45 protein-coding genes and 2 pseudogenes (1 of these 47 cut by a window edge) are annotated in these 51,623 nt (G+C 71.8%); 16 read left to right on the top strand and 31 right to left on the bottom strand.

All coding sequences use genetic code 11. The annotated features are described in order from the left end of the window. Window positions 1–3: 3 nt before the first annotated feature. A pseudogene (locus tag AB0K82_RS14610) lies at window positions 4–732 on the top strand (ATP-binding cassette domain-containing protein); the annotation flags it as partial. Window positions 733–1,134: 402 nt separating this feature from the next. Here AB0K82_RS14610 and AB0K82_RS14605 read toward each other — a convergent pair. The 9 genes from AB0K82_RS14605 to hutH form a co-directional block, all read right to left on the bottom strand. Next, complete coding sequence (locus AB0K82_RS14605; RefSeq protein WP_364396738.1) at window positions 1,135–1,740, bottom strand: response regulator transcription factor; 606 nt, start codon at window positions 1,738–1,740, stop codon at window positions 1,135–1,137. 308 nt (window positions 1,741–2,048) lie between these two features. Continuing rightward, window positions 2,049–3,191, bottom strand: a complete 1,143-nt coding sequence (gene hutI, locus AB0K82_RS14600; protein ID WP_364396735.1) for an imidazolonepropionase — start codon at window positions 3,189–3,191, stop codon at window positions 2,049–2,051. 223 nt (window positions 3,192–3,414) lie between these two features. Further along, the gene (locus AB0K82_RS14595) at window positions 3,415–7,434 is read right to left on the bottom strand and encodes a Pls/PosA family non-ribosomal peptide synthetase (RefSeq protein WP_364396732.1); all 4,020 of its coding nucleotides are present in this window, start codon (window positions 7,432–7,434) and stop codon (window positions 3,415–3,417) included. 259 nt (window positions 7,435–7,693) lie between these two features. Continuing rightward, on the bottom strand, window positions 7,694–8,482 hold the full coding sequence (locus AB0K82_RS14590; protein ID WP_364396729.1) for a BPL-N domain-containing protein: 789 nt from the start codon (window positions 8,480–8,482) through the stop codon (window positions 7,694–7,696). Between the two features lie 421 nt (window positions 8,483–8,903). Then, on the bottom strand, window positions 8,904–10,367 hold the full coding sequence (locus AB0K82_RS14585; RefSeq protein ID WP_364396725.1) for an FtsW/RodA/SpoVE family cell cycle protein: 1,464 nt from the start codon (window positions 10,365–10,367) through the stop codon (window positions 8,904–8,906). A gap of 187 nt (window positions 10,368–10,554) precedes the next feature. Beyond that, the gene (locus AB0K82_RS14580; protein ID WP_364396722.1) at window positions 10,555–11,880 is read right to left on the bottom strand and encodes a formimidoylglutamate deiminase; all 1,326 of its coding nucleotides are present in this window, start codon (window positions 11,878–11,880) and stop codon (window positions 10,555–10,557) included. Continuing rightward, on the bottom strand, window positions 11,877–13,070 hold the full coding sequence (locus tag AB0K82_RS14575) for an allantoate amidohydrolase (protein ID WP_364396719.1): 1,194 nt from the start codon (window positions 13,068–13,070) through the stop codon (window positions 11,877–11,879). Before AB0K82_RS14575 ends, AB0K82_RS14580 begins: the two co-directional genes overlap by 4 nt. Before the next feature lie 71 nt (window positions 13,071–13,141). Then, window positions 13,142–14,794, bottom strand: coding sequence for a urocanate hydratase (gene hutU / locus AB0K82_RS14570; RefSeq protein ID WP_364396716.1), 1,653 nt, complete (start codon window positions 14,792–14,794; stop codon window positions 13,142–13,144). A 14-nt stretch (window positions 14,795–14,808) separates the two neighbouring features. Next, entirely contained in the window at window positions 14,809–16,362 is a 1,554-nt protein-coding gene (gene hutH / locus AB0K82_RS14565) for a histidine ammonia-lyase (RefSeq protein ID WP_364396713.1), read from the bottom strand. Window positions 16,363–16,455: 93 nt separating this feature from the next. Here hutH and AB0K82_RS14560 point away from each other — a divergent pair, with 93 nt between their 5' ends. The 3 genes from AB0K82_RS14560 (at window position 16,456) to AB0K82_RS14550 (ending at window position 20,455) form a co-directional block, all read left to right on the top strand. Continuing rightward, a complete protein-coding gene (locus AB0K82_RS14560; RefSeq protein ID WP_364396710.1) occupies window positions 16,456–17,223 on the top strand; it encodes an IclR family transcriptional regulator in 768 nt (255 codons plus the stop codon). Window positions 17,224–17,395: 172 nt separating this feature from the next. Further along, window positions 17,396–18,664, top strand: a complete 1,269-nt coding sequence (locus AB0K82_RS14555) for an amidohydrolase (RefSeq protein WP_364396708.1) — start codon at window positions 17,396–17,398, stop codon at window positions 18,662–18,664. Between the two features lie 255 nt (window positions 18,665–18,919). Beyond that, window positions 18,920–20,455 (top strand): RtcB family protein, encoded by a 1,536-nt coding sequence (locus AB0K82_RS14550; protein ID WP_364396705.1) that lies wholly within the window; start codon window positions 18,920–18,922, stop codon window positions 20,453–20,455. A 148-nt stretch (window positions 20,456–20,603) separates the two neighbouring features. Here AB0K82_RS14550 and bla read toward each other — a convergent pair whose 3' ends face one another. Next, window positions 20,604–21,542: a class A beta-lactamase gene (bla, locus tag AB0K82_RS14545; RefSeq protein WP_364396703.1), complete on the bottom strand. Its 939-nt coding sequence runs from the start codon at window positions 21,540–21,542 to the stop codon at window positions 20,604–20,606. A gap of 81 nt (window positions 21,543–21,623) precedes the next feature. Here bla and AB0K82_RS14540 point away from each other — a divergent pair, with 81 nt between their 5' ends. After that, on the top strand, window positions 21,624–22,526 hold the full coding sequence (locus tag AB0K82_RS14540) for a LysR family transcriptional regulator (protein WP_364396700.1): 903 nt from the start codon (window positions 21,624–21,626) through the stop codon (window positions 22,524–22,526). A gap of 14 nt (window positions 22,527–22,540) precedes the next feature. Continuing rightward, entirely contained in the window at window positions 22,541–23,425 is an 885-nt protein-coding gene (locus AB0K82_RS14535) for a serine hydrolase (protein ID WP_364396762.1), read from the top strand. Between the two features lie 25 nt (window positions 23,426–23,450). Here AB0K82_RS14535 and AB0K82_RS14530 read toward each other — a convergent pair whose 3' ends face one another. The 6 genes and pseudogenes from AB0K82_RS14530 to AB0K82_RS14505 all read right to left on the bottom strand — a co-directional run. Next, entirely contained in the window at window positions 23,451–24,422 is a 972-nt protein-coding gene (locus AB0K82_RS14530; RefSeq protein WP_364396697.1) for an EamA family transporter, read from the bottom strand. Between the two features lie 70 nt (window positions 24,423–24,492). Further along, complete coding sequence (locus tag AB0K82_RS14525; RefSeq protein ID WP_364396694.1) at window positions 24,493–25,320, bottom strand: AraC family transcriptional regulator; 828 nt, start codon at window positions 25,318–25,320, stop codon at window positions 24,493–24,495. Window positions 25,321–25,381: 61 nt separating this feature from the next. Next, window positions 25,382–26,320 (bottom strand): ABC transporter substrate-binding protein, encoded by a 939-nt coding sequence (locus AB0K82_RS14520; protein ID WP_364396691.1) that lies wholly within the window; start codon window positions 26,318–26,320, stop codon window positions 25,382–25,384. Window positions 26,321–26,349: 29 nt separating this feature from the next. Continuing rightward, window positions 26,350–27,021: an ABC transporter permease gene (locus AB0K82_RS14515; RefSeq protein WP_364396688.1), complete on the bottom strand. Its 672-nt coding sequence runs from the start codon at window positions 27,019–27,021 to the stop codon at window positions 26,350–26,352. Continuing rightward, window positions 27,018–27,707, bottom strand: a complete 690-nt coding sequence (locus tag AB0K82_RS14510; RefSeq protein WP_364396685.1) for an ABC transporter permease — start codon at window positions 27,705–27,707, stop codon at window positions 27,018–27,020. The genes AB0K82_RS14515 and AB0K82_RS14510 overlap by 4 nt, the downstream gene beginning before the upstream one ends. Before the next feature lie 41 nt (window positions 27,708–27,748). Further along, window positions 27,749–28,492 (bottom strand): annotated as a pseudogene (locus AB0K82_RS14505) (ATP-binding cassette domain-containing protein); the annotation flags it as partial. Between the two features lie 79 nt (window positions 28,493–28,571). On the opposite strand from AB0K82_RS14505, the gene AB0K82_RS14500 reads away from it, so the two are divergent. Further along, entirely contained in the window at window positions 28,572–30,014 is a 1,443-nt protein-coding gene (locus tag AB0K82_RS14500) for an aromatic amino acid ammonia-lyase (RefSeq protein ID WP_364396682.1), read from the top strand. Here AB0K82_RS14500 and AB0K82_RS14495 read toward each other — a convergent pair. The 7 genes from AB0K82_RS14495 to AB0K82_RS14465 form a co-directional block, all read right to left on the bottom strand. Next, window positions 30,008–31,015 (bottom strand): LacI family DNA-binding transcriptional regulator, encoded by a 1,008-nt coding sequence (locus AB0K82_RS14495; protein ID WP_364396679.1) that lies wholly within the window; start codon window positions 31,013–31,015, stop codon window positions 30,008–30,010. The two genes, AB0K82_RS14500 and AB0K82_RS14495, sit on opposite strands and share 7 nt — an antisense overlap. 157 nt (window positions 31,016–31,172) lie before the next feature. Continuing rightward, the gene (locus AB0K82_RS14490) at window positions 31,173–31,322 is read right to left on the bottom strand and encodes a hypothetical protein (protein ID WP_364396676.1); all 150 of its coding nucleotides are present in this window, start codon (window positions 31,320–31,322) and stop codon (window positions 31,173–31,175) included. Window positions 31,323–31,579: 257 nt separating this feature from the next. Continuing rightward, window positions 31,580–31,780 carry a hypothetical protein gene (locus AB0K82_RS14485; protein WP_364396673.1) on the bottom strand — a complete coding sequence of 67 codons (201 nt, stop codon included), beginning with the start codon at window positions 31,778–31,780 and terminating at the stop codon, window positions 31,580–31,582. 103 nt (window positions 31,781–31,883) lie between these two features. Next, entirely contained in the window at window positions 31,884–32,837 is a 954-nt protein-coding gene (egtD, locus tag AB0K82_RS14480) for an L-histidine N(alpha)-methyltransferase (protein WP_364396759.1), read from the bottom strand. 44 nt (window positions 32,838–32,881) lie between these two features. Then, entirely contained in the window at window positions 32,882–33,616 is a 735-nt protein-coding gene (gene egtC, locus AB0K82_RS14475; RefSeq protein WP_364396670.1) for an ergothioneine biosynthesis protein EgtC, read from the bottom strand. Continuing rightward, entirely contained in the window at window positions 33,616–34,905 is a 1,290-nt protein-coding gene (gene egtB / locus AB0K82_RS14470) for an ergothioneine biosynthesis protein EgtB (RefSeq protein WP_364396667.1), read from the bottom strand. Before egtB ends, egtC begins: the two co-directional genes overlap by 1 nt. Next, a complete protein-coding gene (locus tag AB0K82_RS14465; protein WP_364396664.1) occupies window positions 34,896–36,176 on the bottom strand; it encodes a glutamate-cysteine ligase family protein in 1,281 nt (426 codons plus the stop codon). The genes egtB and AB0K82_RS14465 overlap by 10 nt, the downstream gene beginning before the upstream one ends. Window positions 36,177–36,376: 200 nt before the next feature. On the opposite strand from AB0K82_RS14465, the gene AB0K82_RS14460 reads away from it, so the two are divergent. The 3 genes from AB0K82_RS14460 to AB0K82_RS14450 all read left to right on the top strand — a co-directional run bounded on the left by AB0K82_RS14460 (window position 36,377) and on the right by AB0K82_RS14450 (window position 39,084). Beyond that, window positions 36,377–37,264 (top strand): amidohydrolase, encoded by an 888-nt coding sequence (locus AB0K82_RS14460; RefSeq protein WP_364396661.1) that lies wholly within the window; start codon window positions 36,377–36,379, stop codon window positions 37,262–37,264. A gap of 6 nt (window positions 37,265–37,270) precedes the next feature. After that, window positions 37,271–37,768: a cysteine dioxygenase family protein gene (locus AB0K82_RS14455; RefSeq protein WP_364396658.1), complete on the top strand. Its 498-nt coding sequence runs from the start codon at window positions 37,271–37,273 to the stop codon at window positions 37,766–37,768. A 98-nt stretch (window positions 37,769–37,866) separates the two neighbouring features. Continuing rightward, entirely contained in the window at window positions 37,867–39,084 is a 1,218-nt protein-coding gene (locus AB0K82_RS14450) for a hypothetical protein (RefSeq protein WP_364396655.1), read from the top strand. Window positions 39,085–39,200: 116 nt separating this feature from the next. Here the strand turns inward: AB0K82_RS14450 and AB0K82_RS14445 are convergent, their stop codons facing one another. Both AB0K82_RS14445 and AB0K82_RS14440 read right to left on the bottom strand, forming a co-directional pair. Continuing rightward, window positions 39,201–39,926: a rhomboid-like protein gene (locus tag AB0K82_RS14445; protein ID WP_364396652.1), complete on the bottom strand. Its 726-nt coding sequence runs from the start codon at window positions 39,924–39,926 to the stop codon at window positions 39,201–39,203. A 103-nt stretch (window positions 39,927–40,029) separates the two neighbouring features. Beyond that, window positions 40,030–40,644 (bottom strand): helix-turn-helix domain-containing protein, encoded by a 615-nt coding sequence (locus AB0K82_RS14440; RefSeq protein WP_364396649.1) that lies wholly within the window; start codon window positions 40,642–40,644, stop codon window positions 40,030–40,032. A gap of 150 nt (window positions 40,645–40,794) precedes the next feature. Between AB0K82_RS14440 and AB0K82_RS14435 the strand changes: the two genes are divergently transcribed. Then, window positions 40,795–42,342, top strand: a complete 1,548-nt coding sequence (locus AB0K82_RS14435; RefSeq protein ID WP_364396646.1) for an MDR family MFS transporter — start codon at window positions 40,795–40,797, stop codon at window positions 42,340–42,342. A 75-nt stretch (window positions 42,343–42,417) separates the two neighbouring features. Here the strand turns inward: AB0K82_RS14435 and AB0K82_RS14430 are convergent, their stop codons facing one another. Both AB0K82_RS14430 and AB0K82_RS14425 read right to left on the bottom strand, forming a co-directional pair. Next, entirely contained in the window at window positions 42,418–42,819 is a 402-nt protein-coding gene (locus AB0K82_RS14430; protein WP_364396643.1) for a hypothetical protein, read from the bottom strand. A 55-nt stretch (window positions 42,820–42,874) separates the two neighbouring features. Further along, on the bottom strand, window positions 42,875–44,464 hold the full coding sequence (locus AB0K82_RS14425; protein ID WP_364396640.1) for an MFS transporter: 1,590 nt from the start codon (window positions 44,462–44,464) through the stop codon (window positions 42,875–42,877). A 141-nt stretch (window positions 44,465–44,605) separates the two neighbouring features. Between AB0K82_RS14425 and AB0K82_RS14420 the strand changes: the two genes are divergently transcribed. Next, on the top strand, window positions 44,606–45,283 hold the full coding sequence (locus AB0K82_RS14420) for a TetR family transcriptional regulator (protein WP_364396637.1): 678 nt from the start codon (window positions 44,606–44,608) through the stop codon (window positions 45,281–45,283). 103 nt (window positions 45,284–45,386) lie between these two features. On the opposite strand, the gene AB0K82_RS14415 is transcribed toward AB0K82_RS14420, so the two are convergent. Beyond that, complete coding sequence (locus tag AB0K82_RS14415) at window positions 45,387–46,019, bottom strand: hypothetical protein (protein WP_364396634.1); 633 nt, start codon at window positions 46,017–46,019, stop codon at window positions 45,387–45,389. A 138-nt stretch (window positions 46,020–46,157) separates the two neighbouring features. Further along, a complete protein-coding gene (locus AB0K82_RS14410) occupies window positions 46,158–47,066 on the bottom strand; it encodes an MBL fold metallo-hydrolase (protein ID WP_364396631.1) in 909 nt (302 codons plus the stop codon). 55 nt (window positions 47,067–47,121) lie between these two features. On the opposite strand from AB0K82_RS14410, the gene AB0K82_RS14405 reads away from it, so the two are divergent. Beyond that, window positions 47,122–48,042, top strand: a complete 921-nt coding sequence (locus tag AB0K82_RS14405) for an AraC family transcriptional regulator (RefSeq protein ID WP_364396628.1) — start codon at window positions 47,122–47,124, stop codon at window positions 48,040–48,042. Between the two features lie 14 nt (window positions 48,043–48,056). Here AB0K82_RS14405 and AB0K82_RS14400 read toward each other — a convergent pair whose 3' ends face one another. Then, on the bottom strand, window positions 48,057–48,821 hold the full coding sequence (locus AB0K82_RS14400) for a sulfite exporter TauE/SafE family protein (RefSeq protein ID WP_364396625.1): 765 nt from the start codon (window positions 48,819–48,821) through the stop codon (window positions 48,057–48,059). Between the two features lie 272 nt (window positions 48,822–49,093). On the opposite strand from AB0K82_RS14400, the gene AB0K82_RS14395 reads away from it, so the two are divergent. Beyond that, entirely contained in the window at window positions 49,094–49,747 is a 654-nt protein-coding gene (locus tag AB0K82_RS14395; protein WP_364396622.1) for a Type 1 glutamine amidotransferase-like domain-containing protein, read from the top strand. A gap of 31 nt (window positions 49,748–49,778) precedes the next feature. Here AB0K82_RS14395 and AB0K82_RS14390 read toward each other — a convergent pair whose 3' ends face one another. Further along, the gene (locus AB0K82_RS14390; RefSeq protein WP_364396619.1) at window positions 49,779–50,471 is read right to left on the bottom strand and encodes an NAD(P)H-binding protein; all 693 of its coding nucleotides are present in this window, start codon (window positions 50,469–50,471) and stop codon (window positions 49,779–49,781) included. A 98-nt stretch (window positions 50,472–50,569) separates the two neighbouring features. Here AB0K82_RS14390 and AB0K82_RS14385 point away from each other — a divergent pair, with 98 nt between their 5' ends. Together AB0K82_RS14385 and AB0K82_RS14380 are read left to right on the top strand one after the other, a co-directional pair. Next, a complete protein-coding gene (locus tag AB0K82_RS14385) occupies window positions 50,570–51,007 on the top strand; it encodes a helix-turn-helix domain-containing protein (RefSeq protein ID WP_364396617.1) in 438 nt (145 codons plus the stop codon). Window positions 51,008–51,184: 177 nt separating this feature from the next. After that, window positions 51,185–51,623 carry the beginning of a cytochrome P450 gene (locus tag AB0K82_RS14380; RefSeq protein ID WP_364396614.1) on the top strand. It continues 926 nt past the right edge of the window, so the window shows 439 of its 1,365 coding nt (coding positions 1–439); the start codon lies at window positions 51,185–51,187; its stop codon lies off the right edge, out of view.

The following is a 51,623-nucleotide window of genomic DNA, read 5'->3' as shown; positions in this document are numbered from 1 at the left end:
CCGATGGCGCTGGCCGTCGGCGGACGCCTGCCCCTCCGGGCGATCGTCGCCGCCGCGCCGGGGCTGCTGCGGCACGGCGCGACGCCCGGCGCGGTGCTCGGCGCGCTCACGTACGTCCTGCAGGGGCTCGCCCCGGCGCTGCACACCGCCATCCGGGGGCTGGGCGGCAGCGGGCTGCGCCTCGCGGTGACCCTCGACCGCCTGGCCGAGACCGGCGAGGTCCCCGCCGTGCCGCGCCCCACCGGAGACGGCGGCGACCTGCGGCTGACCGGCGTGACCTTCGCGTACGGGCCGGACGCCGAGCCCGTGATCGACGACCTGTCCCTGGCGGTCCCCGACGGCGACCACCTGGCGGTCGTCGGCCCGAGCGGCATCGGCAAGTCGACCCTGGCCCTGCTCGTCGCCGGGCTGCTCAGGCCCACGCGCGGCACCGTGCTCCTGGGCGGCACGCCCGCCTCGGACGTCGCGCCGGAGGCCCGCACGCTCATCCCCCAGGAGGCGTACGTCTTCGGCGGCACGCTCCGCGACAACCTGTGTCACCTGCGCGGGGACACCGAACGCCCGGATGACGACGAGCTCGCCGCCGCGGCGGCCGCGGTCGGCCTGACGGACCTGGTCGACCGCCTCGGCGGGTACGACGCCGAGGTCGACCCGGCCGCGCTGTCCGCCGGCGAACGCCAGCTCGTCGCGCTGACCCGCGCGTACCTGTCCCCGGCGCGGCTCGTCCTGCTGGACGAGGCCACCTGTCACCTCGACGCCGCGGCCGAGGAGCGCGCCGAAGCGGCCTTCGCCGCGCGGCCCGGCTCCCTGATCGTCATCGCGCACCGGATGACCTCGGCCCGGCGCGCCCGCCGGGTGCTCATGCTCGACGGCACGCGGGCCTGGCTCGGCCGCCACGAGGACCTGCTGACCCGCTGCGCGCCGTACCGGGACCTGCACGGGCACTGGTCCGCGAACGGCGTCGGCTCAAAGCCGACCCGCGCCGTCGGCGATACCGATGGCGTCGGCTCAGAACCGGCCCGCGCCGTCGGCGATACCGATGGCGTCGGCTCAAAGCCGGCCCGCGCCGTCGGCGATACCGATGGCGTCGGCTCAAAGCCGGCCCGCGCCGTCGGCGATACCGATGGCGTCGGCTCAGAGCCAGCCCGCGTCGTCGGCGATGCGGATGGCGTCGACCCGGTTGCGCGCCCCTATCTTCCCGATCACGCGCGACATGTGGTTCCGGACGGTGCGGACCGACAGGAACAGGTGGTTCGCGATCTCGGCGGATGACGCTCCCTGCGCGGCCAGCCGCAGGACGTCCAGCTCCCGGTCGGTGAGGGGGCTCTCGACGGTCTCCAGGGCCGCGAAGGCCAGCTCCGCGTCGATGACCCGCTCGCCCTGCGCGACCCGCCGGACGGCGTCGGCCAGGTCCTCCGGAGGTGCGTCGATGAGGAGATAACCCATCACTCCGGCGGCCACCGCGCGGCGCAGGTCGCCCGGCCGGCGGCGGTCGGCCATGATCAGGACGCTGCAGGAGGGCAACTCGTCGTGCAACGCGCGCGCGACCCCGAAGCCGTCCCCGAGCGCCAGGCCGGTGCCGATCAGGGCCACGTCGGGGTTCGTCTCCAGAGCGGTGGGCAGTGCCTTGTCCGCGGACTCTAAGGCGGCGCCGACCAACATATCGGGCTGTGCGTTGAGCAGGGCGACGAGCCCGCCGCGGACCAGGTTCGTATTCTCTACGATGAGAACGCGTATCATTTCCGCCTCTTGGCATTTTTGATTTCACCGCGCCGTCGATTTCCGAGGCTCGCTGAAATCTTTCGTACGCCGACTCAGGCAACCATGCCGTCGGCGACTAAACGTGAGAGGCGGGCAGCAGGCAGTAGGTGGCCACGGATGAACATCAGGAGGCTCCCGAGGGGCTGGGGGCGATCCCCTCAAGAGTGGATGACGATGGGTTAACAGTCAATCCCGCATCGTGGCGTGGCCGCCTCGGGCCGCACGGTAACAGGGTTACACAGCAAGATCAATTATTAAAATAATTGACGCTTACCATTTCTTGATTGTCAGGCCGATAGTCCGGCCCGCCAAACCCGCGCCACCTGCGGCACGCCCGGACGGTAGGCCAGGTGGATATGCGAGGGAGCGTCGAGCAGCAGGACGTCGGCCCGCGCCCCGGGCCGCAGGTGCCCCACATCGCTCCGGCGCAGGGCCCGCGCGCCCCCTTCCGTGGCCGCCCGTACCGCCTCCTCCGGGGTCATGCGCATCTCGCGTACCGCCAGGGCCACGCAGAACGCCATGCTGGAGGTGTAGCAGGAGCCCGGATTGCAATCGGTCGCCAGCGCGACCCGCGCGCCCGCGTCGATGAGGCGGCGGGCGTCGGGGTACGGCTGGCGGGTGGAGAACTCCACGCCGGGCAGCAGCGTCGCCACCGTCTCGGAGTCCGCGAGCGCGGCGACGTCGTCGTCCGACAGGAACGTGCAGTGATCGGCCGACGCGGCGCCGTACTCCACCGCGATCCGGACGCCCGGGCCGTGGCCGAGCTGGTTGGCGTGCAGGCGCGGCACCAGCCCGGCGGCCCGGCCCGCCGCCAGGATCTCCCGCGTCTGGTCGGCGTCGAAGGCTCCTCGTTCGCAGAACACGTCGATCCACCGGGCATGCGGCGCGCAGGCCTCCAGCATCTCCCCGGTAACGAGCCGGACGTAGTCACCCGGCTCCGTCCCGGCCGGAACGACGTGCGCGCCCAGGTAGGTGACCTCGTCGACCAGCTCGGCCGCGATGCGCACCGCGCGCTCCTCGTCGGCGACCGTCAGCCCGTACCCGGACTTGCACTCGATCGTGGTCGTGCCCTGCCGGACCATCTCCGCCACCAGCCGCCGTACGTTGGCGCGTAGCTCGTCGTCGGAGGCGGCACGGGTCTTCGCGACGGTCGTGCGGATGCCGCCGGCGGCGTACGGCCGCCCGCTCATCCGCGCCGCGAACTCCTCCGCGCGCTCCCCCGCGAAGACCAGGTGGGCGTGCGAGTCGACGAACCCGGGCAGCACCGCCCGGCCGGCCGCGTCGACCACCTCGTCCGCGTCGGGCGCGTCGGCCGCCGCCCCGACCCAGGCGACTCGATCACCGTCGATGACCAGCGCGGCGTCCTCGATCGCCCACCGCTCCGGATCGGCCCCGACCAGCTCACCGATGTTCGTGATCAGAATGCTCACGCCCGCCTCCCTCTCCCCGCCAGCATCGCACCCCCGCCGCCGCTCCCCTGGGCCCGAGAGGTGAACCCCGTCTGACATACGAGACGGCACCCACGCGTCGCCGAGCGGAGCATCTTCCGCCGCGCAGTCGCCCGGTCAGTGCAGCTCGTCGGAGAGGCGGACGAAGTGGTACCCGCACGCGAGCAGGTTCGGAACGGCCGCCCTTGAGATCGTCGCGGGTGACTCAGGCGGGCCGGCTCGGGATTCCGGACCAGCGGGTTCGTTCCGGGAGCCGCTCGCCCTTCATCACGAGGGACAGCGCGTCCACGGTCACGCCCTCGCCGACCACGCCGTCGTAGAGGACGACCGACCGGGCCCCGACGCTCGCTCCGCTCTCCAGCACGACGTGGGACATCTTCATGACCCGATCCTCGAAGAGGTGGGTCTGCAGGGAGGTGGCCTGACCGACGGCGACGTCGTCACGGATCCGTACGAGGTCGAACTCGGTCAGGTAGGTGGTCGCGATCCAAGCCCGCCGCCCGACGCCGACACCGAACAGCCGGAGCGCCCATCCCAGCATGGGGGTTCCGACGAGGGCGCCCAGGAGTGCCGGGACGGCGGCGGTCTCGTAGAGCGCCGTCACGAACTCGGTGCGGCGGACGAATCGGCTCCACAGCGGCTCCACCCGCGGCCGGTAGCACCCGACGATGAGCCACTTCAGCGCCGCCACGGCCAGGACGACGCCGAGCCCGCCCATGAGCGTCATCGCCGGGGCGAGCAGCGTTACCCCGGCCATGCCGAGCGTCCGTGCGAGGGCCGCGTCGCCGAGCACGACGAGGTAGGCGGCCGTTCCCAGCAGCGTTCCGGGTGCGGTGATCCGGAAGAACTCGATGACCAGCCGCTCGATCACCCGGAGCCGGGAGGGCTGGAAGGTGAGCTCGTCTCCGAAGTGCCCGCTGTCCTGGCGGCGCGGTAGCCGGAGCGCAGGGGAGCCGAGCCAGGACGTGCCGCCGGGTACGCCGTCGTGAGGAGCCATCGTCTGTACGCCCACGAGCGACCCGTCGCCGATGGTCGCGCCCGACCGCAGCAGTGCGGCGTTCCCGACGAACGACCGGCGGCCGACGACCGTGCGCCCCAGCGCCACCTGGCCATGGTGGTACGTGGCACCGCCCACCCCGGCCATGTCCGCGATGAAGCTCTCATCCTCCAAGGTCAGCAGGTCCGGGTCGAGGTGGGACGCGGTCGACACTTCCGAGCGACGGCCGATGCGCGCTCCGAGCGCCCGCAGCCATGGCGGCGTGTAGAGCGTGGCGTACAACGCATTCGTGGTGGCGAGACTGATCTGGAACAACCGGTCGCTGACCCATTTCCGGAACCCGAGCGTCGACGCGATCGGGTGGATGCCGGTCGGCGTGGCGGGCAGGACCAGCCGCTTGCCCACCGCGACGATCAGGCAGGTGGCGACCACGTACAGCGGGCCGGTCAGGAACGCGCCGAGGAGACCGACCGTACGGCCACCGGTGCCCAACGCCCACACGGTCAGCGCAACGGCCGGCGTCAGGGACACCAGCGGCAGGAGGTCGAGGAGGACGCACACCACCGCGAAAGCGGCTCGGGCGGGACGTGACCAGTCGTCGACCCGGCGGTCGCCCATCTCCCGCAGCAACGGATCGGGCGCGTCGCTTCGTGCCGACGGAGATCCCGTCCAGTACTCGCCGGCCGGGATCGACTGGCCGCGAGTGGCGAGGGACAGCTCGGCGAGCGCGGCGTCGTCGCCGATCCGGGCGCCGGGCTGGACCACCGCGCCCGCTCCCACGAACGTGCGGGCGCCGACCGAGACTCGATCGATCACCACCCGGCCGTTCTCCACCAGAGACGACTGCAACTGTGCGCCGTACCCGACGCAGGCATCGTCGCCGATGTCCAGCAGGGTGGGAATCGGGAGCCCGCCCGTGAGGATGTGACAGCGTCGGCCCACCCGCGCCCCGAGAAGCCGCAGGTACGGTGCGAGCAGCGGGGAGCCGCTGAGCGTGCCGAGCGGTGAGATCCCGACCAGGGCCTGCACCGCCCACAGGCGCAGGAAGGTCAGGCCCCACAACGGATAGGTGCCCGGACGCAGTCGGCGCGCCAGCAGCCGAATGCCCACCACGGGCAGCACGAACCGACCGGCGACGAGGCTGATCGGGATCGTGACGATGAGCCCCCAGAAGGTGGACAGGTCAAGCGCGCCGTGGTTGAGGCCGAACACGGCCGCGGCGGGCAGCCCGAACACCAGGAGCAGCGAATAGATCAGAGCCGACTGGACCAGGCCCGCCCCGGCGACGCGCGCCGTTCGGTGCCGTATCAGGCCCGGCCGGTCCTGCGCGGTATCGGACGCCGCACGTGCGGTCGCGTCGAGATGGCCCGCCAGCCGGCGGATCGACGGGTGCTGGTAGACGTCGGCGACCGAGACGTGCGCTGACGCCGTCTCCCGCCGCAGCGACGAGGCCGTCCGCGCGGCCAGCAGCGAGTGCCCGCCGAGGTCGAGGAAGAAGTCGGCCTCCACCGACACGTCCTCGACGTCCAGCCCGAACACCTCCGCCCAGACCCCGGCGATCAGGTGCTCGGTCGGGGTGACGGCGTTGACCACCGGCCCGCCGGAGGCGATCAGCCGTCTGCCGCTCGGCACCGGCAGGCTCTTGCGGTCCACCTTGCCGCTGGGCAGCATCGGCAGGGAGTCCACCACCTCCATGAACGCCGGGACCATGTAGGCGGGGAGCCGCGCGGACAGTCGCTGGTGGGTGCGCGACACCAGCTCGAGATCATCGCCCGTCTCGCCGTGCATCACGTAGGCCACCAGGTCGTCGCCGCCGTGGTACGGGGTGACGACCGCGCCGGTGACCAGGAGGTCTTCCAAGATGACGCTCTCGATCTCCTGCAGGTCGACCCGGTGGCCGCGCACCTTGACCTCGCTGTCCGCGCGGCCGAGGTACTCGATCTCGCCGTCAGGCAGCCTGCGTCCCAGGTCGCCGGTGCGGTACAACCGTCCGCCTCCGGTGATCCGCGGATCCTCCAGGAACCGGTCCGCGGTCAGATCCGGGCGGCCCAGGTAGCCGCGTGCCACCCCCGCGCCGCCGATGCAGATCTCCCCGACGGCACCGTCTGGGACCGGCTGCAGACTTTCGTCAAGCAGGGTGACGGCGTATGTCGGAAGGGGCCGTCCGATGGTCACCGGCCGGCCGGGGCGCAGCTCGGCCCAGGTGGCGGTCACCGTGGCCTCCGTCGGACCGTAGGTGTTGAGCATCCTGCGGCCTAGGCGTGCCCACCGTTCGACCAGCTCGGCCGGACACGCCTCGCCACCGACCAGCAGCGTCCGGACGAGCGGCAGTTCCCGGTCTACGGTGGCCAGCACGGTGGGCACGCAGTACAGCACGGTGATGCGGGCGTCCGTCAGGAACTCGGCGAGCCCGGTGCCGATCCGCCGTGCGTCCGTCGGCCCGGCCACCAGCGTGGCCCCGACCGCCCAGGTCGGCCAGATCTCCTCGATCGAGAAGTCGAAGGCGATGGTCATACCCTGGTAGACGCGGTCGGTTCGCCGGACGCCGTAGACCTCCGACACGACGTCGATGAAGTTGCAGATGCTCGACTGGGCGACCTCGACGCCCTTGGGACGGCCGGTCGAGCCGGAGGTGTAGATGACGTAGCACACCGGGTCGACGTCGCCCCCGGGGGTAGGCCGGGAGGCGGGGAGGTCGGCCGGAGCCGGCCCGAGGGCGTCCAGCTCGAGCACCGGGCAGGGCGCCTCCGCCGCCAGGGCTCCCTGGTGGGAGGACGACAGGACCACCTTCAGCTCGGAGTCCTTGGCCATGTACGCGACTCTGTCGGGCGGTGCGGACGGGTCGATCGGGACGAAAGTCGCCTCGGCCTTCAGCGCGGCCAGCAGAGCCACGTACATGACGGTCGACCGGTGCAACAGGATGCCGACCCGGTCTCCGGCCACGATCCCCTGATGAATCAGGTGGTGGGCCAGCCGGTTGGCGCGTTCGTCCAACTCCCGGTAGGTCAGCCGCTCGCCGTCGCACTCGAGCGCGACGGCGTCCGGTGTGGCGTCGCACGTCGCTTCGAAGAAGCGGTGGAGGCGCCTGACTCGCGATCGCGCCGGGCCGGTGCTCTCGGCGTGGCCGGTCCTCCGGTCGCCGGGGGTGTGGCGGACTCCGGGTGATGCGTCCGAAGGGTCGAGCCGGTTCGTGGAAGACGCTCGGTGAGCGTCGGTCCTCTCAACCACGGGGGGAACCTCACAGAGGGTGAGAAAAGGGGTTGTCTGCCGCGCCGCATCGGCTGTCCGGGCAGCGCGAATTCACCCGTCCGAATCGACGTGCGATCCGGTGGATTCACGCACGGAAGTCAGGTGTACCCGGCGGTGTCCGAACTCTCTGAAGAACCTTGACCGTGTCGAGAACGGTGGCCGGTTTCATCCTGGAATTCACCGAGCCGGCGCTGGAGCGCGCGATTCTCGGATCGTTCGCGAGAAAGGGATCAGGGCATCACGCCCGCATCAATGTGTCGATCAGATCTCGCCCGGGCGCGGGGTCGACACCGCCGGGATTGACCAGCCGGTGCTCTTCGTACCAGTCGGCCGTGGCCTCAGGATGGGGCCCGACCACACCGACTCGGCCGCGCCCGTAGGGTGCCACCATGGCTGCGATTCGCCCGTTGGTGTACGTCGCCAGGACCGTCACGCCGGACGCTTTCCCGCCCGTCCAGAAGTAGGGACCGTCCTGGAAGTAGAGCCGGATCCGACGATCTCGCCATCGCACTTCCACCAAGGTGTCCCGGTCTGTGCGCACGCTCGCGCCCGGAGTGGCGATGAACTGACCCGCGTCGCCGGGTAGCAGTCCGAAACCCGGGGTGGCGCCTGCCAGGTAGCCTCCCAGACAGAACCCGAGGTAACGTCCTCCGGCGGCCACATAGGCTCGGATATCCGAGGCATACGGTCGCATATGTCGGTATCCATCATCCAGTTCACCTCCGCCAGGCTGCGCGTACAGCCCCGCCCCGCTCAGCGCGGCCGCGGTCAACTTCGTCTGCTCATTCGGCCCTGCGTACCGGACGTCGAAGTTCCACGCCGAGTCGCGTATCAGTGCCGCGACCGCCTCTGGACATCCAGGTATCGCGGCCGGTCCGCGATACACCAGGGCCACCGGACGCTCGGCGGGATTCGCCCCGTACGCCGGCGCGGCACGCCGGTCCGCGCGGCCGGCCGGAGTCGACGGGCCGCGGCGACGGGCAGGATCGACCGCACAGGCGACAGGGGCGAACGCGGTCACCAGCATGCCCCCCGCAGTGACCAATCCGCCGCACAGCGTCCCGCGGCGGGAAAATGTCCCGACGTGCGACTCTGTCATTTTGCCTCGCCCCTACATGCCCCGACCGTACCGTCGCCATTTACCCCGGTACGTTTTTATCGCGCCCGGCTTCCGCTTGCACGCCCGACCGGCAGCGCGGCTCATTCTTGCTCCGACGAGAGCCTACGATCTCAATTCATAATGCAGAGTTAACGAAAGCGATCCCCCACGACGACCCAGGTAAACAAATCCTAACCGTTCCGCGGAAATGAGCAGCACTCCTCCCCCGCAGCCCACCCACACCAAACTACAAAAAGGTCCCATGTAGCGTTATCCAGACAAACAGGGCAATCGTCGATCCGGCGTCCACCATGCGTAGGACCGTTTTGACCGGCGGGAGGGCGAAAGCTCAGCCGGTAGGTACGACCTGGGTCATGCCTTCGTCCTGGATCGGTTGAGGTGCGGGCCGCCGGGCCGCGTCGCTGATGCGGATGAGGATGGCGATGAAGATCCAGTTCGACAGTAGCGCCGATCCGCCCTGCGCCAGGAAGGGCGTGGTGACGCCGGCGGTCAGCGGGATGAGTCCGGTGACGCTGGCGACGATCAGGAAGACCTGAAGGGCGAAGATGAATGAGATCCCGCCGGTGAACAGCTTCAGGAACGGATCGCGGGTGGTGAGCGCCGCTTTCATGCCGCGCTCCACCAGCAGCGCGAAGATCAGCAGAAGCACCATCAGCCCGGCGAGTCCCAGCTCCTCGCCGAAGGAGGTGAAGATGTAGTCGGCGTAGCTGACCGGGGTGAGGTACGGCTGGCCCTGCCCGAGCCCGGTACCCAGCACACCTCCCTGCCCTAGGGAGAACATGGCCCGCATGGGCTGGCCGCTGTCGGCGTAGTGTCCGCCCAGGGCGGCGCACTTGCTCACGAAGTCGCTCGTGTCCGACGTCGCGTGGATGAGGGAGGCCTGGGTCTGCTGGTTGATGACCTTGCCGCCGGTGGCGCAACCGCCGTCGAAGTACCCCCGCGGGTTCTCCCAGACGGCGAACCGCTGGTTAACATGGCCGAGGAAGGGCAGCTGGGTCGCCGCGAACGCACCCGCCGAGAACAGTCCGACACCGATCAGCACCCACGAGACCCGCTCGGTCGCGATGTAGAGCATCGCGATGAACAGGCCGAAGAACAGGACGCCCTGGCCGAGGTCCTTCTCCAGGACGAGGACCGCCACGCTGACCAACCAGATCACCAGGATCGGGCCCAGGTCCCGGCCGCGCGGCAGCGCGAGAGGGCCGATCCGCCTGCCCACCAGGGACAACGCGTCGCGTTTGGAAACCAGGTAGCCGGCGAAGAAGACGATCAGGGCGATCTTGGCGAACTCCCCCGGCTGGATCGAGAATCCGCCGAGCCGCAACCAGACCTTCGCGCCGCCCGCACCACTGATGGAGGACGGCAGCAGCCCGGGCAGGATCAGGAAGAACAGGCCGACCGCGCCGATCGTGTACCGGTAGCGCTGCAGTATCCGAAGGTCACGCAGCACCAGCAGCACCACCACGAAGAACACGATGCTGATGGCGGTCCACATCAGCTGGTTCGCCGCCGAGGCATTGATCGGGTAGCACTGCTGGCCCGCCGCCTTCGCCACGACGCAGTTCTTGCTGTGCTGCAGGTCGAGCCGGTAGATCATGGCCAGCCCGAGCCCGTTCAAGAACACCGCGAACGGGAGAAGGAGCGGGTCGGCGTACGGCGCGAACCTGACCACGATCACGTAAGCGATCCCGACGAGGACGGCGAGCCCGCCACCGTATCCGAACATCCCGGCCGGTAGCTGCCCGTCCCGTGCCAACCCGACCTGCGCGAAAGCGGCCAGCGTTACCGCCATCGCGAAACCGAGCATCACGAGCTGGGCAGCCCGGCGGGGACGAGCGGGACCATGAACCTCAAGCTCGGCGACCACTGCGGCTACTCCTCACGCCGATACTCCGCTTGCCTTCGAAGAAACGCTGGACAATTGTGCAACTTTGAAAGTTTCGTGCAGGCAAAGTGAGGAGCGGCCTCTTCGAGCGAGCTCAGTCGGTAAGAGCGACGATCGCTTGGGACAGGGCGGTGGGGACGTCGTCGATGAGCAGGTGGCGGCCGTCGCGGACGATCTGGTTGCCGGAGACCATGACGTGGCGGATGTCGGCGGGTGCGGCGGCGAAGACGGCCGACTCGGCGAGGTGGCCCGGGGCCGCGCCCGCCAGGCGTACGGAGTTCAGGTCCACGGTGACCAGGTCGGCGTACGATCCGGGCTCGATCCGGCCCGCCTCCGGCCAGCCGAGGGCCGAGTGGCCGTTGCACGTCGCGGCGGCCAGGAGCTCCCCGGCGGTCCAGTGACCGCGCTTGCGGGTGCGGAGCCGCTCGTCGAGCTCGACGGCGCGGGCCTCCTCGAACAGGTCGATCACCGCGTGCTGGTCCGACCCGAGCGAGAGCGGCGACCCGGCGGCGACCAGGTCGCGGGCGGGTCCGATGCCGTCGGCCAGGTCGCGTTCGGTGGTCGGGCACATGCACACGCCGCTCTGGCTGGCGCCGAGCAGGCCGATGTCCTCCGCGGTGAGGTGAGTGGCGTGGACGGCGACGGTCCGGCCGCCGAGCGCCCGCTTGTCGGCCAGCAGCCGGGTCGGCGTCACGCCGTACGTCTCGAGGCACGCCTCGTTCTCGGCGGGCTGCTCGGACAGGTGAACGTGCAGCGGGGCGCGGCGCTGCCGGGCCCACTGGGCGACGGTCCGGATCTGGTCGCCGGGGACGGCGCGTACGGAGTGGATGGCCGCGCCGATCCGGGCGTGCCCGTCCGCGCGCAGCTCCGAGACCCGGTCGGCCCAGGCGTCCGCGGTGCCGTCGCCGAAGCGGAGCTGTGGTCCCTCCAGTTCCCTGCCGATGCCGCCGGTCAGGTAGCAGGCGTCGAGCAGGGTGATCCGGATGCCGGCCTCGCGGGCGGCCTGCAGGAGCGCCTCGCCGAAGGCGTTCGGGTCGGCGTACGGCGTGCCGCCCGGACCGTGGTGGACATAGTGGAACTCGCCGACGCAGCTGATCCCGGCCAGCGCCATCTCGGCGTAGACCGTCCGGGCCAGCGCGAGGTAGGAGTCCGGGTCGAGCCGCGCCGCGACCTCGTACATGTGGGTGCGCCAGGTCCAGAACGTGCCGCGGCCGGCCTGCACCCGGCCGCGCAGGGCCCGGTGGAAGGCGTGGGAGTGCACGTTGGCCATGCCGGGCAGCGTCAGGCCGGGCAGACGCTCGGCGTCCGGCGGCGCCGGCACTCCGGGGGTGATCCGGACGAACCGCTCCCCGGCGATCTCGATGAGGACGTCGGCGGCGACGCGGTCGCCCAGCCAGGCGTGTTCGGCGTGCAGTTTCATGAGGTCAGCAGGTCCTCCAGGACGGTGGCGAGCGCCTCGACGCCGGTGAGGCAGTCGCCGGTCTCGGCGTGCTCCTCCGGTGCGTGCGAGACGCCCGTCGGGTTCCGGACGAACAGCATCGCCGTCGGAACGTGCGCCGACAAGATCCCCGCGTCGTGCCCGGCGCCGGTCGGCAGGACGGGCGCGCCGCCGAGCGTGGTGACGAGCCGGTCGCGCAGCCCGGCGTGGAAGTCGACGACCTGGGTGTAGGACTCCTCGGCCAGCGCGACCGCGACGCCGTGCTCACCGGCGGCCTTCTCCGCGGCGGCGCGGATCTCCGCGACCGTCGCGCGTACGGCCGCGTCGTCGGGCGCCCGGGTGTCGAGCCAGGCCCGGACGACCGAGGGGATGGCGTTCACGCCGTTCGGGGTGACGTGGACCTTGCCCATGGTCGCGACCGCCTCGTGGCGGGCGGCGGCGTCGCGGGCGGCCAGCACGGTCCGCGCGAACGGCAGCATCGGGTCGTGGCGGTCCCGCGGCAGCGTGGTGCCGGCGTGGTTGCCCTGGCCGGTGAAGTCGAACCGCCACCGGCCGTGCGGCCAGATCGCGCTCGCGACGCCGACGGGCACGTCCAGGGCGCGGCCCTGTTCGACGTGCAGTTCGACGAAGCAGCCGATGCCCGCCAGGAGGTCGGGGTCGGGTCCGATCGCCTCCGGGTCGTGGCCGTCGGCGGCCATCGCGTCGGCCCAGGTGACGCCGTCGCCGTCGCGCAGGCCCCGGGCCCGTACGGGATCGATCGCGCCGGTCAGCAGGCGGGAGCCGAGGCAGGCGACGCCGAACCGGGCGCCCTCCTCCTCGGCGAAGACGGCGACGCCGAGCGGCCGGGCGGGGGTCACGCCACGTTCGCGGAGCAGGTCGATCGCGGCCAGCGACGAGACGACGCCGAGCGGCCCGTCGAACGCGCCGCCGTCCGGCACCGAGTCGAGGTGGCTGCCGGTCAGCACGGCGTCCCGGCGCTCGCCGGGAACGTCCCACCAGGCGAAGAGGTTGCCGTTGCGGTCCTCCTCCACGGTCAGCCCCCGGTGCCCCGCCTCCTCGGCGAACCAGGCGCGGCACTCCCGGTCGGCGGCCGTCCAGGAGAACCGGCGGTGACCGCCGCCGGAGACGCGCCCGACCGGGAGCAGGTCCCGCCACATCTCTTCGTAGCCCATCGCCTCTCCTCACGCCGGGCGCCGCTCCGCCCGCGGCTTCGGGCGGAGCGGCGGGGATTCGTTCCGCGGTCCTACTGCTCGTTCATCGGGACGCGGACGCCGCGCTCGGCCGCGACCTCGGCGGCGCGGTCGTAGCCGGCGTCGACGTGCCGGATGACGCCCATGCCCGGGTCGTTGGTGAGCACCCGCTCCAGCTTCTGCGCCGCGAGCGGCGTGCCGTCGGCCACCGAGACCTGCCCGGCGTGGATGGACCGGCCGATGCCGACGCCGCCGCCGTGGTGGATCGACACCCAGGAGGCGCCGGAGGAGGCGTTGACCAGCGCGTTCAGCAGGGGCCAGTCGGCGATCGCGTCGGAGCCGTCGGCCATGCCCTCGGTCTCGCGGTACGGCGAGGCGACGCTGCCGGAGTCGAGGTGGTCGCGGCCGATGACGATCGGCGCGCTGATCTCGCCGGTCTCGACGAGCTTGTTGAACTCCAGGCCGGCCCGGTCGCGTTCGCCGTAGCCGAGCCAGCAGATCCGCGCGGGCAGGCCCTGGAAGTGCACCCGTTCCCCCGCCATCCGGATCCAGCGGGCGAGCTGCTCGTTCTCCGGGAACAGGTCGAGGATCGCCTGGTCCGTACGGGCGATGTCCTTCGGGTCCCCGGACAGCGCCGCCCAGCGGAACGGGCCCTTGCCCTCGCAGAACAGCGGCCGGATGTAGGCGGGGACGAAGCCCGGGAAGTCGAACGCGCGGGTGTACCCGGCGAGCTGCGCCTCACCGCGGATCGAGTTGCCGTAGTCGAAGACCTCCGCGCCCGCGTCCTGGAAGCCGACCATCGCCTCGACGTGCGCGGCCATCGACTCGCGGGCGCGCGTGGTGAAGCCCTCGGGGTCCTTGGCGCGCTCGTCGGCCATGTCCTCGAACGCGACGCCGCGCGGCAGGTACGTCAGCGGGTCGTGCGCCGAGGTCTGGTCCGTGACGACGTCGATCGGCGCGCCCATCTCCAGCAGCTTCGGCACGATGTCGGCGGCGTTGCCGAGCAGGCCGATGGACAGCGGCCGCCGGGCGTCGCGGGCCTCCACGGCCAGCCGCAGCGCCTCGTCGAGGCTGTCGGCGCGCACGTCGCAGTACCGGTGCTCGACGCGGCGGTCGATGCGGGACGGGTCGCACTCGACGCAGATCGCGACGCCGCCGTTCATGGTCACGGCGAGCGGCTGCGCGCCGCCCATGCCGCCGAGCCCGGCGGTCAGCGTGATCGTGCCGGCGAGCGAGCCGCCGAACCGCTTGGCGGCCACCGCCGCGAACGTCTCGTACGTGCCCTGCAGGATGCCCTGCGTGCCGATGTAGATCCACGACCCGGCGGTCATCTGGCCGTACATCGTGAGCCCGAGCGCCTCGAGCCGCCGGAACTCCTCCCAGGTCGCCCACTGCGGGACGAGGTTGGAGTTGGCGATGAGCACCCGCGGCGCCCACTCGTGGGTGCGCATGACGCCGACCGGCTTGCCCGACTGGACCAGCAGCGTCTCGTCCGCCTCGAGGGAGCGCAGCGAGCGCACCATTGTGTCGAACGCGTCCCACGAGCGCGCCGCCCGGCCGGACCCGCCGTAGACGATCAGCTCGTCGGGGTGCTCGGCGACCTCCGGGTCGAGGTTGTTCATCAGCATGCGCAGGGCGGCCTCCTGCTGCCAGCCCTTGGCGCTCAGCGTCGTGCCGCGCGGGGCGCGGACCGGACGAGGACCCATGTGTGTCTCCTTACTCAGGCCAGCGGGCCGGTGACGGTTTCGGCGGCGGCGACGAGGGAGCCGTCGCGGACCAGGTCGACGGTGGCGGCGATCTCCGGCGCCAGGTAGCGGTCGGGGCCGGGGGCGGGCACCCGGGTGCGCAGGGCGGCGACGACCGCGCCGGTGGCGGGGCCGGGGCGCAGTGGCGCCCGCAGGTCCAGCGCGCGGGCGGCGGTCAGCAGCTCGATGGCGACGACGCGGGTCAGGCCGTCGACGGCCCGCCGCAGCTTGCGGGCCCCGCTCCAGCCCATCGAGACGTGGTCCTCCTGCATGGCGGAGCTGGGGATCGAGTCGGCGCTGGCCGGAACCGCGAGCCGCTTCAGCTCCGAGACGATGCCCGCCTGGGTGTACTGCGCGATCATGTGGCCGGAGTCCACGCCCGGGTCATCGGCGAGGAACGCCGGCAGCCCGTGGGACCGGGCGGGGTCGAGCATCCGGTCGGTACGGCGTTCGGAGATCGAGGCGACGTCCGCGACCGGGATGGCGAGGAAGTCCAGGACGTACGCGACCGGCGCGCCGTGGAAGTTGCCGTTGGACTCGACCCGCCCATCGGGCAGCACGACCGGGTTGTCGATCGCCGAGGCCAGCTCGCGCGAGGCGACGAGGGCGGCGTATTCGAGGGTGTCGCGGGCGGCGCCGTGCACCTGGGGCGAGCAGCGCAGCGAGTACGCGTCCTGCACGCGGGTGCAGTCCGGGCCGCGGTGCGACTCCATGATCGCCGAGTCGGCCAGCAGCGCCCGGAGGTTGGCGGCGCTGACGGCCTGGCCGGGGTGCGGCCGCAGCTCCTGGAGGTCGGCGGCGAAGACCCGGTCGGTGCCGAGCTGCGCCTCGACGCTCATCGCGGCGGCGACGTCGGCGGCCTTGAGGACGTCGCGGAGGTCCTCGATGGCCAGCACCAACATGCCGAGCATGCCGTCGGTGCCGTTGAGCAGGGCGAGACCCTCCTTGGCGACGAGGCTCAGCGGCTCGATGCCGGCCTCGGCCAGCGCCTCGGCGGTGGGGCGCAGCCGTCCTCCGGCGTCGCGGACCTCGCCCTCGCCGATCAGCCCGAGGGCCACGTGGGAGAGCGGCGCGAGGTCACCGGAGCAGCCGAGGCTGCCGTACTCGTAGACGACGGGCGTGATCCCGGCGTTGAGGAACGCGGCCAGCGTCTCGGCGGTGACGGGGCGCACGCCGGTACGGCCGGTGGCGAGCGTGCTCAGCCGCAGCAGCATCATCGCCCGGACGACCTCGCGCTCCACCTCCGTGCCGGAGCCGGCGGCGTGCGAGCGGACGATGTTGAGCTGGAGTTTGGCCCGCAGGTCCTCGTGGATGTGCCGGGTGGCCAGCGCGCCGAAGCCGGTGGAGATGCCGTACGCGGGCGTCGGCCGGGCGGCGAGCTCGTCGACGTGCGCCCGGGCGGCGGCGATCGCCTTGAGCGCCTCGTCGGTCAGCGCGACCCGCGCGCCGTGGCGGGCGACGGCCACGACCTGGTCGAAGGCGAGCGGCCCCACCCCGACGTCGACATACGCACCAGTCGTCGTTTCCATAACCCCATTGGACTCGACCGGCCCGTGTGCCGGGGACCGGGGGGCCGCGGTGGTGTCTGACATGCGAGACTTCTACGTAGAAGGAGGTTGAGGATGGCGGCCGGACAGGTGCCCGCGGCGCGCCGCGCGCTGGCCGTCCTGCGCCTGCTGGCCTCCTCGGCCCGGCCGCTCGCCGCGTCCGCCATCGCCCGCGAGCTCGCCCTCCCGAGGTCGAGCACGTACCACCTGCTCACCGCGATGGCCGAGGACGGGTTCGTCACCTACCTCCCGGAGGACCGGCTCTGGGGTCTGGGCGTGACGGCGTTCGAGATCGGCTCGGCGTACCTGCGGCAGGGGCCGCTCGAACGGCTCGCCCGCCCGCTCCTCGTACGCCTGGTGGACCGGCTCGGCGAGATCGGCCAGCTCGGCGTGCTGCACGGCGCTGAGACGCTGTACCTGCTCAAGGAGCAGCCCCGGCACCACGCCACGCTCGTCACCGACGTGGGCGTACGGCTCCCGGCGCACCTCACCGCGAGCGGGCGGTCGATGCTGGCGTACCTGCCGGCCGCGCAGGTCCGGGCGCTGTTCCCCGGCGAGTTCGTGAACCGCACCGGCGCCGGGCCGCGATCGCTGCGCGAGCTGCGGCGGACGCTCGCCGAGGACGCGCGGCGCGGCTGGGCGGTCGAGGACGGGCACGTGACCGAGGGCTTCGCCAGCATCGCCGCGTGCAGCTTCGACCACGTCGGCCGCCCGGCCGCCGCCCTGGCCGTGACCTTCCGCCGCGAGTCCCGCGACGAGGCGGAGTGGCCGGACCTCGCCGCCCGCGTCCGCGAGGCCGCCGCCGAACTGACCCGCCGCCTCGGCGGCCACTCCCCGGGCTGAGCACAGCCGCCGTCGCTCACGTCGGCTGCGCCATCGGGAAGGGCTCGTCCGACCTATGTCGGCGACCAGCCCATGCCGCCCTGCCGAGTCAATTGCGAAGGGGAGATTCATCCGGACAGTCCTGGTCCGTGGCGATCAACGTGACGCCATGTGAACAAACCAGGAGATTCACATGTACGAAACTACGGGCACGGGCGAACGTTCGCCCGGCCTTGAAATGTCGGGAGGTATCACCCGCCTCGATGGGGCCGCGCTGCGGCTCCGGCTCGACACCTTCCTCACGTCCTCGGGCGAGGAGCTGGTCGCGTTCCGGCGCGACCTCCACCGGCACCCCGAGCTGGGACGCGAGGAGGTCCGAACCAGCCGCCAGATCTTCAAGCGACTGAAGGCGGCCGGTCTCAACCCGCGGATGCTGCGCTGCGGAACCGGGCTGATCTGCGAATTCGGCCCCAAGACGAACGCTCCGGTGATCGCACTGCGGGCCGAACTCGACGCCCTGCCGGTGCAGGAGGAGAACGACGTCGAGTACCGATCGGAGGTGGACGGCAAGGCTCACGCCTGTGGGCACGACGTTCACATCGCCGTCGTGCTGGGGACGGGTCTGTTCCTGGCAGAGCTCCACGAGCGCGGGCTGCTGCCTGGGCGGGTCCGGCTGATCTTCGAGCCCGCCGAGGAACTGATTCCGTGTGGCGCCCTCGACGTGATCGAGGAGGGCGGTATCGACGGGGTCGGCCGGATCTACACGGTCCACGGCTGGCCGCATCTTCCGGTCGGCACGTTCGGCACCTACGTCGGCGCGGTGACGTCGGCGTGCGACCAGGTCGTGGTGAACGTCACCGGAGCGGGTGGGCACACCTCGCGGCCGCAGCTCACCGCCGACGTGGTGTTCGCCCTCGCGAAGATCGTGACCGAGGTGCCTGCGGCGCTGTCGCGGCGGGTCGCCCCGCAAGCCGGCCTCTCGCTCGTCTGGGGAGAAATCCACGCCGGGGAGGCGTTCAACAGGATTCCTTCCTCGGGCACCGTCAAGGGATCCGTCCGCTGCCGGGACAACGAGGCGTGGGAAAAGGCACCGGAGCTGGTGGAGGGCTTGGTGGCGGCCGAAGCCAGCAAGTTCAAGGCCAAGGCGAAGGTAGAGTACCTGCGCGGCATGGCGGCCTCGGTGAACGACACCGAGAGCGTCCAGCTGTTCCACGACGCGGCCGCGTTCCTCCTCGGGAAGAACGCGCTCGTCCCCGATGTCGCGAGTCTGGGGGGCGACAGCTTCGGCTTCTACCAGATGCGGATCCCGGGCGCGTACCTGTGGATGGGTACGGCAGCGCCGGATTCTGCTGAAGGAATCGACCTGCACCAGGGGGGGTACAACCCGGACGAGCGCTGCATCCCCGCCACGGTGAAGGTCCTGGCGGGTACGGTGCTGACCGCCCAGGGTCTGGTGCTCTAGCCACCAGCACCGGCAGATCGGCTACTGAACGATCGCCCCGACCGAAGGGCCCGGCGAATGCCGGGCCCTTCTCCCACATTCCGCGTAATTCGGCCCCAGAGATCATCCTTCTCGTTACGCTGGGCCTTCCCTGCGGCTGCTGAACCCGGGGAGCACCTCGCCGGACCACCTCCGGCGGCGTCCCGTGCGCCATCGACCGACGGATGGCGGCGCCATCCACGCACGCCCTCTCACCAGCAGCCCCAGGAAGGCTCCATGACCACCTCCAAGCGGCGTACCGCCGCCGTCTCCGCCACCGACCACAGACTCGTCCGCGTCGACGAGGACTGGCTCACCCTGCCGAACCGGTGGGGCATCCCCGTCGACGTCTGCGCCGGAGCGGACGTGCCCATCGAGTCCAGCGCGGTCGACGAGATCCTCACCGTGCTGGAGACCGCCGACACGCTCGAGCGGCTCGCGGCCGCGACCGGGCATCCCGGCGCGGCCATCGACCGCGTGGCGCTCACCCCCGACCTCCACAAGGGCGCGGGCATCCCGATCGGCACCGTGCTGCGCACCCGTGGCGCGCTGCTCCCCCAGGCCGTCGGCAACGACATCAACTGCGGCATGCGGCTGGAGACGACCTCGCTGACCGTCGACCGGGTGCGCCCGCACCTGGACTCGATCGAGCGGCGGCTCCGGCACCTGTTCTTCGAGGGCGGCCGGCGGATCGCCCTGTCCGGAGTGCAGCGCGAGGCGCTGCTGCGCGACGGCCTGCCCGGCCTGCTCGACGCCGGTGACCCGCCCGCCGACGGGGTGTGGTCGGCCCTGCGGCCGGGCGACGCCGATCACGGGCGGCTCCATGCGGCGCGGTATCCGACCACGACGGCGGACGCTTTCCGGGACTGGATCGAGAGCGCCGGCGGCACCAGCTACGACAGCATCATCGGCAGCGTCGGCGGCGGGAACCACTTCGCCGAGCTGCAGTACGTCGCGGCCGTGCACGACCGGCAGGCCGCGTACGCCTGGGGACTCACGGTCGGCCAGGTGGTCCTGATGGTGCACAGCGGCTCCCTGTCGCTCGGGCACCAGGCGAACGGAACGGGCCTGGAGCAGGCGCGGTCGATGTGGCCGGACGGCGTGCCGCTGCCCGGCAACGGGATCCTGCCGCTGCTGCTGGACGAGCGCTCGGCGGCGGCCCGGCGGCGTTACCTGGACGCGTTCGGCAACGCGGCGAACTTCGCGGTGGGCAACCGCTTCTTCCTCGCGCTCATGATGCGGGCCGGGCTGACCGCGGAGTGCGGGGAGCTGTCGGGCGAGGTGGTGTACGACGCTCCACACAACCTGCTCTGGCCCGAGGAGGACGGCCACGTCCTGCACCGGAAGGGCGCCACGCCGGCCGGCGGGTACGCCGAGGCGGCCGGCGGACCGTACGCCCTGTGGGGAGAGCCCGTCATCGTGCCCGGCTCGATGGGCGCGGCCAGCCACGTCCTCCGCGGGCACGGGAATCCCCGGACGCTGGCGAGCGCCTGCCACGGCGCGGGCCGGCGTGTTCCGCGCGGCGCCGCCTCGCGCGGGAACGACGCCGAGCTGGACGCCTTCCTGCTCGAGTTCCGGGTCGTGACGCCGCTCGACCACCGCGACCCGTCCGTCACCCGCCGGTCGGACGTGATGGCCGCGTGGCGCCGCGACCTCAAACAGGAGGCGCCCTGGGTCTACAAGGACATCGGCCCGGTCGTCTCCAGTCTGAGCCGCGCGGGCGTCGCCGACCCCGTCGTCGAGCTCCGCCCCCTGCTCACGGTCAAGGGCTGACGCCGCCCGGTCTCACCGCCCCGGATCTCCGCTGCTCCAGGCTCGGAGATCCGGGGCACTGATGTCCGACGGCCGCCGGGTCGTCGGCTTCTTCTGACCGCTCCTGCGGACGTCCCGAGACGTCTCGGGACGTCCGCAGAACGGCCGGTCAGGTCAGACGACCCACGACCACCTTGGCGGCGTCGCGGATGAGGTCGTCGTTCGTGGCGGCGTCCTTGGTGGGGCGGGTGGACAGGACCGCGATCACGATCGGCGCCCGGTGCGGGGGCCAGGCCACGGCGATGTCGTTCCGCGTTCCGTAACTGGCGGTCCCGGTCTTGTCCCCGACGGTCCAGTCGGCCGGAACGCCGGCGCGGATCACCTTGTCGCCCGTGGTGTTGCGCCGCATCCAGTCGATCAGCAGCTCACGCTTGGGCGTGGGTAGCACGTGGCCGAGCGTGTACGCCCGCAGGTCGGTGCCGAGCTGGTGCGGCGTGCTCGTGTCGCGGATGTCCCCCGGGATCGCGGTGTTGAGGTCCGGCTCGATGCGGTCGGGGTGGGTGGTGCGGTCCCCGATCCGCCGCAGGGCGGCGCCGAGGCCGCTCGGCCCGCCGATCTCACGGAACAGCAGGTTCGCCGCCGTGTTGTCGCTGAACCGGAGCGCCGCGTCGCACAGCTCACGGATGGTCATCCCCGTGGCGACGTGCTTCTCGGTCTCGGGAGAGTTGGCGACGAGGTCGGCCTTCGTGTACTTCACCACGTGGTCCAGCCGCTTGATCGAGTCCTGGCGCAGGACGGTGCCCGCGAGGGGGACCTTGGACGTGGACGCGTAGGCGAACCGCTCGTCGGCGCGCCAGGCGACGACCTTCCCCGTTCCCGTGTCGAGCGCCCAGACGCCGAGGTGGGCGTCGTACTGCTTCTCCAGGCCCTGGAACGCCTGGTCGTTCCGCTGCGCCGCGGGCGTCGTCGCGGCGGGCACCTTGGCGGACACGGCCCCCGCGTCGTCGGCCGCGCCGCACCCCGTGAGCGGGATCAGCGTGAGGGCGGCGAGCGCCGCGATCGGAGCCCGGAGGCGCATGGACCGCTTCTCCTGTCGTGCGTTCGTCATGGTCGGGAGTCTCCCGAGGGCTTCCTATGCCGTCAAAGACGAAAACCGCGAATCAATGCTTAAACGGCATAGACTCTGCTCGTGGATCTCCTCGGCGCGTGGCGAGCGTTCGTCAACGTGAGCGAGCACGGCAGCTTCACCGAAGGAGCGGCCGCGACGCGAGTCCCCCAGTCGGTGGCGAGCCGCCGGATCGCCGCCCTCGAGAAGCATCTCGGCGAGCGCCTGCTGGACCGGTCGTCCCGCCACGTCACGCTCACGTGCTTCGGCCGCGACATGCTGCCCTCGGCCAAGCGCCTGGTCCGCCTGGCGGAGGCGATGGAGGACGAGGCCGAGCGCGCCAGGCTCAGTCCCCTCCGTCTCGCCGTTCCGGACGTCTGCTCCGTCCGCGACCTGGCCCTGCTCGCCGCCGAGGCGCGCCGCAAGGGCGTCTACCTGGACTTCCAACCGGCCCCACCCGGCGAACGCGCCGAGCTCGTCCGGTCCCGGGAGGTCCGCGCCGCCCTCACGGCCGTGCCGCCGGACGACGGCACCTGGACGGTCCGCCTCGGGCTGGCCGGTGTCTCCGCTCCCGCCGTACGGACCGTCTACCTGGAGACCCTCCGGGCGGGCCGGGCCGGCCTGGAATCGGGGCGGCGTCGCATCTGGATCCAGCCGGAGGACGACGTGCCGCACATCCGGGACCGCGTCTTCCGGGTCCGCGACGCGGTCGGCCTGCAGCCCGCGCAGGTCGCCGTCGCGAGTACTCTCGTCGCCGCGACGGCGGAGGTGGTGGCGTCGGAAGATCTCCTCCTGTGCTCCCCGCACCAGGCCGAGGAGCTCGGGCTGCGCTGGCGTCCGATCGGTGAGGTCCGCGTGGCGCGCGGCTTCGACGTCGCCGCGGCCATCGGCGACGACGCGGAGCGCATCCGGACCCGGCTGCGCGCGCAGATCGCCCGCTGCCTGGGCGCCGATGAGCCCGAACCCGAGGGAGGACCGGTACGGTGACGAGCATCGAGGGGATGGTCCGGGACCTGCGGCGGGCGCTGGACGACGGCGGGCTGAGCGGGTCGTTCCTGGTCCGGGACCTGCGCTCCGGCGACGAGCTCGGCATCGACCCGGACCTGGAGTTCCCGGTCGCCTCCCTCGTCAAGATCCCGCTGGCCGTCGCCACGCTCGAGCGCGTACGACGGGGAGAGCTCGACGGCTCCACGCGGATCCGGATCGAGCCGGGCGAGGCGTCTCCGGGGCCGAACGGGCTGAGCCGCTTCCGGCACCCCACCCGGGTGGCCGTCGACGACCTGCTCTACCTCGCCATGGCCGTCAGCGACAACGCCGCGACGGACGCGCTGTTCGCGCTGACGCCGCCGGCCGAGGTCGCCGCCGTCCTCCAGGACCTGGGCGTGCGCGGCGTCACGGTACGGCACACGATCCGGGAGCTGACCGAGACGCTGGCCGAGCTCCTCCCGCCGGAGGACGTGCACTTCGCCCACGTCCTGGCGATCGAGGCGGGCACGACCGGCCGGGGGCACCGGATCCCGCAGCTCGACGTGACCCTCGCCAACTCCGGGTCCGCGCGGGCGTACCTCGACCTGCTGCAGGCGCTCTGGACACCGTCGAAGATCGACGCGAACGTCGCCGCGCGGGTCCGGGAGCTCATGGGCGACAACCTGCTGCGGCAGCGCCTCGCACCGGACTTCCGGTCCGACGCGGCCCGATGGTCGTCCAAGACCGGGACGCTCCTCAACCTGCGTCACGAGGTGGGGGTCGTCGAGCACGCCGACGGTCGCGTCTTCGGGGTCGCCGCGTTCACCGAGTCGCGGGTGCCGGCCCGGCACCAGCCCGAGGCCGAGGCGCTGATGGGCCGGGTCGCGCGGACGCTCCGCGACCGGCTCCGCGAGATGTGACCCCCGGGGGGGCTCGACGCGGCCGTCAGCTGGGCTCGTCCGCCATGCCGGCCAAGGCCTCGGGCGGGCACGGCGCATCAGGCGTACGCGACGCGTCGGTCCGACGGACGGCACCGGAACCTTCGCCCGGCTCACCGGCGGCGACGGGACCCGCCGTCGCCAGGACCGAACCGGCCAGGATCAGGGTGAAGGCGGTGACGACCCCGGGCGTCAGCGGTTCGCCCAGGAACAACGCCCCGGCCGCCACCGCGACCGCCGGGTTGACGTACGTGATGACGGTGGCGCGGGCGGGACCCGCCTCCTTGATCAGCTCCAGAAAGGCCACGAAGGCGACCGCGGTGCATATGACGCCGAGACCTGCGAGGGCGGCCAGGACCTCGGCGGACGGCATGGCGGACGGACGGGTGACGGCGGCCGCGGGCGCGTAGACCACGGCGGCCAGGGTCAGGCAGGCGGCCGTGAGCTGGAGCGAGGAGACGCCCTTCAGGTGGCGGGCGGCGATCAGCGGGGCCGTGGCGTACCCCAGCACGGTCAGCAGCACCTCGGCCAGGGAGCGGGCGTCACCGCCGGTCAGGTGTGGTGCTGTGAGGACCGCGACGCCCGCGAGACCCACCGTCAGGCCGGCCGCCCGCCGGGGCCCGAGCCGGTCCGTGTCGCCGAAGAAACGGGCCGCGACGACTCCGACGATCGGCACGCCCGCGATCAGCAGGCCCGCCGTGGAGCTGGACAGGTGCCGCTCGGCGTCGCTGAGGGTGAACCAGGGGACGATGATCTCGACGCACGCGAAGGCCAGCAGGGGACGCCAGTGCGCCCGCGCGGTGCGGGCGAGGCCGCCCTGCCGCAGCGCGAAGGGCAACAGCAATACGGCGCCGAGCGCGCAGCGCGTGAACACCACCGTGGACGGCGACACCGCGTCCACCGCCACCTTGATCATCAGATAAGGGACGCCCCAGACGACTCCCATCAGGGAGAAGAGGAACCAACCGCGTACAGTCATGCCGCGAGTATCGGCCCGGCCGGCGGGCGCCGTCTTGAACGCTGTTGCGCCCGGGGCGTGTCCGGTGGTGTCAGGCCGTCCTTGCCACGCTGGCGCGATACGCCGCCGGTGTCACCCCCAGCACCCGCCGGAACCACCGGGTGAGGTGCGCTTGATCGGCGAAGCCGACGAGTGCGGCCACCTCGGCGGGGCGCAGTCCCGACTCCAGGAGCGCGCGGGCCCTGGCCACCCGGTACTGGGCGAGCCACGCGTACGGCGGTACCCCCATCGCCGTGCGGAAGGCGCGCAGGAGCTGGTAGCGAGAAAGGCCCAGCTCGGCGGCGAGGCTGGTGAGCGAGGGCGGGGTGGTGAGGTCGTCGGCCAGGCGGTCGCGGACGGTGTGTGCGATCCGGGTGGCGCCCGGGACCGTGTCGCTCGCCGGGCGGGCGGTGGAGTGTCGGCGGGCGAGCGCGGTCAGCAGCCAGGGGAGGCGACACTCCACCTCCAGGGGGTCGGGGCGGCGGACGATGTCGATGTGCGCGGCGCGCAGGGCCTTGGCGAGCTCGGGGTCATCGAGGACCGGCTCGTGAAAGTGCGGAAGGCCGCCGCGGGTGCCGTCGGTGACCAGGGTGGGATCGGCGTACAGAGCGAGGTAGGCGTAGCCGGCGATGGGTGTGGCGGGGCCGCCGGTGTGCATCTCGCCGGGCTCCAGAACGATGATGGAGCCCGGGCCCGTACGGATGCGGCCGCCGCGGTAGTCGATGGACTCCACACCGCCGACGCAGACGCCGATGGTGAACTCCTCGTGCGCGTGCGGGGCGTAGACGTGCTTGTCAAAGCGGGCGGTGAGCAGGTCGAGCCGGGGCCCGCCCCGGCCGAGCCGCGTCCTGGTCCACTGCGCCTGTTCCCGTGCGCTCACCTTCGCGTCCTTTCGCCCTGGCGCGGCCCCTCGGCGATCGCCGAGGGGCCGCATTGCCGGGTCAGCCGCCGAGGCCGGCCTGCTTCAGCCAGTCCTTGGCGACGGTGCTCGCGTCCGCCTTGTCGCTGACGACCTTGGTCATCATGGCGAGAAGGTCGTTGGTGGTGAGCTTGGCCGAGACGGCGTTCAGGGCGGCCACGCCGGTCTCGTTCAGGCCGGACTTGTAGACCAGCGGCGTGACGTTCTGCGCGCTGAAGACGTTCTGCGGGTCCTCCAGCACGACGAACTTGTTGGCCGAGATCGTCGGGTCGGTGGTGAACAGGTCGGCGGCCTGGATGCTGTCGTTCTTCAGCAGCTTGACCAGCGTCGTCTGCGCGTTGGCGTCGAACGGCTGGAACTTCTTGAACTTCAGGCCGTACTTGCTCTCCAGCCCGACCAGGCCCTGCTGCCGGGTCTTGAACTCCGACGGCCCGCCGATCGTGAGCTGGCCGGCCACCGGCTTGAGGTCGGCGATCGACTTCAGGTGGTACTTGGCGGCGGTCTGGGAGTTGACCGTCACCGAGTCCTTGTCCTCGGCCTTGGAGGAGTCGAGCACCTCCAGCGTAGCGGGCAGCTTCGCCTTGAGCTCGGAATTCACCTCGTCGGTCGTCACGGCCTTGCTGGCCTTGTCGACCGACGTGGTCAGCAGCGCGCCGTTGTACTCCGGCATCACGGTGATGCCACCGGACTTGACCTGGTCGAAGTAGATCTCGCGGCTGCCGATGTTGAACTTCTTGGTGACCTTGACGCCCTTGGCCTCCAGCGCCTGGGCGTACAGCTCGCCGATCAACTGGCTCTCGGGGAAGTTGGCCGAGCCGACGACGACGCTTCCCGCGCCACCGCCGCCGCTGCTCTTCTGGTCGAGGGGGTTGCCGCCGCTCTTGTCGCCGCCGCCTCCGCAGGCGGCGAGCGCGAGGGCGACGGTCACGCCGAGGGCGGCGCCACGGACAATGCGGATCATGCTGGTTCCTTCCGTTGAATCATCAGGTCTCAGTTGCGCAGGCCGCGGGAGACGACCGCTCGGCGAATGCCGACGAAGGCGAGCTGGACGAGGACCGCGAGGAGGACGACGAGCACCGAGCCGCCGACGACCGAGGGGTAGTCCTTGCGGGCGAGGCCGTCCACGATGTAGCGGCCGAGCCCGCCGATGCCCGCGTACGCCGCGATGGTCGCGGTCGCGACGACCTGGATGGCGGCGGTGCGCAGGCCGAGGAGGATGAGCGGCATCGCCATCGGGAGCTCGGCCTTGAGCAGGATGCCCGGCCCGGTCATGCCCATCCCCCGGGCGGCGTCCTTGACGTCGTTGTCGACGCCGCGGACGCCCTCGTACGTGTTGACGAGGATCGGCGGGGTGGCCAGCGCGATCAACGGGATGATCACCGGGGTCAGGCCGATGGACGTCACCGTCACGACGAGCAGCACCAGGCCGAGCGTGGGAATGGCCCGCGCGAAGTTGGCGACGGTGACGACGGCGAATCCACCGCGGCCGGTGTGGCCGACGAGCGCGCCGAGCGGCAGCGCGATGAGCGCGGCGATCACCAGGGCGAGTGCGCTGTATCCGAGGTGTTCGAGCAGGCGGTGCGGGATGCCCTCGCCGCCGCTCCAGTGCGCCGAGGCGGTCAGCCAGGTCCAGGCGGCCCTGATCTGGTCGGCCAGGTTCATCCGGTCCTCCTCCGGGCCCAGGGCGTGAGCAGGCGCTGCGCGGCGACGAGGATGCCGTCGCTGAGCAGGGCCAGGACGATGATCAGCACAGAGGAGGCGATGATCGGGGTCGTGAAGTCACGGGAGTAGCCGTCGATGAACAACTGCCCGAGCCCGCCGTTGCCGATGAGCATGCCGACGCTCACCAGGCTGATGGAAGAGACGGTGGCGACCCTGGCCCCGGCGATGACGACGGGCACCGCGATCGGCAGCTCGACCTGGAGCAGCCGCCGCAGCGTGCCGAACCCCATGGCGGTGGCCGCCTGGCGCACCGGGTCGGGGACCGAGCGCAGCCCGTCGACGACGTTCGGCACGAGGACCGACAGGGAGAACAGCGTCAGCGGCACGATGATCGTGAAGTCGGCCCGCCCTCCGCTGCCGACGCCGAAGTACGGGATGAACAGCATGAACAGCGCGAGCGACGGCAGGCCGTACAGGACGTTGGCCACGCCCAGCGTCGGCGGGTAGAGCCAGCGCCACCGCACGCACAGGACACCGAGCGGGATCGCGATGACGAGCCCGAACAGGATGGGCAGCAGCGCGAGCTTGAGGTGATGCGCGGTCAGGTCGGCCATCTGCCCGATGTGGTCGCCGATCCAGTCCCAGCGGACCAGCGGCTCGCCGCCGTCCGTGGCAGCCAGGGTCATCGATCCGCCGCCTCGGCGTCCTGGCGGTCGAGATCGCGGTTGAAGCGCAGCCGCTTCAGCCCCTTCTCGCCGCCGAGGAACTCCTTGACGAAGTCGTCGGCCGGCTCGGCCAGCAGCTCGTCGGGCGTGGAGTGCTGGGCGAGGACGCCGCCCACCTTGAACACCGCGACCGTGTGGCCGAGCTTGACCGCCTCGTCGATGTCGTGGGTGACGAACGCGATGGTCTTGCGCAGCTCGGACTGCAGCCGGATGAACTCGTCCTGCAGGCTCGCGCGCACGATCGGGTCGACGGCGCTGAACGGCTCGTCCATCAGCATGACGGGCGGGTCGGCGGCGAGCGCGCGGGCGACGCCGACGCGCTGCTGCTGGCCGCCGGAGAGCTGGTACGGGTAGCGCTTGGCCATCTTGGTGTCGAGGCCGACCCGCTCCATCAGCTCCAGCGCCGTCGTCCGGGCCTTCTTCTTGTCCCAGCCGAGGAGGTACGGGACGGTGGCGATGTTGTCGACGATCGTCCGGTGCGGGAACAGGCCGGCGTGCTGGATGACGTAGCCGATGCCGCGGCGCAGGCGGGCGGGGTCCTGGGCGCGGACGTCCTCGCCGTCGATCGTGATGGTGCCGCTCGTGGGTTCGATCAGCCGGTTTATCATCCGCAGTGTCGTGGTCTTGCCGCAGCCGGAGGGCCCGACGAGCACGGTGATCTGGCCGGTGGGGATCTGCAACGTCAGGTCGTCGACGGCCACGGTGCCGTCGGCGTATCGCTTCGTTACGCCATCGAATTTGATCAAGACTGGCTCAGCCCCTGGGGGTATCCGGGATAAAAGGTCAAGATAGTGTGATTTATCTACTTGCCATAAGGTTCCACCGATGAGTCCGACATCCGTAGCCGTCAACGGTAGCGGCCTGACCTGCGAGGCTGTAGCCGCGGTGGCCCGTGACGGCGTTTTTGTTACAGTTCCGCCACAAGCGGTGGAGCGGGCGCGACAGGCCTGGGAGGTCGCCCGGGAGGTCGCCGAGCGGCAGCCGGTGTACGGCCGTACGACGGGCGTCGGTGCCAACCGGAACGTCACGATCGAGGACGACGACGCCCACGGCCTGCGGCTTCTGCGCAGCCACGCGGGCGGGGCCGGGCCGCTGCTCGCCTCCGAGATCGTCCGCGCGATGCTCGTCGTGCGCCTCAACCAGATCGCCGCCGGGGGCTCCGGCGTCGACCCGGAGGTGCTCGGCACACTCGCCGAAGTGATCAATCGCTGGCTGGTCCCGCCGATCCCGGTGTACGGCGCCATCGGCACCGGCGACCTGACCGCGCTCGCCGCGACCGCGCTGTGCCTGATCGGCGAGCGCCCCTGGCAGGGCGGCGCGGGCGGCCCGCACTTCGCGCTGCGCCCCACGGACGCGCTGGCCTTCATCAGCTCGAACGCCGCCACTCTCGGCGAGTCCGCGCTGGCCGTCCGGGACGTCACCGAACTGCTGCGCGCCTCGATCCCGGTGGCCGGGCTGTCGCTGCACGCGGTGCGCGGCTCGGCCGAGCCCTTCGCCGCCCCCGTGCACGAGGCCTGCCCGCACCCCGGGCAGCGCCGGGTCGCCGAGGCCGTGCGCGGCCTGCTCCCCGAGGAGATCACCCCGGCGCGCATCCAGGACCCGTACGGCTACCGGGCCTTCCCCCAGGTGCACGGGCCCGCGGTGGACGTAGCCGAGCAGGCGGAGGGCGTCGTCACCCGGTTGATCAACGCGGCGGCCGAGAACCCGCTCATCGACGTCGTGAACCGCACGGTCTGGCACAACGGCAACTTCCACACCGTGTCCGTGGGGCTGGCGCTCGACGCCGTACGGGCCGCGCTGTTCCAGACGGCGGCGCTGTCGGCGGCCCGGCTCGGCACGCTGGTGGAGCCCACCTTCACCGGGCTCGAGGCGTTTCAGGCGGCCCCGGGCGAGCCCGGCTCGGGGATCATGATCCTGGAGTACGTCGCGCACTCGGCCATCGCCGACATCCGGCGGCTGGCCTCCCCCGCCGCGCTCGGCAGCGCCGTGCTGTCGCGCGGCGTCGAGGAGCACGCGGGCTTCGCCACCCAGTCGGCGCGCGCCACCACCGACGTCGTCACGGCCTATCGCACCGCGCTGGCCTGCGAGCTCGTCGCGGCGGTACGGGCGCTGCGGATGCAGGGCCGCACGCCGCCGGCCCGGCTCGGCGAGGTCTACGCCCAGGCCGCCGACGCGCTGGACCCCGCGGTCGAGGACCGGCCGCTCGACGCCGACATCGGCGCCGCGGCCGACCTGCTTCCCCGGATCGCCGTCTACGGTGCCTACTGAGGACATTTACCGGTCGATTCGCGGAGGAGGAGGCTGGGCTCGCAGACGATGCGGCGGCGGCGCGGCTTGCCCTCGATCGCGCCGACGATGACCCGCACCGCCGAGTGCACGATGTCGTCGATGTCCCAGTCCATGCTGGTCAGCGGCGGGGTGAGCAGCGCGGACATCGGGTGGTTGTCGAAGCCGGCGACCGACAGGTCACCGGGCACGTGGAGACCGAGCTCGCGGGTCGCGGCGTAGACGCCGTAGGCGATCGAGTCGGAGAAGCAGAACATCGCGGTCGGCGGGTCGGGCGAGGTCAGCACCCCCAGGGCCGCCTCGGTGGCGCCGGGCAGCGCCTGCGGCGAGGTGACCACGTCGACCTCGATGCCGATCCGCTCGGCCTCGGCGTTGACGTGCAGGTCGGCGGGGCGGTCCGGGGTGCTGGCGCGCGTGGGGGTGAGCACGGCGACGTGCCGGTGCCCGAGCTGGTGCAGGTGCTCCAGCGCGAGCGTGACGCCCGCGCGGTTGTCGAACACCACCTCGCCGTACGCGTGCCCGCCGTGCAGCGAGTCGCCGATCGACACGATCGGCAGGCTCTCCCCCAGCTCGGCCCACACCTCGCCGGCCGGGTCCACCGGCTGCACGATCAGGCCGTCGACGCGCTGGTCGCGGAGCTGCCGGGCGAGCATGGCCTCCCGGTCGGGGTCCCCGGCCGCGTCGAGGATGATGGCGTAGCGGTCGCGGGCGAACAGCGACCGGCCGATCCCGACGGCGAGCGCCTGCTGCCACAGGTCCTCCAGAGAGCCGCACAGCAGCCCCACCATGCCGCTGCGCCCGCTGGCCAGGGCCCGTGCGATGGGGTGCGCCTCGTAGCCCAGCTCGGCGGCGGCCTGCCGGACCCGCTGCTGGGTCTCCTCCGACGTCTGAATGCCGCGCAACGCGTACGAGACCGCGGCCGGCGAGAGCCCCGTCGCCTTCGCCACTTCGCGGATGGTCGCTCGCTTACGTTGCTGCGCCACGACCCCAACAGTACAGATCCCCACCGACAAACCCGGGCCCCAAAACGGACAACCGGTCCCCGGTCCCGCGGCCGCACCGACGTCGACCGTTCGGGACGGCACGGAAAGAGCGGGAGGGGGGCACCCCCTCCCGCCCTGGTTCGCGTCGGCCCGCCGACTACGCGGTGTAACCCTTGTTGTCGGGCTTCGGCCGCGGCGCCGTGGCGTTGCGGATCACGCTCTTGGCCCTGTCGACCACCGTCTTCTTGACGGGGCCGCAGGGGCCCGAAACGTGGTCGTTCCCGCAGCTGTTGCACCTGAGTGCCATTGGGGTCCTCCTTCTGTGGCACCGCCCGTCCCTCGCGGACGGGCGGGGACCTCGCGATCGTGATCGCGGGACCGATGGAGACCGTCCGGCACCGTCCCGACTTGGCAACTGCGCATCCCCTGCGGCGGCTACCACGCGATGAAACTCGAATCGCGTAGAGACGAAGTCGGGGCATGCAAAAACCGGTCCCCGGCCCCGCCATGAGGGCGGGACCGGGAACCGGTCTGTTCGGCTCAGTGCATCAGCTTAGAAAGCAATCAGACGGCCGTCGGCCAGTTGTCGATCACCGCCTTGCCGACCTCGCTCATGTCCGGGCCGCTCTTGGACTCGCCGGTGCTGCGCCCGCCGCCGGAGCGGGTGACGACCGGCGCGTTCTTCGCCTCGTTGCTGGCCGGCGCCCCGTTGGTTCCGGTGTGCGTCGGCGCCATGTCGGTGTGGCCGCTCTTCTTGATGGCCATGGGAACTCCCTGAGTCTTGTCCGAAGATCACGCCGCGGACCTTCGCCGCGACACTTTTCACTGTCCGGGCGCGCCGGTTCTGGGCCAGGCCGAATCGGCCGGATCAGGCGGGTCTGAGGAGGCTGAGGGAGAAGTCGCCGTCCGGGTCGGTCCACCAGTGGTCGATCCGCAGGCCGGCCGCGCCGGCCTCGGCGTCGAGTCGGTCGCGGCGGAACTTCGCGGAGATCTCCGTGCGCACCTCCTCGCCCTCGTCGAACTCCACCTTCAGGTCGAGCGTTGGGATGTGCACGACCTGATCCGCCGTCGAACGCAGCCGCATCTCGATCCACTCGTCGCTGCGGTTCCAGACGGCGACGTGTTCGAACCGCTCGGGGACGAAGTCGGCGCCGAGCTCGCGGTTGATGACGTTGAGGACGTTACGGTTGAACTCGGCGGTGACGCCGCGGGCGTCGTCGTACGCGCGGACGAGCCGGTCCTCGTCCTTGACGAGGTCGGCGCCGAGCAGCAGCGCGTCGTCCTCGCTCATCGTGGCGCGCAGCGCGCTGAGGAACGACACCCGCTCGGCCGGGCCCATGTTGCCGATCGTCCCGCCGAGGAACGCGATCAGGCGGCGTTCCCCGCCGGGCAGCAGGGCCAGATGCCGCTCGTAGTCGGCGACGACGGGGCGCACCCGCAGGCCGGGATGGTCGTCGGCGATGCGCTCGGCCGCGCCTGCGAGGAAGTCCCCGCTGACGTCGACCGGAACGTACGTGCGCAGGGTGCCGCTCAGCGCGTCGAGCAGCATCCGGGTCTTCTCCCCCGACCCCGCGCCCAGCTCCATGAGGGTGACCGCGCCGGTCGCCTCGGCGATCTCGCCCGCCCGCTCGGCGAGGATCGCGCGTTCGCGGCGGGTCGGGTAGTACTCCTCCAGCCGGGTGATCTCCTCGAACAGCTCGCTGCCGCGCTCGTCGTAGAACCACTTGGCGGGCAGCGTCTTCGGCCGCGTGCTCAAGCCGTCGGCGACGTCCCGACGCAGCGTCTTGCCGAGATCGTCCGGGGTGAGAAACCGATCCACGATGCCTCCCGATGTTCTCTTGTCCGTCGTCGGCCCGGTGGGGTCCGTCACAGTGGGCTCACCCGTACCCCGTGGTGGTCGACCATCACCAGTGAGCGATCGGGGACCTCTTCCCACTCGGCCGACTCGTCGTACGGCTCGGAGGCGATGACGACGTCCTCGCCCCGGCGCACGTACAGCGTGTCGCCCCATCGGGTCGCGGCCAGGGAGCGTCCGTCGGCGGCGAGGAGGTTGTACCGGCCGGGGGCGAGCGCGGCGGTGGCCTCGACGGCGTACGCGAGCCCGTCCGCGAGAGCGTGACCGGCCCGCCACCGCCCCGCGGCCAGCGCGAACAGCAGCGCCGAGTCGACGGGGGCGCGGGCGTCCGGGATCGGCGCGAGGTCGCCGGCGAGTTCCCGCAGCTTCGCCTCGACGCCCGGGAAGCCCTCGACCGCGCCGTTGTGGCTGAACAGCCGCTCGGCGTCCGTGAACGGCTGAGCGCACGACTCGTCGACCGGGAAGCCCGGCGTCGCGGAGCGGACCGCGGCGACCGCGCAGCGGCTACGGACGACCTCGGCGATGTCGGCGAAGGACAGGTCCGTCCAGATCGGCTGGGACCGGCGGTACCGGACGGGCCGGGCACGGGACGGGTCGTACCAGCCCGCGCCGAACCCGTCGGCGTTGACGACGCAGTTGGCGTTCAGGTGCGGCGCGTACGACTGCCGCTCCAGGGAGTGCTCCGGGGCGTACAGCAGCTCGTGCAGGGTGCGCGGTGTTCCGAGGTAGGCGAGGTGACGGCACATCAGGCGGCGTCCCTCGCACAGCGGAACCCGGCGAAGATCTGCCGGCGGATCGGATGGTCCCAGTTGCGGAAGGTCGTCCGGCACGCCAGCGGATGCGTCGCCCACGAGCCGCCGCGCAGCACCTTGTAGTCGCCGCCGAAGAACACCTCGGAGTACTCCCTGTACGGGAAGGCGCGGAACCCCGGATAGCCGTGGAAGCCGCTCGACGTCCACTCCCAGACGTCGCCGAGCAACTGCCGCACGCCGTACGCCGACGCGCCCTCGGGGTGGGAGCCGACCGGCGCGGGCCGCATCATCCGCTGCCCGAGGTTGGCGTGCTGCCCCGTGTCACCCCAGGGCAGGCGGCGCTTGCGGCCCGTCTCCGGATCCCAGCTCGCGGCCTTCTCCCACTCGGCCTCGGTGGGCAGCCGCTTGCCCGCCCAGCGGGCGTAGGCGTCCGCCTCGTACCAGCAGACGTGCTGCACCGGCTCGTCGAGCGGCACCGGCTCGACCCTGCCGAACCGCCGCCGCAGCCACCGGCCGTTCTCGCGTCTCCAGAATCCGGGCGCCCGCTTGCCGGACCCCGTCCGCCAGTCCCAGCCGGCCGGCTGCCACCAGCGCGGGTCGTCGTACCCACCGTCCTCCATGAACGCCAGGTACGCGGCGTTCGACACCGGCGTGACGTCGATGAAGAAGGCGGGCAGGTCGACCGTGTGGGCGCCGCGCTCGTTGTCGTACGCCCACGGGTCGTCGGAGGTGCCCATGACGAACGGGCCCGCGTCGACCAGCGCCTCGTGCCCGGCCAGGGCCGGGGCGCCGGCGGGTGGCTCCTCGGGCGCCCGATCGAGCAGCGTGGGGCCGTTCTTACGGAGCTGGTGGGTGGCGAGCATGGTCTCGTCGTGCTGGTGCTCGTGCTGGATGACCATGTTGTAGACGAAGCCGCCCGCCGCGAGCGGTCCGGTCAGCGGCACCTTCTCCAGCGAGTCGAGCACCTTGGACCGTACGGTGTCGATGTACGCGCGGCTCTCGGCCGGGGTGAGCAGCGGGAGCTGCGGCCGTTCGGCGCGGGGGTGCTCGAAGGCGTTGTACAGATCGTCGATCTCCGGGCGCATCGCCTCCCGGCCGGCGGCCGCGCGCAGCAGCCAGAGCTCCTCGTAGTTGCCGATGTGCGCCAGGTCCCAGACCAGCGGTGACATCAGCGGCGACACCTGCGCCATCAGGTCCGGTTCCTCGAGCGTCTCCAGGGTGAGGCCGACGCTCCGGTCACGCGCGGCGATCAGCTCCGTCGCGATCCGTTCCTTCAGGTCCACGTGGTTTCCTCCTCGGTGGCCGTGGCGGGCGACTCGGCGCGCGTGCCCGGCACGGTCCTGCATGCATCGGATTTCGGGGGGACCGCCGGGCGTACGGCGGTGTCGACTGGTCGCTCGGCCCTCGCTCCGCGGCGACCTGGCTCCGCGCCCGTCGGCGGGTCGTCGGCCGGGCAGCGGCCGCGTTCGACGAACCGGCCGGCGTAGGCGTCGACGATGGGGACGAGCGACTCCGCGCCCAGCCTGGGCAGGGCGTCCAGGGCGGCGGCGAAGCAGCGGCGCGCGGCGCGGGCCAGCACCGGGTCGGTGAGGGCGTCGCGCGCGGCCTGACGCCAGCGGTCCCGCGCTGGGGCGGCGGCCTCGGTCGCGAGGTCGGCCGCGACCGGATCGTCGAGCAGCGCGGCGGCCACGGCGATGGGCACCGGCCAGTACGGCTCCGGCAGCGCGTCGATCATCCGCAGTTCGAGCCAGCCCTGCGGCCGGACGGGCGGGAACAGCGTCGACAGGTGGTACGCCAGGTCGCCGAGGTCGGGCCGGCCCGTCGCCATCCACTCCTGGAAGGTCATCCCCGGAGCCGCCACCCAGCCGTCGCGGATCAGCATGACCTGCGCGTCGAGGGCGTACCGGACCCAGGCCTCGACGGGGTCGTCACCGCCCACCGCCGCCGTACGCCCCGGGTCGAGCCTCTCCCAGACGATCTGCCGGCGGGACCGGGCGGAGGGTCCGGGCGAGTTGGCGAAGGCCGCGACCAGCACCGGTCCGAGCGCGTGCGCGAGCCGCCAGCGCCGGGCGGCGTCCTCGGCGTCGGCGCCGATGTCGAGGCAGACCTGGAGCGAGGCGGTGCCGCACATCATGCGCAGGCCGTATTCGCCGAAGTACTCGCGCATGCACCGGTAGCGGCCCTCGGTCGCCTGGAACACCGACGGCCGGGAGTCGGCGCCGCGCCCGTCGAGGATCAGGTCCTCTTTGGCCAGGTGCGCGGTGACGTGCGCGATGTCGCGGGCCACGGCGGCGCACGCCGCGGCGGGGCCGGGACGCGGGGGCGAGCTGAGTTCGAGCTGGCCGCCGGGTTCGTACGTGATGCGGCTTCCGGCGGGCGGCGGGCCGGCCGCCTCCATCACCGCCTGGACGCGCGGCAGTAAAGCGGGCCGGGACGGGGCGGTCCGGTCGATGACGAACCATTCGGTCTCGGCGCCGACCAGCCCGGGCGGCCCGGTCTTGAAGCAGACCCCCTGGACGTGCTCGTAGATCTGGTCGATGGTCAGTCGGCTCATGGACACCTCCGAACGAGCGACGAACGAAGGTCTTTCCCTCCTGAACCGCATCAATAATCCGAAAAGTACCTTTCGTTGCCGAAAGCGGCAGATGTCGTTGAGGTGGCGGGGGCCTATGTGAAACGGTCCACTGAACCGCTACACTGATACGGTTCAGTGAACCGGTTCAGGGCGCTGACCTGCGAGTAAGGAGCATCTCCGTGCGGATCGACGTGCACCAGCACCTCTGGGGCCCGGCCTTCCTCGACGCTCTCCGGCGGCGTACGGCGACTCCCCGGCTCGACGGCTGGACCCTCCATCTCGCGGGCGAGGCCCCGTACGACGTCGACCCGGCCGACCACGACCCCCGGCGTCGCGCCGACGAAGCCGCCGAGGACGGTTTCGGCCTCGTGCTGACCTCGCTCTCCGCGCCGCTCGGCGTCGAATCGCTGCCGCCCGACCAGGCCGCTCCCCTCCTCGACGCCTACCACGCGGACGCGCTGGCGCTGCCCGAGCCGTTCCGCGCCTGGGCCGCCGCCGGCCTGGCCGAGATCGACGTGGCCGCCCTCGCCCGGCTCCTCGACCAGGGGTTCGTCGGCCTGCAGCTGCCCGCGACCGCGCTGCTCGACGCGGCGGGGTACGAGCGCTGCGCGCCCCTCCTCGCGCTCCTGGAGGAACGCGAGCTGCCGCTGTTCGTCCACCCCGGCCCCGCGCCCGTCACGGACGGCCCGGCGTGGTGGCCCGCGCTCGTCCCGTACGTCCACCAGATGCACGCCGCCTGGTACGCCTTCCGCGCCTTCGGCCGGCCGCGCCATCCCGACCTGCGCGTCTGCTTCGCCCTGCTCGCCGGGCTCGCGCCCCTGCACGGCGAACGGCTGGCCGCCCGCGGCGGCGGGCGCGGCCAGGTCGACCCGAACGCCTACGTGGAGACGTCCTCGTACGGACCGCGCGCCGTCGACGCCACCGTCCGGGCGATCGGCATCGACACGATCGTGAGCGGCTCCGACCGCCCGTACGCCCGCGTTCCCCGCGACTTCGGCTTCGGCGACGCCGCCGAGCACGCCATCCGCACCGCCAACCCGCACCGACTGCTCACTGGAAAGGACTGAACTCCGTTGACCATCGAGTCCCTCCCCGAACGAAGCCTCGACCGGCACGAACTGCGCCGACTGGTCGACGACCTGGCCGCTCACCCCGAGACGTGGCAGGAGCTGGTCGACTTCCCCGACGGCCACCGCCACTACGTGTCGCTGCACCGCGACGAGTACGTCGACGTATGGCTGCTGTGCTGGACTCCGGAGAGCGACACGGGCTGGCACGACCACGACATCTCCTCCGGCGCGGTCGCGGTCGTCGACGGCACCCTCATGGAGTGCAACCCCCGGATCGGCGGCCAGCACGTCGAGGTGGAGGTCGAGGCGGACACGTCGTTCTGCTTCGGGCCCGAGCACATCCACCGCCTGGTCGGGGTGGCGGACCGCAGCGTGTCCATCCACGCGTACTCGCCCCCGCTCTGGCGCATGGGGCAGTACTCCATCGACGACGGCGGCGTGATGCGCCGCGTCTCGGTCAGCTACGCCGACGAGCTCCGCCCCCTCGACCCCGCGGCCTGATCACCGGAGGCAAAAGCCTCTGGCATCCGTTTTTGGCACCCTGGTAGCTTGCTCTTTACTTGTAGTGACGGGCCCGCGTGCTGGAACGGAGTCGAGAGGTGTCCCTGACGGAGGCGCTGCGCGCCGGTGAGCCGGAGGTCTTCGGCCTGCTCTACGACGAGCACGGGCCGCGGATCCACGCCTACTGCCACCGGATGGTCGGTGATGAGGCCGCCGACGCCGTACGCGACGCCTTCGTCACCGCCGCCCGTTACCCGGCCGGAGCCCCGGCGGGTGACGACGCGCTGCCGATCTGGCTGTACGCGCTCGCCCGGGCCGAGGTGCTGCGCCGCGGCGCCCTGCGGCGCACCGTCCCGGTCGACCCCGGGGCGGCCCCGCTGGAGCGCGCCCTGGCCCGGCTGCGGCCCGAGCACCGGGAGGCGCTGGCGCTGACCGACGCGCTGGAGGTCGAGGAGTTCGCGCGGCTCACCGGAGTGGCCCTCGACACCGCCGAACTGCTGGTCCGCATGGCGCGTCGCCGGCTCGAGCAGGCCGTCGTCGCCGTGCTCGAAGCCGGTTCCGCCGCGGACGACGAGCTGCTGACGGCCCTCGCGAAGGGCCGCCTGCACACGCTCGTGAGCCGGCGGGCGGCCGAGCCGCCCGCGTCGCTGCGGGACGCGGTGGTCGCCGCCTGCGCCGCGGCCGAGCGGACGTTCACCGGCGTGCCGCTGTCCTACGCCGACGGCCTGCCCCTCCCCTTCGAGGGAGTGTCCGACCCGGCCGACACCGCCACCGGTCCGCACCCGAAGGCCGGCAGGCCGGGCGCCCCGGCACCGGCCCGCCACCGGCGCGAGCCCCGCCGGCGCAACGCCCTGCTCACCGAGACGCTCACGCTGGCGGCCTGCGCCGCGGCGGTCGTCGGCGCCATCCTGGTCTGGCCCACCGGCCCAGACCAGGGCGCCTCGAACGTCGGCGACAACAGCCGGCTGGTGCGGCACGGCACACCGACGAGCCGTCCATCGCCGTCGGCCGGCCACGCGGGGCCGCTGGGCGACGGGTCATCGCCCGTCGGCAGCGTGCGAACCACGCCGCGGACCGCGCCCGGGTCGCCGTCGGCCACGCCCACGCACGCCTCACCCTCGCCGACGGCGACGGTGAGCCGCCCGCCCGCGTCTCCCACGAGTCCGGCCCCGTCCGGGACCCCGACGCCGGAGCCGACGACGTCCGCGTCGCCGACTCCCACCCCGAGCCTCTCGGCGCCGTCCCTCCCGGCGCCCATCGGCGCGAAGCCGAGCACGACCCCGACGCCGAAGAAGACCGGCCCGAAGAAACACTAGTTACGCGACGACGCTCAGGGGGCGGATGGCCGCTCTGTTCGTCGTGGCCGAGGGTCGCCGCCTGATCCGCGTCCGGGACGCCGCTCGGGAGTGCCTTCTCGAAGCGAGCCGAGCGGTCAGGCCTCGCTCAAGGCGGCCTCACGGGTGAGGGCCCGCGGACCGGCTTCGCCGGGGCCGTCCTGCCCCGCACCGGCGTGCTCGCGCCGGGCGAAGATCAGGCCGACGAGAGCACCGACGAGCATGGCGACGACGTGACCCACCGCCGCGACGCCCAGCCGGTCCAGGCCGCTGAACAGGTGCGGGGCGAGGAAGGCCAGGGCCAGACCCGCCCCGACGCGCCACCAGCGGCTCGGCACGCGGTCGAACAGCCGGTGGCCGTGCCGGGCGGTGCGCACGAGGGGCTCGGCGCCGTACAGCATCGTGGCGACGAGCGCCGAGGCGATGACGTAGGACGGGCCGACGTCGTCGAGGTACCGCATGGAGGCGGGCATGGCACCGGTCGAGATCCGCCAGGCGAGCAGGCCCTCGCTGATGAGCGTTCCGACGACCTGGGCCGCGCCGACCAGGGCCAGCGTCCGGACGTTGCCGAAGCGGTGCACGACGGGGAACAGCCCGACGATCGCCAGGACCACCCACATCCACGGCACGGCCTCGGCCACGAAGGCCGAGGCGATCATGGTGCCGAAGGGGTCGCTCCTCAGGTTCACCAGGTTGGTCGCGGTCGTGGCGACGACCGAACGCTGCTGGGCCGGCCCCAGGCCGTACGCGTACACCGCCGAGACGGCGCAGAACGCCGCGATGAAGGAGATGGGCAGGGGATAGCGCCTGAGGGTCGAGTGCACGCGTGAAAGCGTAGGGGCTGTTTCTGAGAGCTTGATGACTTCCCGATGATCGTCAGCTCGGTCTTACCGTCAGGACAGGCGACCCTCGCGGTATCGGCGCGAGTCAGCCCCGGGCGCCGCCGGCGGCCGCGTTCCAGCCGTGTTCGAGGAGCTCGAAGGCGCGGGCGATGACGGTGCCGACGTCGGCCTTCTCGCAGGTGAGATAGCGGGTCTCCAGAGTGAAGTGGGCCAGTGCCCGGCAGGTCGGGTCCTCGGCGGGCGCGCCGATCTCCTCGGCGATCGCCCGCGCCAGGGCGGTCTCGTGCCGCATCCACATGCGGCGCTCGTACTCGCGCAGGTCGGGAGTGTTCTCGACGAGTTCGACGAACCGGGTGAAGGTCGCGTCGGCGTCGTCGCCCTTGGCCCGCCGGGTGCGCAGGACGTACTCCCGCAGGGCACCGGGGATCGACTGCCCTTCGGGGCGCTCGCGTACGGCGGCGATCAGGGCGGCCTCCAGCTCGGCGTCCTCGTCGAAGACGAGGGCCTCCTTGCCGGAGAAGTGCTTGAACAGCGTGGTGGTGGAGACGTCGGCGGCCTCGGCGATGTCCCGGATGCCCACGTGGTCGTAACCGTGCTCGAGGAAGAGGCGCAGGGCGGCGTCCGCCAGGGCCTGACGGGTGGCGGCCTTCTTGCGCTCGCGCCGGCCCAGTGGCGCGCGGTCCCTCGTCGCGTCGGTCATGGCGGTGATCCTACCCAACCCGGTTAACCGGAGCAAAAAGTTGAACGGTTGCACTTATTAATCGAGTGTGCTTCTGTGGAACGGTCGGCCGGCCGCCCCTGCCCGGCTCTTCTTCTCGAATCCCTCTCCGCACCGGAAGGACCGTTCAGCATGTCCGCGTCCACCTCCTCGCCCTCCCCCGGCGGCCCGGCCGCCGGGACTCCTCCCTCCCCGAACGTGCGCTGGGTCCTGCTCGGCGTGATGCTCGCGATGCTGCTGTCGATGCTCGACACCATGGTCGTCGGCACCGCGATGCCGACGATCGTCGGTGACCTGGGCGGCCTGCGGCACATCTCCTGGGTGGTGACCGCCTACACCCTGGTCACCGCCGTGACGACCCCGGTGTGGGGGAAGCTCGGCGACCTGTACAGCCGCAAGCACACCTACCTCGCCTCGGTGGCGGTGTTCGTCGTCGGCTCCGCGGTGTGCGGAGCGGCGCAGTCCATGACCTGGCTCATCCTCGCCCGCGCGCTGCAGGGCGTCGGCGCGGGCGGGATCGGCGCCGGGGCGTTCGCGTTGATCGGCGCGCTCGTCCCGCCGCGCGAGCGCGGCAGGTACCAGGGCATGTCGGCGTCGGTGATGGCGATCGGCACGATCGGCGGGCCGCTGCTGGGCGGCTTCATCACCGGTCACCTCGGCTGGCGCTGGGCGTTCTACATCAACCTGCCGCTCGGCGCGCTCGCCTTCGTCTGGCTGTGGGTGATGCTGCGCCTGCCCCGCAACCGGAGCAAGGCGACGATCGACTGGCCGGGCATCGTCCTCCTGGCAGTGACGATCACCGCCGCCGTACTGGCCACGACCTGCGCGGGGACCACCTATGCCTGGGGCTCCTGGCAGATCGTCGCGCTCGGCGTCGCCACCCTCGTCGGGCTCGCCGGGTTCATCGCCTGGCAGAAGAGGGCGGCCGAGCCGCTCATGCCGCTACGGATCTTCGCCGGGCACCGCAACTTCCCGCTCGCCCTCGGCATGATCCTGGTCGCCGGTGTGGTCATGTTCGCCGGTGGGCTCTACCTGCCGCTCTTCCAGCAGACCGCGCAGGGGGCGTCGGCCACCAACTCGGGGCTGCTCATGGTGCCGATGCTGATCCCGGTCGTGATCGTCTCCACGATCGCGGGCAAGGTGATGTCCGCCACCGGCAGGTACAAGATCTTCCCTGTGCTCGGCGCGGCCTTCCTGACCGCCGGCGCGGCGCTCCTGGCCACCATGGACACCGGCACGTCCCGCCTTGTCACGTGCTCCTACATGGTGCTGATCGGCCTCGGGCTCGGCTGCCTGATGCAGATGGCCACCACGATCGCGCAGAACAGCGTCGAGATGCGCGACATGGGCGCGGCGATGTCCTCGACCCAGCTGTTCCGCACGCTCGGCGGCTCCCTCGCGGTCGCGGCGTTCGGATCGATCGTCACCCGCGCGACCCAGCACCACCTGCCCGGCGGCGCCGCCGATTCCGGTGCGCCGGCCGCGCTGTCCGCCGCGGCCAGGGCCGCCTACGTGGACGGGCTGGCCGGCGCGACCCGGCAGATCTTCCTGGTGATCGCGATTCTGTGCGCCGCCGCGTTCGCCGTCGCCCTCGCCGTCAAGGAGGTCCCGCTGAAGAAGGCCGGCCCGCCCCGGCCGGCCACCGCGGACGGGAAGACGCCCGTCCCCACCGCCGACTGACCGCTCAGCCTCGGCGGTGTCAGAGCCGGCCGGCGAGGGGTGGTCGCCCGGACGCGAACGCCTCTCGCCGGCCGGTCACCGCTGGGGCGGCCGGGCCTCTCGGAAGCGGCGCAGCCGGACGGAGACCCGGTCGACGGCGGTGGTGACGGCGACGGAGCGGTACCGTCCCGGCACCTCGGCCACCCAGAACGCCCCGGCGATCGTCACCGCCGGGACCTTCACCACCGACCCCTTGGCCCGGAACTCGACGAGCACCTCACCGCCGGGCGGCAGCTCGCCCCACGCCACGGACCAGCGCCTGCCGCGTACGGCGCCGCGGACCAGGCTGGCGTCCCGCCCGCCGGGCACGGCGACGTCGATCAGCCCGTCACCGGTGTGCACCTCCAGGGCCGGGCGGCGCCGGCTGCCACGACCGACGCGCAGCTCCCAGCCGCTCGCGGTCAACGGAGTCGTCGGGAACGTCATGGCGTGGGTCATGGTGCACCTCCGGGAGAGACGGGTACGGGCGGCGGCCGCCCGTACCCGGTGACGGTCAGATGGCGATGGCTCCCTCGACCGGCGACTCGCCGCGCCGTACGAGGAGGGCGGCGAACGCGGCCACGAGCGCGACGGCCGCGGCGACCGTCATGGAGGTCTGGAAGCCGTCCATGAAGGCGAGGTGGCTGCCGGTGGTGATGGCCTTGGCGACCGGTCCCGGAGCACCGGCGGGCACCGGGGCGACGCCCTGGGCGATGTAGTCCTTGGCGGCGGTGAGCTGGTGGGCCGCCGGTGCGGGCAGTCCCGCGCCGGTCAGCCGGTCGACGAGGACGCCCCCGACGCGGCTGGACAGGATCGTGCCGAGGACCGAGGTGCCCAGCACACCGCCGATCTGGAACCCGGTCTGCTGCAGACCGCCCGCGACGCCGGCCAGGTGCGCGGGGGCGTTCGCGACGATCGCCTCGGTGCCGGCGGTGAGGATGAACCCGAACGCCAGTCCCATCAGCATGAACCACGGCCAGATCTGGTTGTACGAGGCGTCGACCCCGATCCGGGACAGCCCGAACAGCGCGACGGCGGTGAACACCATGCCGATGACGAGCGGCACCCGCGGCCCGAACCGCTGGGTCAGCGCCCCGCCCAGCGGCGAGGAGACGATGAAGATCGCGGTCATCGGCAGCATCCGGACGCCCGCCTGCACCGGGGTCATGCCGTGGACCTGCTGCAGGTACAGCGTGATGAAGAAGATGGTCCCGAACAGGGCGAACGCGCCGAGGACGATCAGTCCGGTCGCGGCCGACAGCGACGCCGAGCGGAACAGGCTCATCGGCAGGATCGGGTGGGCCGCCCGCAGCTCACGGATCACGAACCCGACGAGCAGGACCGCGAACGCGGCGAACGACACCAGCGGCACGGTGTCGCCGAAGCCGTACGTCCCCGCCTTGATCAGGCCCCAGACCAGGGCGAACAGCGATCCGGACAGCAGAAGCACCCCGAGGACGTCGAACGAGCCGACGGCCCCCTCGTCGCGGGACTCACGGATCACCCACAGGCCGACCAGGAGGGCGACCAGGCCGAGCGGAGCGTTGAGGAAGAAGACCGACTCCCAGTTCACGTGCTGGACGAGCAGGCCGCCGACGATCGGGCCACCGGCGATGGAGATGCCGACGGTGGCGCCCCAGATGCCGATCGCGGCGTTGAGCCGTTCCGCGGGGAAGGTGTTGCGCAGGATGGCCAGGCTGGCGGGCTGCAGCAGCGCGCCGGCGAAGCCCTGCACGACCCGCCACGCGATCACCATGCCGATGCCGCCGGACACGCCGACGAGGACGGAGGCGACGGCGAAGCCGATCACTCCGGCGAGGAAGGTGCGCTTGCGCCCGAACCGGTCGGCGATCTTCCCGGCCGGGATCAGGGTGACGGCCAGGGCGAGCAGGTAGCCGTTGGTGACCCACTGCAGACCGGTCAGGTCGGCGTGCAGGTCCTTGGCGATGGCCGGGTTGGCGATCGACACGACGGTCGCGTCCAGGCCGACCATCATCACGCCGAGCGCGACCGCGAACAGTGTGAGCCAGGGGTGGCCGTGCCCGGCACGGCCTGGTCTTTCGCGCGCCCCGGGACGGGACGGAAGTGTCGCTTGGGACGTCATGAACTGCCTCCGAGAGTTCGTGTTCCCCAAACGTGTCATGCTATGACACTTGTCGTCAAGCGACTAAAGTCTTGCTATGACGAGTGTCACGAAATGAAGGAACTATTGGCCGAGTCGTCCAACGTCGGTTACCCTGCGGGCATGGAGGCGACCCCTGCGGTTCAGGCGTGCATCCCGACGGCCGGTCGTCGTGAGCGCAAGAAGCAGCGCACGCGCGAGGCCCTCGTGGACAGCGCGTTCCGGCTGTTCGCGGAGAAGGGATTCGAGGCCACGACCGTCGAGGAGATCGCCGACGCGGTCGACGTGTCCTCCCGGACCTTCTTCCGCTACTTCGCGTCCAAGGAGGACGTCCTCCTCACCTTCCAGGACGAGCAGTTCGGCGCGATGAGGGAGGCGTTCGCCGCCCGGCCCGCCGACGAGCCGGTGATCACCGCCCTCCGCCGGGCCGCGGTCGCCATCATCCGCGCCTGCGAGGACGGCGCGTTCGGCTTCGACCCCGAGCGGTTCGGCTGCATCCGACAGCTCATGGAGTCCAGCCCCGCCGTGTTCGGCAGCAGCCTCGAACACGGCCAGCGCAAGCACGCGGAGATGACCCGCCTCGTCGCGGAGCGCATGGGCGTGGACCCCGCCACCGATCTGCGCCCGCACGTGGTCGCGGCCGTCGTCAACGGGGTGTTCCACACGGCGTTCGAGCTGCTCAGCTCCGGCACCGTACGGGCCGAGCGGTTCTCCGACGTGCTGTCCGAGCTCCTGCTGGCGCTCGAGGACGGCATCAACTACCCCGCCGCGACCGCGGCGAGTCCCGCGTCGGCCGGCTGACGATCACAGGGCCAGGCACGGGAAACGGGGCGGGAGGCCGACCGAGCACGGGTTCCGGCGATCGCCGGAACCCGTGACCCGCGTCGGTCCCGCCCCGCGGTTCTCAGGCCCGCGCCATCAGCTCACGCAGTCGCCGGGCCACGGTCGTGCCGTGATCCCGAGCACGCCCGCGAAGCGCCATGCCGACGCGGAGGGCCTCGATCCAGGAAGGACGGGCGGCACCGGCGTCGAGCCGGCCGTCCGCGCCGTCCTCGGTGATCAGGTCGGCGAGCGCCGCCATCGTCCGTTCGTCACGGAGGTCGACATCGCGCTCGCCGAGAGCGACGACCAGCGCCTTCGCCGTGAGGCGGACACCGGCGATTCGGGGGTCGAACCGTCCGTGCCGGTGCTCTTCGAGCACGCGCAGGAGCTCGTCCTCGCTCCGGGCCGACCGGGGTTCGAGGCCGGCCTCCTCGGCGGCGGCGTAGTCCTCGAACAGTTCGACCGTGCTGACGCATCCCATCTTCTGTGCCAGGAAGTGGAACTCGTCGAAGAGCGTGTGCAGCGGGATGAGGAAGTCGTCATCCTTCAGGCTCGGCGGAAGGCCGAACCCGTGCTCGCCTCCCACCGTGAGGTCGAACAGATGAAGGATGATCCTCTTCACTCGCTCGTCCGGAGCACGCCGCATGACGATCCACGCGGTGTCCCGGGCGACGCGGTCACGAAGCCCGGCCACCCCGGATTCCTCTTCGATCATTTCGGTCTACCCTCCTCGGGGTCTCGGTTTGTGGGTCCTCCGTGAACCGGAGGACGGCGCCGGTACTCGACGACCGGGCCACCAGTGACCGTCCCGCACGAGAGAGAGTTCTCCAGTAGATCGACTGAAAAAGTAGGGCTAGCTCGCCCATCGCTTGATGGCGAAGCGGCTGCCGTCGCGGCGGACCTCGGCCGCGCCGGCCCCGGCGAAGTGCGCCGGCACGACGAGTTCTCCGGTGTCGGCAGCGCGTTCGAGCACCCTGCGGCGGGTCGCCGCCGCCTGCGCCGGGTCCTCGCAGAAACAACTGCCGTAGTCCGGTTCGAGGATCTGCACCGGGCTGTGCAGCAGGTCGCCGACGAACACGGCACGGTCCGAACCGGACGCCACCCGGAGGATCGACGAGCCGGGCGTGTGGCCGGGCGCCGGTTCCAGGCCGAGGTTGCCATCGATCCGGTGCCGGTCGCTCCACAGCACGGCGCGGCCGAGGACGGGCGCGATGCTGTCGGCGTAGACGATCCGGCTGCCCTCCTGCCGACGCCTCTCGTGGTCGTCGCGGGGCGCGCGACGGCGGTGGGCGTTGCGGGGATCGAAGAACTCCTGGTCGACCCGCGGGATCAGGTAGGTGGCGTTCGGGAAGGTCGGAACCCATTCCCCGTCGCGCGACTCGGTGTTCCAGCCGACGTGGTCGTAGTGGATGTGCGTGTTGATCACGATGTCCACGTCCTGCGGCCGGACTCCGGCCTCGGCCAGCCGGTCGAGGAAGTCGGTCCGCAGATGGTCGAACAGCGGGATCTGCGGCCGGTCCCGGTCGTTGCCCACCCCGGTGTCGACCAGCACGACCTTGCCCTCGCTGCGCAGGATCCAGGTCTGCGCGGCACCGTGGTAGGCGTCGGTCTCCGGACGCCAGTGGTCCGGCGCGAGCCAGGACTCGTTGCGCCGCCAGATCTCGGCCGGGCTGTCCGGGATGATGAAACGGGCCGGTGCTATCTCGCCCTGCCACTCGATGACCCTGGTGACCTCGACGTCACCGATCCGAAAGTCGCTCATGGGACCATGCTCCTGGCCCGCGATGCGCCTTCCAATGCGCGATGAGCGCTTCTCGATGCTCGATCGTCTCACCGATGAGATCTACTATGACGGCATGGACGTGGTGAGCGACGCGATCGAGACGATGCGCACCGGGAGGCCGTCCTCCAGCCGCCTCAGCGTCGGCTCGCCGTGGCGCTGCCGGTTCGCGCCCTACGACGGGGCCGGCTTCCACGTGCTGCTCCGTGGCTCCGGCTGGCTGGTCCCCGATGGGGCCGAGCCGGTGCCGCTGGGCGTGGGCGATGCCGTCCTGGTGCCGCACGGCGCCTCCCACGTGCTGTCGGACTCCCCGAGCGCGGAGGGAGCGGTGCCGTTCGACGCGGCGGTTCCCGCCGCCGACGGCCCGGTGGAGTTCCTGTGCGGCAAGTACCGGCTCGACCGGTCCCGGGCGCATCCGCTGCTGGCCGGCATGCCCGAGGTCGTGCACCTTCCCGCCGACCTCGGCCGGCACGCCCGGCTGCGCACCGCCATCGACCTACTCGGCGGCGAGGTACGGGGCGACCGGCCCGGCCGGGAGACGGTCATCACCAGCCTGCTCGACCTGCTGCTGGTCTACATGCTGCGCGCTTGGCTGGAGGACAACGCCGAGACCGGATGGCCCCGCGCGCTCCGCGACCCGGAGATCGCCGCCGCGCTGGAGGCGCTGCACTCACGCCCGGCGGCGCCGTGGCGGATCGAGGACCTGGCCGCACACGTCGGCCTCTCCCGCGCCACGCTGGCCCGGCGTTTCACCGCGCTGACCGGGCAGCCCCCGATGGCCTACATGACCTGGTGGCGCATGACCACCGCCGCCCGGCTCCTCCGCGAGTCCGACCTGCCGCTCCTCTCGATCGCCCGTCAGGTCGGCTACGGCTCCCCGTACGCCTTCTCCCACGCTTTCAAGCGGCAGTTCGGCCTCCCGCCGGGGTCGTACCGCGAACGCGAGCCCGCCGGTTGAGGATCGCCCGTGGGTCAACCGTTCGGGTCGATCCATAGCTGGACGGCCAGGACGATGCCGATCAGGGCCACGAGCCAGCGCAGGACGCCCGCCGGCAGGCGTCTGGTGATGCGCGGGCCGATGACGGAGCCGACGAACATGCCCGCGCCGATGGGGACCACGGCCGGCCAGTCGACGGTGCCGGCGGTGGCGAAGATGGCGGCGGACGTGAGGGCCCCGGCCCCGATGAGCATGTTCTTCAGCGCGTTGGCGGTCGGCAGATTCGGCTCCGCGCTGATCAGCAGGAGGGCGAGGATCATCACCCCGGCGCCGGCGCCGAAGTAGCCGTTGTAGAGGGACATCGCGGTCAGTCCCAACGGCAGGATCATGCCGCGCGCGCCTGACAGGGAACCGCGCCGATCGAGGCGGGCGGCGATCCGGGGCTGAGCCAGCAGTGCGAGCGAACCCGCGGCCACCAGGATCGGCACGACGTGGGCGAAGACGCCGGGCGGCGTGGACAGCAGCAGCAGTGATCCGGCGGCGCCGCCCAGCGCGGCGACGGGTATCCACCGACATAGCCGTACCCGTTGACCGGCCAACTCGGGTCGGGAGGCCAGGGCCGCGCCGGGCCAGCAGGCCACCACGGCGATGATGTTGGCCACGTTCGCGGCGAGGGCGGGCAGGCCCGCCATCAACAGCGCCGGGTAGGAGATCAGAGACGTGATGCCGCCCGCGGTCCCGACCACCCCGGCGAGCGTCCCGGCGGCGGTCAGCAGAACGAGATCGCCGATGCCGGTCATGACCGGACCGCCCGGGACGCCGATGCTCGGATGACGACGCGACTCATGGGATGGGGCCTCCCCAGGTCCGGCCCGGCCGGATGGCGGGCAGGCGGAATGGAAGCCCTCGGGGTTTTTATCCCATCAGGTGTGGGGCCGAAAGATCGGCCCTGGCGCCGCTCGGTCCAGTCCACCGGCCCCCTTGTTGTCGTCTTGGAGGCGGAGGCCGGCACGGAACCCTAGACGCAACCACAAGCTGTTCGGATCATATCTCGGCGCTCTAGGGTCCACAGGTGCGCCTCTATCTGTCCTCCTTCCGGGTGGGAGATCATCCGAGCCGGTTGCTCGCGCTGCTTCGCGAGCGACCGACCCCGACCGAAGTCGCCGTCATCGCCAATGCCATCGACGCCCAGGCCGAGCCCGAACGATCGGCCGGCGTACGGCGTGAGGCCGACGCGCTCACCCGGCTGGGGCTGCGGCCGGCCGAGGTGGACCTGCGGGAGTTCTTCGACCGGCCCGTGGACACCGTCGCCGGGGCGCTGGCCCGCTTTCCCCTGGTCTGGGTACGCGGTGGGAACGTGTTCATGCTGCGCTACGCGATGGCGCGCAGCGGCGCCGACGTCGCGCTGGCCGCGCTGCTGCGGCGGGACGCGGTGGTCTATGCCGGTTACAGCGCCGGCGCCTGCGTGCTCGCGCCGAGTCTGCGCGGTCTGGAGGAGTGCGACGATCCGCAGGTGGTTCCCGCGGCCTACGGTGAGCCGCCGATCTGGGAGGGACTGGGCGTCCTCGACCACGCCGTGGTTCCGCACGTCGACTCGCCAGGTCATCCCGAGAGCGACGTCCTGACCGCCCTCGCCGCACGCTACCGGGCGGACGGCGTCGCACACCGCGCCCTGCGGGACGGGCAGGCCCTGGTGATCGACGGCCCGCACGCCCAGGTCCACTGACGGTTCGAGCCGCCGGCCGCTCCGTCGTCGCTCAGGCACCGCCGAAGACGGAGACGCGGGTGCGGTGATGACGCGGCGTCTCGATCTCGTCGATCGTCGCCACCGCGAGGTCGGCGTACGAGAGGCGGAGCTCCCACGACGGCGCGGTCTCACCGCCGACCCGGTAGCGACCCGTCCTGGCGCCGTCGGCCTCCAGCCAGGCCGGTGGGGTCAGCATCAACCAGTCGACGGCCGAGCCCGCCTCGCGGAGCCGGTCCAGGCCGGCCGCGTGCGCGGTCGCGAACGGCCGGAGCTCCTCCGCGAACCGGCCGAACTCGGGCGGGTACGCGGCAGGGTCGTCCATCACCAGACCGCCGCCGGGAACCCTCAGGGTGGAGAACAGGCCGATGGCGACGAGCCGGGGCACCCCGGCCTCGGACAGACCGCCCACCAGCGCGTCGGCCGCCTTGACGAAGAACTCGGGATCGAGCTCGTCGAACCCCTGCGCAGGGCCGGACATCGGAGTCACCGCGTGGACCGCCGCGTCGTGACCTTCGCCGATCGCGGCGATGGCGCGCACGTCGGTGACGTCCCCCGGCACCACCCGCACCCCGTCCGTCGCGAGCTCGGGATACCTGGCCGGATCCCGTACGACCGCCGTGACCTGATGACCCCGGCTCCGGGCCTCGGCCGTGATGGCCCGTCCCGCCCGGCCACCGGCCCCGAAGATGACGATCCCGCTCATGTCACTGCTCCTCTTCCGGCCGCGTACTTCGCCGCCGAAAAAAGACGGTATCCACGGGATACTGGTTACCTCAACGATACCGGGATAGGCTCGCGACCATGGCCGAGCCGCTGGACCCGGAGATGTTCGACCCCGTCTGCCCGTCGAGCGTGATGCCGATCCAGATCGGCGACAAGTGGACCGCGATGGTGGTGATCTGCCTCGAAGGCGGCCCACGGCGATTCACCGAACTCCGCGTCCCGCTCCGCGGCATCACCCCGAAGGTCCTCACCCAGACCCTTCGCGCCATGGAGCGCGACGGCCTGGCCACCCGGACGGCGTACGACGAGAACCCACCCCGCGTCGAGTACGAGCTGACCGACCTGGGCCGCACCCTGCTGACCCTGATCGACGCCGCCCGCGCCTGGAGCAGGGACCATCTCCCCGCCCTGCTCGAGGCTCGGGAAAGGCACGAAACGACGCCGCGTCCGGCACTTCTGAGAGCCGGCGAGCCGTCGCGGTCCGGCACGGCCGCCTCGACGCATCTCCATCGCTAATAACGGGACAAATCCGTACTTTCACGGATGATACAGATACGGTCTGGCCATTTAGCTGCCGAGTGGCACAAAATTCCAGAGCGGACTCCCCCGCATCGGCACCGGCCTCTTCTTCGGCCGGCAGCCGGACCGCACACGGGCCGTCGGCATATCGGCCGGAGTCAGGAGTAGCTCCAGATGAGTACAGCCACGCGGCCCGACACGCCCGTACCGGTTCCCGGAGTCCGCGGTGTTCCCCTCGTCGCGCTGGCGAGGGACCCGTTCGGTTTCTGCATGAAGGCCGCCCGGGAAGGCGACGGCCTGGTACGGCTCGGGGCCGGACCGGTCCGCGCCTACCTCGTCAGCCACCCGGACTACGTACGCCACATCCTGGTCGGCAACGCGGCCAACTACATCAAGGGCAGCATCATGGACGGCATCCGGCTCGCCCTCGGCAACGGCCTGTTCACCAGCGACGGCGACTTCTGGCGGCGGCAGCGGCGGCTGATGCAGCCCGCCTTCCACAATCGGCAGATCCAGCGTATGGCCGAGACCGTGCGGGAAACGGTACGTGACTCCATGGCGGGCTGGGCCCCGGCCGTTACCAACGGCACGCCGATCGACATGCTCCACGAGT

The sequence above is a fragment of the Actinoallomurus sp. NPDC052274 genome, from assembly GCF_040679475.1.
Taxonomy (GTDB): domain Bacteria; phylum Actinomycetota; class Actinomycetes; order Streptosporangiales; family Streptosporangiaceae; genus Actinoallomurus; species Actinoallomurus liliacearum.
The sequence above is the reverse complement of the archived record's forward strand: the minus strand, read 5'-3'. Positions and strand labels throughout refer to the sequence as shown.

Excerpts from the sequence above, each read along its gene's own strand:
- AB0K82_RS14605 (WP_364396738.1), bottom strand. The coding sequence starts at position 1,740 with ATGATACGCGTTCTCATCGTAGAGAATACGAACCTGGTCCGCGGCGGG.
- AB0K82_RS14560 (WP_364396710.1), top strand. The coding sequence starts at position 16,456 with ATGGCGGCCGGACAGGTGCCCGCGGCGCGCCGCGCGCTGGCCGTCCTG.
- AB0K82_RS14465 (WP_364396664.1), bottom strand. The coding sequence starts at position 36,176 with ATGAGCCGACTGACCATCGACCAGATCTACGAGCACGTCCAGGGGGTC.
- AB0K82_RS14485 (WP_364396673.1), bottom strand. The coding sequence starts at position 31,780 with ATGGCCATCAAGAAGAGCGGCCACACCGACATGGCGCCGACGCACACC.
- AB0K82_RS14440 (WP_364396649.1), bottom strand. The coding sequence starts at position 40,644 with ATGACCGACGCGACGAGGGACCGCGCGCCACTGGGCCGGCGCGAGCGC.
- AB0K82_RS14530 (WP_364396697.1), bottom strand. The coding sequence starts at position 24,422 with ATGACTGTACGCGGTTGGTTCCTCTTCTCCCTGATGGGAGTCGTCTGG.
- AB0K82_RS14590 (WP_364396729.1), bottom strand. The coding sequence starts at position 8,482 with ATGCTGGTGACCGCGTTCGCCCCTGTCGCCTGTGCGGTCGATCCTGCC.
- AB0K82_RS14580 (WP_364396722.1), bottom strand. The coding sequence starts at position 11,880 with ATGAAACTGCACGCCGAACACGCCTGGCTGGGCGACCGCGTCGCCGCC.
- AB0K82_RS14555 (WP_364396708.1), top strand. The coding sequence starts at position 17,396 with ATGTACGAAACTACGGGCACGGGCGAACGTTCGCCCGGCCTTGAAATG.
- AB0K82_RS14550 (WP_364396705.1), top strand. The coding sequence starts at position 18,920 with ATGACCACCTCCAAGCGGCGTACCGCCGCCGTCTCCGCCACCGACCAC.
- hutH (WP_364396713.1), bottom strand. The coding sequence starts at position 16,362 with ATGGAAACGACGACTGGTGCGTATGTCGACGTCGGGGTGGGGCCGCTC.
- AB0K82_RS14575 (WP_364396719.1), bottom strand. The coding sequence starts at position 13,070 with ATGGGCTACGAAGAGATGTGGCGGGACCTGCTCCCGGTCGGGCGCGTC.
- AB0K82_RS14415 (WP_364396634.1), bottom strand. The coding sequence starts at position 46,019 with ATGATCGAAGAGGAATCCGGGGTGGCCGGGCTTCGTGACCGCGTCGCC.
- AB0K82_RS14430 (WP_364396643.1), bottom strand. The coding sequence starts at position 42,819 with ATGACCCACGCCATGACGTTCCCGACGACTCCGTTGACCGCGAGCGGC.
- AB0K82_RS14425 (WP_364396640.1), bottom strand. The coding sequence starts at position 44,464 with ATGACGTCCCAAGCGACACTTCCGTCCCGTCCCGGGGCGCGCGAAAGA.
- AB0K82_RS14490 (WP_364396676.1), bottom strand. The coding sequence starts at position 31,322 with ATGGCACTCAGGTGCAACAGCTGCGGGAACGACCACGTTTCGGGCCCC.
- hutU (WP_364396716.1), bottom strand. The coding sequence starts at position 14,794 with ATGGGTCCTCGTCCGGTCCGCGCCCCGCGCGGCACGACGCTGAGCGCC.
- AB0K82_RS14385 (WP_364396617.1), top strand. The coding sequence starts at position 50,570 with ATGGCCGAGCCGCTGGACCCGGAGATGTTCGACCCCGTCTGCCCGTCG.
- AB0K82_RS14585 (WP_364396725.1), bottom strand. The coding sequence starts at position 10,367 with ATGGCGGTAACGCTGGCCGCTTTCGCGCAGGTCGGGTTGGCACGGGAC.
- AB0K82_RS14500 (WP_364396682.1), top strand. The coding sequence starts at position 28,572 with ATGAGTCCGACATCCGTAGCCGTCAACGGTAGCGGCCTGACCTGCGAG.
- AB0K82_RS14400 (WP_364396625.1), bottom strand. The coding sequence starts at position 48,821 with ATGACCGGCATCGGCGATCTCGTTCTGCTGACCGCCGCCGGGACGCTC.
- AB0K82_RS14410 (WP_364396631.1), bottom strand. The coding sequence starts at position 47,066 with ATGAGCGACTTTCGGATCGGTGACGTCGAGGTCACCAGGGTCATCGAG.
- AB0K82_RS14420 (WP_364396637.1), top strand. The coding sequence starts at position 44,606 with ATGGAGGCGACCCCTGCGGTTCAGGCGTGCATCCCGACGGCCGGTCGT.
- AB0K82_RS14405 (WP_364396628.1), top strand. The coding sequence starts at position 47,122 with ATGCTCGATCGTCTCACCGATGAGATCTACTATGACGGCATGGACGTG.
- AB0K82_RS14535 (WP_364396762.1), top strand. The coding sequence starts at position 22,541 with ATGGTCCGGGACCTGCGGCGGGCGCTGGACGACGGCGGGCTGAGCGGG.
- bla (WP_364396703.1), bottom strand. The coding sequence starts at position 21,542 with ATGACGAACGCACGACAGGAGAAGCGGTCCATGCGCCTCCGGGCTCCG.
- AB0K82_RS14510 (WP_364396685.1), bottom strand. The coding sequence starts at position 27,707 with ATGACCCTGGCTGCCACGGACGGCGGCGAGCCGCTGGTCCGCTGGGAC.
- AB0K82_RS14520 (WP_364396691.1), bottom strand. The coding sequence starts at position 26,320 with ATGATCCGCATTGTCCGTGGCGCCGCCCTCGGCGTGACCGTCGCCCTC.
- AB0K82_RS14515 (WP_364396688.1), bottom strand. The coding sequence starts at position 27,021 with ATGAACCTGGCCGACCAGATCAGGGCCGCCTGGACCTGGCTGACCGCC.
- egtC (WP_364396670.1), bottom strand. The coding sequence starts at position 33,616 with ATGTGCCGTCACCTCGCCTACCTCGGAACACCGCGCACCCTGCACGAG.
- AB0K82_RS14435 (WP_364396646.1), top strand. The coding sequence starts at position 40,795 with ATGTCCGCGTCCACCTCCTCGCCCTCCCCCGGCGGCCCGGCCGCCGGG.
- AB0K82_RS14390 (WP_364396619.1), bottom strand. The coding sequence starts at position 50,471 with ATGAGCGGGATCGTCATCTTCGGGGCCGGTGGCCGGGCGGGACGGGCC.